This is a genomic window from Methylobacterium dankookense, from assembly GCF_902141855.1.
GTDB lineage: Bacteria > Pseudomonadota > Alphaproteobacteria > Rhizobiales > Beijerinckiaceae > Methylobacterium > Methylobacterium dankookense.
Genome location: NZ_CABFVH010000002.1, coordinates 55,758 through 111,694, shown reverse-complemented (window position 1 = coordinate 111,694; position 55,937 = coordinate 55,758). Strand labels below are relative to the sequence as shown.

The window sequence follows — 55,937 nt, the reverse complement described above, 5'->3', positions numbered from 1 at the left end:
GGGCCGTCCGCTTCGGGCGGCCTTTGTCGTTGGCCCAGGCCATCATCACACACAGGATCACGCCATGAGCGCAGTCAAGACGCTTGAGGCCGTGGCACGCGACCGGGTCGGCAAGGGGGCCGCCCGGGCCGTTCGTCGCCAGGGCAAGATTCCCGCCGTCGTCTACGGTGCCGGCCAGCCGCCGGCCTCCATCGCGATCGACCTCATCCGCGCCCGCACCCTGATCTATGCCGGCGGCTTCAAGACCACGGTGTTCGAGATCACCACCGACGGCAAGAAGGTCCGCGCGATCCCGCGCGACTTCCAGCTCGATCCGGTCACCGGCGTGCCGCTGCACGTCGACTTCCTGCGCGTCGTCTCCGGGCAGACCGTCGTGGTCGACGTGCCGGTGCACTTCGTGAACGAGGACAAGGCCCCCGGCATCAAGCAGAAGGGCGGCACCCTCAACATCGCGCTGCACACGCTGCCGATCGACGTGGCCCCCGACCAGATCCCCGACGCGATCGAGATCGACCTCACCGGCCGCCAGATCGGCGACGTGATCCACGCCTCCGACCTGAAGCTGCCCGCCGGCACCTACACGGGCGAGGGCACGGACCCGGTCGCCAACATCGTGCCGCCGACGGTGCTCGGCGCCGAGGTCGAGGCCGAAGAGGCCGCGATCGCCGAGGCGCAGGCCGCCGAGTCCGCCGAGGAGAAGGCCGAGGCCGACGCCGAGACCGCCTCCGAGGAGAAGACCGAGGAGTAATCCGGAGCGGGACCGCCGCGTCCCCTCCGCCCTCGCGATGCCCCGGCCCAAAGCCGGGGCATTTTCACGTGCGTCGAGGCAGGCCAAAGGAGCACGGCATGCGGCTCATCGTCGGCCTGGGGAATCCGGGCCAGCGCTACGCGCGCAACCGGCACAATATCGGCTTCATGGGCGTCGACGAGATCGCCCGCGTGCACCGGGCGAGCCCGTTCCGCCGCCGCTTCCAGGGCGAGGCCGCCGAGGTGGTCCTCGGCTCCGAGCGCGCCATCCTCCTGAAGCCGCAGACCTTCATGAACGAATCCGGCCGCGCGGTGGCCGAGGCGCAGCGCTTCTACAAGATCGCGCTCGCCGACGTGATCGTGCTGCACGACGAGCTCGACCTGCCCCCCGCCAAGCTCCGGGTGAAGCTCGGCGGCGGCAATGCCGGGCATAACGGCCTGCGCTCCATCACCGCCCAATGCGGCAACGACTACCGCCGCGTGCGCCTCGGCATCGGTCATCCGGGCGACAAGGCCCTCGTCCATGCCTACGTGCTCAACGATTTCGCCAAGGCCGAGGAGCCCTGGGTCGAGGATCTCTGCCGGGCGGTCGCCGACCACGCCGCGCTGCTGGCGGCGGGCGACGATCCGGGCTTCCAGAACAAGGTCCATCTCGCCATGGCCGGCCGCGGCTGGGACGAGGTGAAGACGCCCTCCGAGGCCGGCAAGGCCAAAGGACGGGCCGCCCCCTGACCGGGCCTCCTGAATTGACACGAAAACACGAGGACACGATATCGACGGTGATCCGGAGGCGGCGATGAAGAACGTGACCGTGACCATGGACGAGGCGCTGCTGCAGCGCGCGCGCGTGGCGGCGGCGCGGGACGGCAAGAGCCTGTCGAAGTTCGTCGCCGAGGCCGTCGAGCAGCGGGTCGGCCGGCCGATGACGCAGCGCGAGGCGTTGGACCGATTCCTGGCAGGACCGCCGCTCCACGTTCTCGACGAGAACGGCAAGGCACCGACCCGCGACCAGCTCTACGATGACTGACCGGGTCTTCGTCGATACCAACGTCTTCCTCTACGCACGCGACGACCGGTATCCCGAGAAGCAGGCCGTCGCGCGACGCTGGCTCGCGGTTCTCGCCGCGCGGGAGGCCGCCGTCGTCAGCCCGCAGGTTCTCGGAGAGATCCACCATACGCTTCTGCGCGGGAAGGTCGCCGTCAGCCCGAACGAGGCGCGCCGCACCACACGTGCGATCGAGACATGGTCCCACGGCGCGACCGACCTTGAGCTGATCCACGCGGCGTGGTCACTGCGCGAGAAGACCGGCTTCCAGTGGTGGGACTGCGTCATGCTCGGCGCAGCGCTCCGCGCGGGCTGCCGCTACCTCCTCTCCGAGGATTATCAACACGGCCGCGAGGTCGAAGGCATCACGATCCTGGATCCGTTTCGGGTCACCCCCGAAACCATCCTGACGGACCATTAGGACGCATCATGGGCTTCAAATGCGGCATCGTCGGCCTGCCGAACGTCGGCAAGTCGACCCTCTTCAACGCGCTGACGCAGACCGCGGCGGCCCAGGCCGCCAACTACCCGTTCTGCACCATCGAGCCGAATGTCGGCGAGGTGGCGGTGCCGGACGCGCGGCTCGACGCGCTCGCGGGAATCGCGGCCTCGAAGGAGATCATCCCGACGCGGCTGACCTTCGTGGACATCGCCGGCCTCGTGCGCGGCGCCTCGAAGGGGGAGGGGCTCGGCAACCAGTTCCTCGCCAACATCCGTGAGGTCGACGCCATCGCCCACGTGGTGCGCTGCTTCGAGGACGGCGACGTCACCCATGTCGAGGGCAAGGTCGACCCGGCCGCCGACATCGAGACCATCGAGACCGAGCTGATGCTCGCCGATCTCGACAGCCTGGAGCGGCGCGCCCAGGCCCTGGAGAAGAAGGCCAAGGGCTCCGACAAGGAGGCCAAGGAGGCCCTCGACCTCGTCAACCGGGCGCTCCCGCTCCTGCGCGACGGCAAGCCGGCCCGCCTCGTCGAGCGTAAGCCCGAGGAGGAGCGCCTGTTCCAGCAGCTCGGCCTGATGACCGCCAAGCCCGTCCTCTACGTCTGCAACGTGGACGAGGGCGACGCCGACAAGGGCAACGCCCATTCCGACGCGGTGATGGCCCGCGCCAAGGCGGAGGGCGCCAAGGCCGTGGTGGTCTCGGCCAAGATCGAGAGCGAGATCGCGGTGATGGCGCCGGCCGACCAGGCCGAGTTCCTCGAGGCGGTGGGGCTGACCGAGCCCGGCCTCAACCGGGTGATCCGGGCGGGCTACGACCTGCTCGGCCTCATCACCTATTTCACGGTCGGCCCGAAGGAGGCCCGCGCCTGGACGATCACCGACGGCACCCGCGCCCCCGCGGCAGCCGGGGTGATCCATTCCGACTTCGAGAAGGGCTTCATCCGCGCCGAGACCATCGCCTATGCCGACTACGTCGCGCTGAAGGGCGAGACCGGCGCGCGCGACGCCGGCAAGCTGCGGCTGGAGGGCAAGGAGTACCGCGTGCAGGACGGCGACGTGCTGCACTTCCGCTTCGCCAACTGAGGCGCCGATGCCCGGCCCCTGCTTCGAGGACTTCAAGCCCGGCGACCGCTTCGTCAGCGACGCGATCACCGTGAGCCGGGACGAGATCGTCGCCTTCGCGCGGGCATTCGATCCGCAGCCCTTCCACCTCGACGAGGCGGCGGCGCGGGCGACCTTCGTCGGCCGGCTCATCGCCTCGGGCTGGCAGACGGCCGCGTTCGGCATGCGGCTGCTGCAGGCCGGCGTGTTCCGCGGGGGCTCGTCGCTCGGCTCGCCCGGCATCGAGGAGCTGCGCTGGATGCTCCCCGTCCTGCCGGGCGACAGCCTCGTCCTCACGACGACGGTGGAGGATTGCCGCGGCTCGGGCTCGAAGCCGGGCCTCGGCTTCGTGCGCTTCGCCGCGAAGATGGAGAACGGCGCCGGCCAGACCGTGATGACGCAGGGCTTCACGGTGATGTTCCCGCGGCGCGGCGTCGAGCCGCCGCCGCCCCGGCCGGTGGCGTTGGCGACGCCCGAGCCGCAGCCGGAACCGGATGATTTCGAGATCCTCCCCTTCCTCGGCGTGGCCGAGATCGGCCGCACCCGGGACCTCGGATCCTACACCTTCACCGCGGAGGAGATCATCGCCTTCGCGCGCCTCTACGACCCGCAAGCTTTCCACCTCGACCCGGAGGCCGCGGCGCGCTCGCATTTCGGCGGGCTCTGCGCCTCCGGCTGGCATACGGCCGCCGCCTACATGAAGCGGCTGATGGCGACCCGCGCCCGCGACCTCGCCTACACCGCCGCCCGCGGCCCGGTGCCGATGTTCGGCTCCTCGCCGGGCTTCCGGAAGATGCGCTGGCTCAAGCCCGTCTATGCGGGCGACACCATCGGCTACCGCACGGTGCTGACCGACCGCCGCGCCTCGTCCTCGCGTCCGGGCTGGGGCCTCGCCTTCGCCCGCAACACCGGCACGAACCAGCACGGCGAGGCGGTGTTCCGGTTCGATTCGACGGTGTTCTGCCAGTGGGAGCCCTGAGGGGCCCTGCGCCTGGGCCTCACGCCGCCCGGCGCCGCTCCGGGTAGAGGCCGAGCAGGCCCTCGGGCGAGGCCTCGCACACGCCGCGCTCGGTGATGATGCCGGTGACGAGGCGGGCCGGGGTCACGTCGAAGGCGGGGTTGGCCACGGGGCTTCCCGGCGAGACCACCTCGACGGTGGCGAAGCCGCCATCGGCCAGCCGCCCGGTGAGATGCGTGACCTCGCGCCCGTCGCGCTCCTCGATCGGGATCTCGGCGACGCCGTCCGACAGCGTCCAGTCGATCGTAGAGAAGGGGAGGGCGGCGTAGAACGGCACCCGGTTGTCCGAGGCCGCGAGCGCCTTCAGGTAGGTGCCGATCTTGTTGCAGACGTCGCCCGAGGCCGTGGTGCGGTCCGAGCCGACGATGCAGACGTCGATGCCGCCATGCTGCATCAGGTGGCCGCCGGCATTGTCGGCGATCACCGTGTGGGGCACGCCGTGCCCGTTCAGCTCGAAGGCGGTGAGCGCCGCGCCCTGGTTCCGCGGCCGGGTCTCGTCCACGTAGACGTGGAGATCGACGCCCATCTCGTGCGCCATGTAGATCGGCGCCAGGGCCGTGCCCCAGTCGACGGTGGCGAGCCAGCCGGCATTGCAATGGGTCAGCACGTTGATCCGGCGGCCCTTCGCCTGCGCGATCTCGGCGAGCAGCCGGCCGCCATGCTCGCCGATCGCCTTGCAGCTCGCCACATCCTCCTCGGCGATGCGGCCGGCCTCGGCGAAGGCGGCGTCGAATCGCTCCGGGGCGGGGAGGGGGCGCAGCTGCGCGGCGACATGGTCGAGCGCCCAACGCAGGTTGATCGCGGTGGGGCGCGTGGCCGCCAGCGTCTCGACGGCGCGGGCGAGCCCGGCATCGGAGGGGTCGGCGCGCAGGGCGAGCGCCAGGCCGTAGGCGGCGGTGACGCCGATCAGCGGCGCGCCGCGCACGATCATGGTGCGGATCGCCACCGCCGCGTCGTCGAGGCTCGCGAGGCGCCGCATCTCGAAGGCGAAGGGCAGGCGGGTCTGGTCGATCACCTGCACGGAGACGCCGTCGGCATCCGGCACGATGGTACGGTGGTGGCGGCCGTCGATCTTCATGCGCACCGCTCTGCCACAAGGGCTCCCGGATTGCACGCGCGCGGCGGATTCGAAGGTGCCGGTTGAGCCTTCCTCAACCTTAGCCCCCCGTTAACGGCTCGCCCGTAGCGTTTCCGGCAGAGTACCCCTCACGCGTCCGGTTCCGCATGCGCTCGCTCCGCCGCTCCGCGTCGCCCTTCGACACCGTCGTGGATACGGTGCGCCCGTTCCTGGCGCGCCGGCTGACGGAGTTCGGCGGCCTCCTTCTGTTCACGGGCGCCATCGCGCTCACCGTGGCTCTGGCGACGTGGTCGATCGACGATCCGAGCCTCAACCACGCCACCGACCATGGCGCCCACAACGTGCTCGGCCAGGCCGGCGCGGTGGTGGCGGATCTCGCCATGCAGATCCTCGGCCTCGGCTCGCTCGCCCTGGTGCTGCCGCCCGCCCTCTGGGGCGTGCGCCTGATGCGCGAGCGCGACCTGCCGCGCGGCGGCCTGCGCATCGCCCTCTGGATCATCGGATTCTGCGCCGCGAGCGCGGTGGCGAGCGCCCTGCCGCCGACCACGCGCTGGCCGCTGCCGACCGGCCTCGGCGGCGTCGCCGGCGACGCGCTGCTCTCGCTCGCCCGCACCATCGTCGGCGCCATCGCCGGGCCCGCCGCCGCGCTCGTCGGCTTCGTCTACGGGGCGGTGGCGATCCTCGCCATCACCGGGGCCTGCCGCGCCGGCCTCGGCCATGAGGAGGACGAGGAGGCGGAGGAGATCGATCACGCGCCCGCCGCACGGCGGCCCGCCTACCGCTCCGAGGAGCGCGACGCGGCCGGCGAGCCGGGCCTCGGCCTCGTCGGCCTCGGCGCCATCGCCCAGGCCGTCATGCGCGGTCGCGCGGCCCTGGGCGAGACCGTCGACAGCTGGAAGGCGCAACGCTCCGGGGGGCTCGCCTATGCCGGCGCCTCGCCGACGCTTGCCGCGCGCCGGGCCTTCTCGGACGACGACCTGCCCTGGGCCGAGCACCTGCCGGCGCAGGGGTCGAGGCCCCCGGCCCGCCGCGAGCCGGCCTTCGATGCGGAGGCGCCCCGTCCCGCCCCGCGGGCGAAGCCGGTCCCCGCCTATGCCGATGACGATCCGGACGAGGAGGGTGAGCCGGACGCCCCGCGCTCGCGCGTCGCGCCGCCTGCCGCCGCACCGATCCCCGCGCGCCGCGCGCCGGCCCCGCCGCCGCGGGATCCGGAGGATTACGAGCTGCCGCCGCTCGGCGTGCTCGCGGAGCCGCGCGGCCCCTCGGCCGCGAGCCTCGTCTCGGCGGATGCGCTGGAGCAGAACGCGACGCTGCTCGAAGCCACCCTCGGCGATTTCGGCGTGCGCGGCGACATCCTGGCGGTGCGCCCCGGCCCCGTCGTCACCCTCTACGAGCTGGAGCCGGCGCCCGGCACCAAGTCGAGCCGGGTGATCTCGCTCGCCGACGACATCGCGCGTTCGATGTCGGCCGTCTCCGCCCGCGTCGCGGTCGTGCCCGGCCGCAACGCCATCGGCATCGAATTGCCGAACGTGCGCCGCGAGACGGTCTATCTGCGCGAGCTGCTGGCCTCTGCCGATTTCGTCGAGACCAAGCACAAGCTGGCTTTGTGCCTCGGCAAGAACATCGGCGGCGAGCCGATCATCGCCGACCTCGCCCGCATGCCCCACCTGCTGGTGGCCGGCACCACCGGCTCGGGCAAGTCGGTCGCCATCAACACCATGATCCTCTCGCTCCTCTACCGGCTGAAGCCCGAGGAGTGCCGCCTGATCATGGTCGATCCCAAGATGCTGGAGCTGTCCGTCTATGACGGCATCCCGCACCTGCTCTCCCCCGTCGTCACCGACCCGAAGAAGGCGGTCATCGCCCTCAAATGGGCCGTGCGCGAGATGGAGGAGCGCTACAAGAAGATGTCCAAGATCGCCGTCAGAAACATCGACGGCTACAACGCCCGCGTGCAGGAGGCGCAGGATCGCGGCGAGGTGCTGACGCGGACCGTCCAGACCGGGTTCGACCGGCAGACCGGCGAGGCGATGTACGAGGACGAGGCGATGGACCTGTCGCCTCTGCCCTACATCGTGATCGTGGTCGATGAGATGGCCGACCTGATGATGGTGGCCGGCAAGGACATCGAGGGGGCGATCCAGCGGCTCGCCCAGATGGCGCGCGCGGCCGGCATCCACCTGATCATGGCGACGCAGCGTCCCTCGGTGGACGTCATCACCGGCACGATCAAGGCGAACTTCCCGACCCGGATCAGCTTCCAGGTGACGAGCAAGATCGACTCGCGCACCATCCTCGGCGAGATGGGCGCGGAGCAGCTGCTCGGCCAGGGCGACATGCTGTTCATGGCGGGCGGCGGGCGGACCACGCGCGTGCACGGCCCGTTCTGCTCGGATGCCGAGGTCGAGAGCGTCGTCGCTCACCTCAAGCGCCAGGGCCGGCCCGCCTATCTCGATGCCGTCACCGCCGACGAGGACGAGGCTCCGGCCAAGGGGGCTAAGGGCGGCGCGAACGATCTCGAGATCGACGGCGCGGTCTTCGACCAGGGCGCCTTCGGCGAGACGGGGGGCGACCTCTACGAGCAGGCGGTTCAGGTGGTGCTGCGCGACCAGAAGGCCTCGACCAGCTACATCCAGCGCCGCCTGCAGATCGGCTACAACCGCGCCGCCTCGCTGATGGAGCGCATGGAGGTCGAGGGCATCGTCGGCCCGGCCAACCATGCCGGCAAGCGCGAGATCCTGGTCGAGACCGAAGGGCAGGGGATGTGAGGGGCGGCTCGCGCCCGCCGATCACACCGTCGGCGCCGCCACCTTCTGCCGCAGCCCGGTGATCACGGCCTTGAGGATGTCGAGGCCGGTCTCGTCGCCGCCCTGGACCGGCACGTCGCTGCGCACGGCATAGATCAGCTCGTGCACGAAGGCGAGCTTGGCGATCACGGCCGGCGTCAGCGTGAAGGGATAGAGCGCGCTCTGGCCCATGCTGCGCGAGAGCGAGTTGATCGCGTAGGTGAGGGGAAGCCAGGCCTCGATCAGCCGGTCGAGGTCGGCCGTCTTGTAGGGGTCGAAGTCGATCACCACTGGCTCGGAGGAACCGCGGCGCAGGCGCGGGCGCAGGTGCAGCTCGAAGGTCGAGGCGGTCTCCACCGTGTCGACGATGTGCAGGTAGTGGGCGAAGGTCTCGGCGAAATCCTCCCAGGGATGGCTGGTGGCGTAGGTCGAGACGAAGGAGTCCTCCCAGTTCGCGGGCGCGCCGTTGGCGTAGTGGGCCTGGAGGGCGCTCGCGTAATCCGCGCTCTCGTCGCCGAACAGGGCGCGGAAGCGCTCCAGGTTCGGGCCGTTCAGCACGAGCAGGTACCAGAAGTAATGCCCGATCTCGTGCCGGAAGTGGCCGAGCAGCGTCCGGTAATGCTCGCCGAACAGCATCCGGCGCCGCTCGCGCTCCACGTCGTCGGCCTCGGCGATGTTCATGGTGATGAGGCCGTTGATGTGGCCCGTCATCACTGGCGGCCCGCCGATATAGGTCTCGGAGGGGTCGACCAGGAAGTCGAAGGCGAGCCCGTCCGTGTACTGCGCCCGGGTCGCGAGCGGCAGTTCGAGGCGCAGCAGCGAGTAGAACAGCCGGTGCTTGGCCGTCTCGATCTGGCGCCAGCGCGTGAGGTTCCAGGGGATGGTCAGGTCCGGCACCACCCGGTTGTGGCGGCAGGTGACGCAGAAGACCTCCGGCTGATCGTCCGGCACCAGCCAGTTGCAGGCCCCGTGCGCCGCGTTGGCGCAGAAGCGGTAGCGGCGGCCGGGATGAGCATAGGCGTGGAAGACCGGGCTCCCGGCGAGGTTCGGCTGGGCCGAGGTGCCGACCGGCTCCAGGGCCGAGACCTCGTGCCGGTCGCAGACATAGCCGAGGCGCCGCTCGCAGCTCTCGCAGGCGGTGGCCTCGAAGGTCACCGGCTGGTCGCAGGCCTGGCACTGGAAGATCTTCATGGCCGGTTCCGTCGGCGGTCCCGTCGCCGAACCCTTGATCGTGGGCCGCGCGGCCGCGATGGGCAAGCCGCCGCGCCGGTGCCCGTCCCCGCGTAATCCGGTCTTGACCGGCAAGGTTCCCTTCTTTCCTAACCGGCTAACAGGAACCCCGCCCGCCGCCCGCGCGGGCCGCATGGAAATTGCTTGGGACCGGCCCACTGCGCCATACCCTGTGTCGCAGACTCAGCCAGAGCCTGCCGCGGCGTCGGCGTCCGACCTTCAAGACGAGAGTGCCCGTGTCGATCAAAGCAGCCCTGCACCACGTCACCCACTACCGTTACGACAGGCCGATCAGCCTCGGGCCGCAGGTGATCCGCCTGCGCCCGGCGCCCCATGCGCGGGTGAAGATCCCGGCCTACGCCCTCAAGGTGACGCCGCAGAACCACTTCCTGAACTGGCAGCAGGATCCGAACGGCAACTGGCTCGCGCGGCTCGTCTTCCCGGAGAAGACGGACGAGCTGAAGATCGAGATCGATCTCACCGCCGACATGGCGGTGATCAACCCGTTCGACTTCTTCGTGGAGGACTACGCCCAGGAGCTGCCCTTCGCCTACGAGCCGGACCTCCAGGGCCAGCTCGCGCCCTACCTCGTCCTCGACGAGGCGCAGGGACCCGAGCTCGACGCCTTCCTGGCCGCCCTGCCGGGGAAGACGCAGGAGACGAACACCGTCCGCTTCCTCGTCGCGCTGAATCAGGTCGTCGCCAACGAGATCGCCTACGGCGTCCGCATGGAGCCGGGCGTGCAGACGGCGGCCGAGACCCTGACCCTCAAGGGCGGCTCCTGCCGCGACTCGGCCTGGCTGATGGTGCAGATCCTGCGCCGGCTCGGGCTCGCCGCCCGCTTCACCTCCGGCTACCTGATCCAGCTCGTGCCCGACACCACGGCGGTGGACGGGCCGGAGGGCACCAAGACCGACTTCACCGATCTCCATGCCTGGGCCGAGGTCTACCTGCCCGGCGCCGGCTGGGTCGGGCTCGACGCCACCTCGGGCCTGCTCTGCGGCGAGGGCCACATCCCGCTGGCCTCGACGCCCCATTACCGCTCCGCCGCCCCGATCTCGGGCCTCTCCGAGCCGGCCAAGACCGAGTTCGGCTTCGATATGGGGGTGACCCGCGTCGCCGAGACCGCGCGCATCACCAAGCCCTATTCCGACGCCGTCTGGTCCGAGATGGACGCGCTCGGGGACCGCATCGACGCGGACCTCGCCGCGCAGGACGTGCGCCTCACCATGGGCGGCGAGCCGACCTTCGTCTCGGTGGACGATTTCGAGCATCCCGAGTGGAACACCGCCGCGGTCGGCCCGACCAAGCGGGACCTCGCCGACCAGCTGATCCGCCGCCTGCGCGACCGCTTCGGGCCCGGCGGCTTCCTGCATTACGGCCAGGGCAAGTGGTATCCGGGCGAGAGCCTGCCGCGCTGGGCTTTCGGCCTGTACTGGCGCCGCGACGGCAAGCCGATCTGGAACGACGCCGCGCTGATCGCCCCCGAGGGCGGCACGGGCGCCACCATCACCCAGGCGCGCGCGCTGATCGAGACCCTGGCCGAGCGGCTGGGCTTGCGCCACTACGTCGTCCCGGCCTTCGAGGATTCCGAGTACTGGGAGAAGGAGCGCGAGCGGCTGCCGGTCAACGTCACGCCGATCCGGCCCGAGAGCGGCTCGGTGGAGTACGACGCCCGCATCGCCCGCGTGTTCAAGCGCGGCTTCGGCGAGCCCGCCGGCTACGTCCTGCCGCTGGCGAGCCTGCCCCGCGGCGGCGATGCCGACCGGGTCTGGATCTCCGAGAGCTGGCAGTTCCGCCGCGGCCACGCCTTCCTGGTGCCGGGCGACTCGCCGGTGGGCTTCCGCCTGCCGCTGGCGCAACTGCCCCACGTGCCGCCGGACAGCTACCCCTATTACCAGCCGCAGGACCCGCTGGAGGCGCGCGCCGACCTGCCCGAGGCCGCCGACCGGGCCCCGGTGCCGAACGGCGCCGGCATCGCGGGCGTCGCCGTGCGCACGGCGCTCGCCGTCGAGCCGCGCGACGGGGTGCTGCGGGTGTTCATGCCGCCGCTCCAGCGCGTGGACGAGTATCTCGAGCTCGTCGGCCATCTGGAGGCGGCTGCGGCGCAATGCGGCCAGCCGATCCATATCGAGGGTTACGAGCCGCCCTACGACCCGCGCGTCAGCGTCATCAAGGTCACCCCCGATCCCGGCGTGATCGAGGTGAACGTGCACCCGGCCGCCTCCTGGCGGGAGGCGGTGGACATCACCGCCGGCCTCTACACGGAGGCGCGCCAGACCCGGCTCGGCGCCGAGAAGTTCATGACCGACGGTCGCCATACCGGCACGGGCGGCGGCAACCACGTGGTGGTGGGCGGCGCCACCCCCGACGATTCGCCCTTCCTGCGGCGCCCCGACCTGCTCAAGAGCCTCGTGCTCTACTGGCAGCGCCACCCCTCGCTCTCGTACCTGTTCTCCGGCCTCTATATCGGCCCGACGAGCCAGGCCCCGCGCATGGACGAGGCCCGCCATGACGGGCTCTACGAGCTGGAGGTGGCGCTCAATCAGGTGCCCGCCCCCGACCAGCCCAACATCCCGCGCTGGCTCGTCGACCGGATCTTCCGCAACATCCTCGTGGACGTCACCGGCAACACCCACCGGGCCGAGATCTGCATCGACAAGCTCTACTCGCCGGACGGGCCGACCGGCCGCCTCGGCCTCGTGGAGTTCCGCGCCTTCGAGATGCCGCCGGACGCGCGGATGAGCCTCGCGCAGCAGCTCCTGCTGCGCGCGCTCATCGCCTGGTTCTGGCGCGAGCCGCAGGCGGGAACCTGTGTCCGCTGGGGCACGGGGCTGCACGATCGCTTCATGCTGCCGCATTTCCTCTGGGCCGACTTCGCCGGCGTGCTGGATGATCTCGCCCGGGCCGGCTACGCTTTCGACCCTCTCGCTTTCGAGGCGCAGAGCCAGTTCCGCTTCCCCGTCTTCGGGCGGGTGGAGCATGGCGGCGTGCATCTCGAGCTGCGGCAGGCGCTGGAGCCGTGGCACGTGCTCGGCGAGGAGGGATCGAGCGGAGGGACCGTGCGCTTCGTCGACAGCTCCGTCGAGCGCCTGCAGGTGAAGGTGAACGGCTTCGTGCCGGGTCGCCACGTCATCGCCTGCAACGGCCGCCGCCTGCCGATGACCGGCACCGGCACCGCGGGCGAGGCGGTCGCCGGCCTGCGCTTCAAGGCGTGGCAGCCGGCCTCGTCGCTGCACCCGACGATTCCCGCCCACTCGCCGCTCACCTTCGACATCCTCGATGCCTGGAGCGGGCGCTCGCTCGGCGGCTGCCGCTACCACGTCGCCCATCCGGGCGGGCGCAACTACGAGACCCATCCGGTCAACGCCTACGAGGCGGAGGGGCGCCGCCTCGCCCGGTTCCAGGCGCACGGCCACACGCCGGGCCGGGTCGCGATGCCGCGCGAGGAGGGGAATCCCGAATTCCCGCTCACCCTCGACCTGCGAACGCCCGGGCCGCAATGACGCCGTCCGGGGACCTTGGTGAGGCGGCGGGGAGCGCTGAGCGCCTCGCCCGCTGGACTGCCGGGTACAGCCCCCTGCCGGGGCGGCCCGACGCCTATCTCGCCCCCGACGGGTCCCCGAGCGGCGCCTGGCCGCGCCTGCTCGACCGGCTCGGCCGCCTGAGCGAGCCGGAGATGATGGCCCGCTTCGTCTCGGCGGAGCGGCACATCCGCGATGCGGGCATCTCCTTCCGCGTCTACGGCGACCAGCGCGAGCATGCCTGGCCGCTCGGCTCCCTGCCCCTCGTCATCGAGGCGGCGGAATGGCGCTCCCTCAGCGAGGGGCTGATCCAGCGCGCCGAGCTGATGGAGAGGATCCTCGCCGACGTCTACGGGCCGGGCGACCTCGTGACGGGCGGCTTCCTCCCCGCCGCCCTGGTGGCGGGCTCGCCCGAGTTCCTGCGCCCGCTCCATGGCCTCCAGCCGCCCGGCGGGCGCTTCCTCAAGCTCTACGCCGCCGACATCGCCCGCGGGCCCGACGGGCGCTGGCAGGTGCTGGCCGACCGCACCCAGGCGCCCTCCGGCATGGGCTGGGCGCTGGAGAACCGGATGGTGCTGGCCCGCACCTTCCCCGACTTCTTCGACGAGCTGCGCGTCGAGCGCTTCCCCGCCTTCTTCCAGGCCTTCCGCGAGGGGCTGGCGGCAGGCGCCGAGCGGGCGGATCCGCGCATCTGCCTGCTCACCTCGGGGCCCTATTCGAGCACCTATGTCGAGCAGGCCGCGCTCGCCCGCTATCTCGGCCTGCTCCTCGTCGAGGGCGACGACCTCGTCATGCAGGACGGGCGGCTGCACGTGCGCACCGTCTCCGGGCTCAAGCGCGCCGACGCCCTCTGGCGGCGGATCGACGCCGACTATCTCGACCCGCTGGAATTGAACCCGGCCTCCCGGCTCGGCGTGCCGGGCCTTCTGGAGGCCCTGCGCAACGGCAGCCTCGTGATGTGCAACATCCCGGGCTCGGGCCTGTGCGAATCGGGCGCGCTCGGCGCCTACCTGCCGGGCATCGCCCGGCGCCTGCTCGGGGAGGAGCTGACGCTCGCAGGCCCCCCGACCTGGTGGTGCGGCGACCCGGACGGGCTCGCCCATGTCCGCGACAACCTCGATGCGCTGACCCTGCGCCCGGCGGCGACGCCCCAGCGCGGCGCGGCGCGCGACGCCATCCTCGGGCCCCACGCCCTCGCAGCCGACCGCGAGCGCACGGTGGCGGCCCTGCGCGACCGGCCCTTCGACTATGTCGGCCAGGCGCTCGGGCCGCTCTCGACCATGCCGAGCTGGGAGCGCACCGGCTCCGGCCTGCGCCTCGTGCCGCGCCCCTTCGTGCTCCGGGTCTTCGCCGCGCGCACCCCCTCCGGCTGGCAGGTGATGCCGGGCGGCTTCTGCCGGGTCTCCGACCACGAGAATCTCGACCCGACCGAGCTGCGCCTCGGCATCCGTTCGGCCGACGTCTGGGTGCTGTCCGAGACCCCGGTCGACGGCGCGAACCTCGTGCAGAGCCGCGTGCCGCGGGTGCGCCGCATCCCCGGGCACCTGCCCTCGCGCGCCGCCGACGGCCTGTTCTGGTTCGGCCGCTACGCCGAGCGCGCGGAGGCCGTGATCCGCCTCGTGATCGCGCATCTGCGCAGCATCGGCGACGCGGTCGCCACCGACATCCGCGGCGGCCCGCATGGCCCGACCGCCGAGCGCATCCGCACGCTCCTCACCGAATGGGGGGCGGCGAGCGCGGTGGGCCTGCCGACCGCCGCCCTCGCCCAGGAGGCGCTGACCGGCCGCGAGGTCCGCGGCTCCGCCCGCGCCCATATCGAATCGGCCCGCCGCAACGCCGCGATGCTGCGCAACCGCCTCTCCGGCGAGGCCTGGCGCGTGCTCGCCGACCTCGTGGAGCTGCTCTCCCTCGATCCCGGCCGCGCCTTCACCGAATCGCAGCTCCTCGGTCGGGCCGAGCGGGCGCTGAGCCACCTCTCCGCCCTGTCCGGCCTCTCCCAGGAGAATCTCAACCGGGCGGCGGGCTGGCACTTCGTCGATCTCGGCCGGCGCATCGAGCGGGCGATCAACACCTGCGACTTCGCCCTCGCCTTGGCCCATGACGAGGCCGGCCCCGAGAGCCTCGGCGTGATGCTGGCTTTGTGCGATTCGCAGATCAGCTACGGCGCCCGCTACCTCGAGGGGGTCGCCCTCGACCCCGTGCGCGACCTCGTCCTGCTCGACCCCTACAACCCGCGCTCCATCGCCTTCCAGGCGGAGGCGATCGCGCGGCACCTGTCGGAACTGCCGGCGCTCTCGGCGGACGGGGTGCCCGAGCCGCAATGCCGCCTCGCCGCGCGCATCGTCGCGGAGTTCCGGGCGAGCGAGGCGGCCGATTTCGACGCGGTCGGCATGGTGCGGATGGAGGCGGAGCTGGAGCGGCTGGCCGATTCGATCGCTGCCCGCTACTTCGCGCGCGGACCCGAGGCCATGCGGCCCCAGAAGCTTGCGGGGCTCGGGTGATCTACACGCTGCGCCACCGCACCACCTACCGCTACGGCCGGCCCGTGCGCTTCGCGAGCTGCTCGCTGCGCCTGCGCCCGCGCGACGGCGACGGGCAGAGCGTTTTGTCGAGCGCGGTGACGATCACCCCGAGCCCGGCCTCGGCGGTGACCCGGCGCGACTTCTTCGGCATCGAGGCGGTGGGTATCACCGTGGACGTGCCCCATACCGAGTTCGGCGTCGAGGCGCTCTCCCGGGTCGAGGTCGCGCGGCCCGAGCCGCCCCACCCGGAATCAGGGCCCGCCTGGGACGAGGTCCGCGACGCGGTGGTGGCCTCCCGCGACCTCGGCGCCGACGCGCCGATCCACTTCCTGTTCCCGAGCGCCCGGGTGCCCCTGGTCCCCGAGGTGACGGATTATGCCCGCGCGAGCTTCGGCGCCGGCCGCAGCGCCTACGGGGCAGCCTTCGACCTGATGCGCCGCATCCGCGCCGATTTCCGCTTCGACGCGCGGGCGACGAACGTTCACACGCCGCTGGCGGAAGCCTTCGCCCTGAAGGCCGGCGTCTGCCAGGACTTCGCCCACGTGATGATCGCGGGCCTGCGCGGCATGGGCCTGCCGGCGGCCTATGTCAGCGGATATCTGCGCACCACGCCGCCCCCCGGCCGGCCGCGCCTGCGCGGGGCCGATGCCAGCCACGCCTGGGTCGCGGTCTGGTGCGGGAATGCCTGGCTCGGACTCGATCCCACCAACGACGTGGCCGTGCGCGACGACCACATCGTCGTCGCCCGCGGCCGCGACTACGGCGACGTCGCCCCCATCGACGGCATCGTCGCCGGCTCGGGGCGGCAGAAGCTCAAGGTCGAGGTCGACGTGATCCCGGACGGCGAGGACGAGGGCGTCGAGCCCGAGGAGATGGCGCTGGCGCCCGCGGAGTGAGGCCGCTCATGCCCGGTTGCCCCCGCGCAGTCGCGCGGGCGGACGGCCGTGAATCGGCGTCATCGCCGCCTGGTTTCAGGCCCCCGCGCGCCCCTCGGCGAATTGCCGGAACGCCTCCAGCGTCTCGCCGCTCACGTGGTGCTCGATGCCTTCCGCATCGCGGCGCGCGATCTCCGGGCTGACGCCCAGCGCGCAGAGGAAGCGCTCCACGATGCGGTGGCGCTCGCGCGCCTGCGCCGCCAGGATCTGCCCGGCCTCGGTGAGGAAGACGCCGCGATAGGGCCGCTGCTGCACCAGCCCGTCCTCGGACAGCCGCTTCAGCATCTTGGCCACCGTCGGCTGCGCCACCCCGAGGCGGGCCGCGATGTCCACCTGGCGCGCCTCGCCGCCATCGCCGATCAGGTCGGCGATCAGCTCGACGTAGTCCTCCGCGAGTTCCGAGCGCCGGGCCTCACGGGCCTGCCGGAAGCTCTCGACGTGGACCTCCGGGTCGACGAGGTGGTCTTCCGCGGCTGCGGTCGGTCGGCGAGCCTGCATCGGTCGGGGCACCTCGGATGGGCGTGCGGGGGCGTTTTGCCGACCTTCTACCCCAGGTGCGCGCCACTCGGGAGCCCCCGCGGCCGCGGACCGCGCCGCGGCGGGGGATTTCGCAGCGCGGTATTTAGCTGTTCACAAGCGTTATAGCATAAGCTATATTTCTGGGACCCACCCTCCAGAGCCGAACGAGCGCCGTGAACGTCATCCCTCGCGACACCGCCTGGCGCCTCGGCCGGATGCAGGACGAGCCGAGCCTCGGCGCGCTGAACGGCAGCGTGGCGGTGCAGGCCAGCGGCTCCTGGCTGCGCCGGCTGATGGGCTTCGTCGGTCCCGGCTACATGGTGGCCGTCGGCTACATGGACCCCGGCAACTGGGCGACCGACATCGCGGGCGGGGCGCAGTTCGGCTACACGCTGCTCGCCGTCATCCTGATCTCGAACCTGATGGCGATCGTGCTGCAGGCGCTGAGCGCCCGGCTCGGCATCGCCACCGGCCGCGACCTCGCCCAGGCCTGCCGCGACGCCTATTCCCGGCCGGTCGGCCTCGCACTCTGGCTCGCCTGCGAGGCGGCGATCATCGCCTGCGACCTTGCCGAGGTGATCGGGACGGCGATCGCCCTGAAGCTGCTGTTCGGCATCCCCCTGACGCTCGGCGCGGTGATCACCGCCCTCGACGTGCTGGTCGTGCTGCTGCTGCTGCGCCGCGGCTTCCGCGCGCTGGAGGCCTTCGTGATCGGCCTGCTCACCGTGATCTTCGTCTGCTTCGCGGCGCAGATCGCGCTGGCCGCGCCCCCGGTCCAGGCGGTGCTCGGCGGCTTCATCCCCTCGCGCGAGATCGTGACGAACCCGGCCGCCCTCTACATCGCCATCGGCATCATCGGGGCCACCGTGATGCCGCACAACCTCTACCTGCACTCGGCCATCGTGCAGACCCGGGCCTATCCGCGCGACCTCGAAGGGCGGCGGGCGGCGCTCCGCTTCGCCGTCACCGATTCCACGGTGGCGCTGATGCTGGCGCTCTTCGTCAACGCCGCGATCCTGATCCTGGCGGCCTCGGTGTTCCACGCGGGCGGGCGCACCGACGTGGAGGAGATCGAGCAGGCCTACGAGCTGCTCTCGCCGCTGCTCGGCGCAGGCATCGCCTCGACGCTGTTCGCGGTGGCGCTGCTCGCCTCCGGCCTCAACTCGACGGTGACGGCGACGCTCGCCGGCCAGATCGTGATGGAAGGCTTCCTGCGCCTGCGCCTGCCGAACTGGGCGCGCCGCCTCGTCACCCGCGGCATCGCCATCGTGCCCGTGGTCGTCGTCACCGCCCTCTACGGCGATGCCGGCACGGCGAGGCTCCTCGTGCTGAGCCAGGTGGTGCTGTCGATGCAGCTGCCCTTCGCGGTGATCCCGCTGGTGCGCTTCGTCTCCGACCCGGCCAAGATGGGCGCCCTGGTGGTGCCCGGCTGGCTCAAATGGCTGTCCTGGGCCATCGCCGGGCTGATCGTGGCGCTGAACGTGAAGCTGCTCGCCGACACGGTGATGGGCGCATAGGCGCCCCACTGGAGATCCCCCCTCACGTCGCCTGGACCACCACCTCCACGAGATTCGGCTTGGCCGACCGGATGCCCGCCTCGATCGCCGGGGCGATGTCGCCAGCCGCGGTGACGCGGCGGGCCGGGACGCCCATCGAGGCGGCGAGCGCCGGGAAGTCGATGCGCGGGTCGACGAGGTCCATGGCGATGAAGCGGTTGGCCCGCACCGAGGCGTAGTGGGTCTGCGATTTCATGAAGCGCTTGAGGATGTTGTACTCGGCGTTGTTGATCACCACGAAGGTGATCGGCAAATCCTCGTGCGCCGCGGTCCAGAGCGCCTGCGGCGAGTAGAGCGCCGCGCCGTCGCCGACGACGCAGACCACCGGCGAGCGGTCGAGCCCCAGCGAGTAGCCGACCGAGGCCGGCATGCCCCAGCCGAGCACGCCGCCGCGCATCGCCGCGTATTGGTGGGTGTTCGGGCTGTCGAGGAAGGTGCGCAGATGGACGAGGGTGGCGGGCGCCTCGTCCACGATCGCCGTGTCGTGCCCCACCGCGCGGGCGACCTCGCGGGCCGCCACAAGGGGTGCGATCACCGGGTCCGCGAAGGCCGCATCCGCCGCCGCGGCGAGCCGGGCCCGGCGCTCCGTTCGCGCCTCGGAGGCCTGCGCCCGCAGCGCCGCGTAGGCATCGGCGCGCGGGCGCAGGCGCTCGGCGAGCAGCGGCAGCAGCACGTCGAGGGAGGCGCGGATGTCGCCGACCATCGACAATTCGGTGGTGTAGGTGCGCCCGAGGTCGCGCACGTCGGCCGAGAGCTGGAACACCCGGGTGCCGGGCGGCACCGCCGAGCCCTCCGTGTAGAGCACGGTGATCAGCGACTTGCCGCCGAGCGCGAAGACCGCGTCGTAGGAGCCCAGGATCCCGGCGATCTCGTTGGCCTTGGTCGGCAGGTTCCCGGCCCAGAGCGGATGCGCGGTGGGGAAGGGGATGTGCGCCGGCCAGGACGATCCGTAGACGGGGGCGCCGAGCGCGTCGGCGAGCGCCACCGCCTGCGCCGAGGCGTCGCTCGATTCGATCTCGTCGCCCGCGATCAGGGCGAGGCGCCCGGGCGCGATCCCGGCGAGCCGGTCGGCGAGGCTCGTGAGCGAGCCAGCCACCGCGCGGTGGTCGATGGTCGAGACCTCGCCCGCGGGCACCGCGGTCATCGCTTCCATCACATCCATGGGCAGGGACAGGAAGACGGGACCGGAGGGCGCCGCGCTGCAATCGTGGAAGGCGCGCCGCAGCAGGATCGCGAGCTGGTCCGCGTTCGTGACCTCGCGGGCCCATTTCACCGCCGGGTCGGCGATGGCGACGAGGTCGCCGAACAGGAGCGGGTCGGTGATGGCGTGCCGCGAATCCTGCTGGCCGGCCGTGACCACGAGCGGCGTACCGGAGACGTAGCTGTTGATCAGGTTGCCGAAGCCGTGCCCGAGCCCGCCCGCCGTGTGCAGGTTGACGAAGGCGGGGCGCCGCGCTGCCTGCGCGTAGCCGTCGGCCATGGCTACCGCGCTCGCCTCCTGCAGGGCGAGCACGTAGGCGATGTCCGGCGTCTCGGTGAGGGCGTCGATCAGCGGCAGCTCGGTGGTGCCCGGATTGCCGAAGATGTGGCGCACCCCCTCCGAGCGCAGCACCTCCAGGAGCAGGGCCGCCCCCCGCCGCGGGGCCACCGCATCCACCGTCGCGATCATGGGCTCTCCTCGACCTCTCGTGCCGTCCGGACGCGGAGGCTACGCGATTCCGCGGCCTCAGGCTCCGCTCACCGGATAGGTGCGGCCCTTCCAGCTCGCCGCGCCCGCCCGCTCCCGGCGGAGCAGCACGTTCCACTGGATGGCGAGCGCCACAAGCACCGTGGCGGGGTGGAGCGGAATCGACGGCCAGGGCTCACGGACGGCCAGGGTGATGGCGGTCCGCGTCGCGAGCGAGAGCGCGAGGGCGGCCGCGGCGAGGGCGAAGGCGGCCGGCCCGAGGCCGCCGAGAAGCCCCGCCGCCACGAGGAGCCAGGGCACGACCTGACCGAGCAGCAACAGCAGGGTCCAGACGGGCAGGGCGCGGGGCGTCGCCATGCCCTCGTGGGCGTTCTTCGAGAAGCCGGCCCAGGCTTCACGGAAGCCCGCATACATGTGGCAGAGGGCGAGGTCTCGGCCCGCCACGAGGTCGGTGCGGCGGCCCTGGGCCCGGAACAGGCGCGGCAGGCGCACGCCATCGTGGAGCGAGGTGCGGATGCCGCCATGCCCGCCGGTCGCGACATAGGCCGTGCGGGAGGCGAGGATGAGCTGGCCGCAGGCCGCGCCGAGGCTCGGCCGGAGCGAGGCGCGCATCGCCGCCACCGGCAGGTAGCCGACGAGGAGGAAGTCGATCATCGGCACGGTAAGGCGCTCGCCGAGACTGTCCATGCGCTGGCGCGGCACCGCGCTGACGAGGTCGCAAGCCGTGCGCGCCGCATGGGCCGCGAGCCGGGCCGCCGCCTCCGGGGCCAGGGTCACGTCGGCGTCGATGAAGAGCAGATATCCGCCCCGCGCCTGGCCCGCGAGATGGGCGCAGGCCGCGTTCTTGCCCGTCCAGCCCTCGGGCAGGCTCGGCACGGGGACGAGGCGCAGGCGCGGCTCCTCGGCGGCGAGGCCGGAAACGATCTCCGCGGTGCCGTCGGTCGAGTGGTCGTCGCCGACCAGCACCTCGACGGGGGTGCCGGTCGAGGCGAGCGCCGCGCGCACGGTGCCGGCGATGTTGCCGGCCTCGTTGCGGGCCGGGATCAGGATCGAGACGAGGCCCGAGCCGCCGAGCTCCGGCTCCGGCGTCCGGAGCAGGGCGAGGTTCATGGCGGCGAACAGGGCCGGCTGCAGCGCCACCGCGAAGCAGAGCGCCGCGAGGGCGAGGAGGGCCGCATCGAGGCTCACGGCAGGCGCTCCCCGGTCGGCCGCTCGGCCCTGTGGGCTGGATCGAAGCGGCGGCCCGCGACCAGGGCGGCGAGCCGCCGCCACAGATCGTAGATTCCGCCGATCCCCTTGCGGCCGGAGAGCAGCGGCCGGAACCGTCCGGGCTCGCGGCTGACGATGTCGGCGCCGAGCCGATCGAGCACCGCCTCGAGGTCGCGCTCCAGGCGGGCGAGGCGCGCGGCCCGGGGCAGGGCCAGCAACTCGGCCGCGGTCACGGGCGGCCCGAAGGCGGCAAAGGCCTCCCCGCCGCGCTCCTCCCAGAAGGCGTAGTCGAGGGCGAGCGGCACGACGAGGGCGTCCGGCGCGAGCTCGGCGAGGCGGGCGACGCCGGGCCTCAGGCCCAGCGGCCGGGCGCGGGCATCGGCGAAGCGCCCCTGCGCGGTGATCCAGAGCATGCGGCGCGGATCGGCCAGGATGGTGCGGGCGTTCCGCAGGAACTGCGCCGCCCCGCGCGGGCTGTCGAGGTCGACGCCGAAGGCGCCCATGCGCTGGAAGATCCGGTAGCGGGCGAGCATCTTCGCGTCGAAGGGCGCCCGGCCCTCGCGCGCGGGGAAAAGCCTGGCCGCGAGCAGGATCACCACGGCCGCATCCCACCAGGCCGGGTGGTTGCAATAGACCACGATCGGCCCGGGATGGCCGGCGCAGTCCGGCCAGCCCCAGCGCGGCAGGTGCACGGCGTTGAGGTGGCGCCGGGTGAAGCGCTCGAAATAGGCCGCCATGAAGCGCCAGAGCGCGGGCGAGACGGGCGGGAGGTCGGAGCGCGTCATCTCGGTCTTCCGCCAGTGCGGGGGAGAGAGACGAGAACCGTCCGAAAAGGGCGCAACGATGCGCGATGGGCCTCTCCTCCCCCTTGCGGGGAGGAGCCGGAGGTGCGGGTGGCGCAAGAGGCACCGCCACGCCTCATCCTGAACCACCCCTGTCCCCTCCCCGCAAGGGGAAAGGGACCCGCGCTTCTTCTGTCGAGGGGAGAGGGAACGGGGTGCGACATGGTCACGCCGATTTGCGCAGGCCGCCGCGGGCGTCCTGGTCGTGCGCGTCGGCGGCGATCCAGCCGGACATCATGACCATCGGCATGCCGGGGCCGGGATGGGCCGCGCCGCCGGCGAGATAGAGGCCGCGCACCTGCCGCGAGCGGTTGCCGGGCTTGAAGGCGCCCATCACCCGCCCGTGCGAGGCGAGGCCGTAGATCGCCCCGTTCAGCACCTTGTAGCGGTCGTGGATGTCCTGCGGCGTGAGGTGGCGCTCGACCACGATGCGGTCCTCGAGATCGGGCATCCCGGCGGTGCGCTTGAGCTTGTCGAGGATCACCCGGCGATAGGCCGGGAACATCTTCGACCAGTCGTGGTGGGGCCGCAGATAGGGGGTGTGCACGAGGACGTAGAGCGCCTCGCCGCCGTCCGGCGCCACGGACGGATCGGTGGAGGAGGGGGCGGCGAGATAGGCGGTCGGGTCCGGCGCCGGCTCGCCCCTCCGGTAGATCCAGTCGAACTCCTCCTCGGGATCGCGCGAGAAGACGAAATCGTGGTGGTTCAGGTGCTCGTAGCGCCGGTTCAGGCCGAGATAGAGCACCACGCCCGAGCAGGCGGGCTCGGGGTTCTTCCGCTCGTAGGCCTTGCCCGCCTCGCCGCCGACGAGCTCGCGATAGGTCCGCACCGAATCCATGTTGGAGATCACGGCGTCGTAGGGCGCCGTGCCCTCGCGCGTGCGCAGGCCGCGCACCGCGCCGTCGACGATGTCGAGGCCGGTGACCTCGGTGTTGGGCTTCAGGGTCGCGCCGAGCTCCTCGGCGAGCTTCATCAGCCCCTCGGCCACGGCCCGGGTGCCGCCCATCGGGTACCAGACCCCGTCCGCCGTCTGCATGTGGGCGATGGCGCAGAGCACCGCGGGGGCGCCGTAGGGCGACGAGCCGACATATTGCACGAAATGGTCGAGCATCTGCGCAAGGCGGGCATCCTTCACCTTGCCGCGGATGGTGCTCGCCACCGAGGCGTGCATGCGCAGGGAGAGCACGTCGCGCAGGGTGCCCGGATTCATGTTGGCGCGGATGTTGATCGTGTCGAACAGGTCCTCGACCGGCTTCCAGAAGAAGAATTTTTCCGAGACGCCGTGCAGATGCTCGGAGATCGCGAGGAATTTCTTGTAGCCCTCGCCGGCCCCGGCGCCCGGCACGAAGCGGTCCATCTCGGCCGCCATGGTGGCGACGTCCTGCATCAGGTCGATGCGGGTGCCGTCGTCGAAGAAGCAGCGCCATTGCGGGTCGAGGCGGCGCAGGTCCATGTAGTCGTGGACGCTGCGTCCCGCCTCTGAGAAGATCCGCTCCAGCACGCGGGGCACCGTGAGGATGGTCGGCCCCATGTCGAAGCGGAAGCCGCCCTCGTGCAGCACCGCCGCCTTGCCGCCGAGCCAGTCGTTCTTGTCGTAGAGGGTGACCCTGTGCCCCCGCGCGGCCGAGACGCAGGCGGCGGCGAGCCCGCCCAAACCGCTGCCGATGACGGCGACCGACGAACCGGACTGCATCGCGTTACGCTCCTACGGAACGCCCGGGCGGGAGGCCGCCGGGGCTGATGGTCGTGCGCGCCGGGACCGGGGTCAACGCGCTCCCGCGTCGCGCGGCAGGGTGATGTGCGGCGCTCATGCCGGCCGCCGGGCCGCGAGGCCGAGCGCGACGCCGAGCCCGGCGAGCGCCAAGGCCGCCAGCACGGCCCAGGCGGTCAGCGCCACGCCCTCGCCGAGCGCCCCCTGATAGGCCTCAATCGCCCAGGCGTTGGGGGTCAGCCAGCCGGCCTGCTGCAGCCAGGGCGGCATCAGGAAGCGGGGCACCATGCTGCCGCCGACCGCCGAGAGCAGCAGCACGCCGAAGGTCGCGCAGAGATGCGCCTGCTGGCGCGTCGCCGCCGCCGCGCAGGCCGCGAGCGCCAGCCCCGCCGCCATGGCGGAGACGAGGAGGCAGGTGGCGAGGAAGGGAAGCCAGTGCGGGCCGATGGCGACGCCGTAGAGCAGGCCTGCGGCGGTGAAGATCAGCCCGGCCTGGACGACGCCCTGCAGCGTGAGGAAGGCGAACTTGCCGAGGACGATCACGGCGAGGCCGCCGGGGCCCGCGCTCAACCGGTCGGCGAGACCGGATTCGCGCTCGTCCACCAGCGAGAGGGCGCCCTGCATCGCGGCGAAGAGCAGGAACACCGCGGCGATGGCGCCGGCATAGTAGCTGACCCGCGCATTGCCCGCGGCCGCCGCCGTGCCCTGCCGCTCCACCAGGGCCGAGAAGCTGAAGGGCTCGCGCTTCGCCCGCTGCTCGGCGAAGGCCGCGTCGAGGAAGGCGCGCTCGTCCGGACCGATCTTGCCGGTGCGCTCCACGTCGGCGACGACGCGGGAGAGCACCACGTCGGGCAGGGCCTCGTTCAGCACCCGCTGGAGCTGGCCCAGCGCGATCGGGGTGGCGAGCGCCTTGGCCGGATCCTCGACGAGCACCACCGGCCGGTCGGCCTCCGGCGCGGTGCCGGCGGGCGCGGCCGCGAGGTCGCCGCGCAGCACCAGGGCCACGTCGACCGCGCCCGCGCGCACCGCCGCCGTCACCGCCGCGAGATCGCCGGACAGGCGCGTGACGCGCAGCGACGGGTCGGCTTCGAGAGCCGCCGCGAGGCGGCCGGTGGTCTGGGTGTGGGCGAGATCGGCAAGGCCGAGATGGATGCGGATGCGGTCGCCCACCGCGCCGGAGAAGATCGCCGCGAAGATCGAGAAGATCACGGTCGGCAGCACGAAGGCCATGACCAGGGCGGCCCGGTCGCGCACGAGGCTGAGCAGCATCACCCGGAATGCGGCGCCGATCATCGCGCGCCTCCCATGGCCAAGCTCGGCGGCGGCTCGGGCACGGCGCGGGGCTTGAGCGCGTCGAGATAGAGCGCCTCGAGGCCCGGCGCGCGCACGCGCAGCTCCGAGGCCGGCACGCCCTGCGCCCGCAATTGCCCGAGGAGGGCCGCACCGTCGAGGCCGGTCCCGCGCTCGGCCGCGCGCCAGGCGAGGCCGCCCTCGTGCGGCAGGAAGCCAGCCCGGCGCAGCACGGCCTCCGCCGCCGGGGCGGGGGCGGTCGCCAGCACCAGTTCGCGCTCCGGCGGCCCGGCGCGCAGGCCGGCCAGCAGGTCCGCCAGGGCGCCCTCGCGCAGGATCCGGCCGCGGGCCATGAAGGCGACGCGGTCGGCGAGGCGCTCGGCCTCGGCGAAATCGTGGGTGGCGATCAGGATCGCGGTGCCCTCGGCGCTGAGGCGCTGCAGCACCGCGTGGATCGCGGCGCGGGCGGCGAGGTCGACCCCTTGCGTCGGCTCGTCGAGGAGGACGAGGCGGGGCCGGTTCATCAGGCTCGCGGCGATGTTGACCCGGCGCCGGTAGCCGCCCGAGAGCTGGCCGACGAGGCTGCCGGCCACGGCCTCGATCTCGGCCAGCGCGAGGGCCGCCGCGACGGCCTGGGGCCGCCCGCGCCGCGGTACGCCGGCGAGGCTCGCGAAGACGCCGAGATTCTCCGCCACGGTGAGGCGGGGGTAGAGAGCGATCTCCTGCGGCACCCAGCCGATGGCGGCGCGCGCCGCCCGGTCGGCATGGGGGTCGCGGCCCTCGACGCGGACCCGGCCCGCATCCGGGCGCAGGCGGCCGGCGGCGAGGCGCATCAGGGTGGTCTTGCCGGCCCCGTTGGGCCCGAGCAGCGCCAGGGTCTCGGCGGGCGCGAGCGCGAGATCGACCCCGTCGAGGACGCGGGCGCCGCGATAGGCCAGCGCGACCCCCTCGGCCGTCAGGAGCGGGGCCACGGCGTCAGCGCCGGGGCAGGGCGCGGGCGAGCCGCACCCGGATGGCGGCCCCCGGCTCGCGCAAGGAGAAGGCGGCCTCGGCGAAGCTCGGCCGGGCATGCCGCCCGGCGCCGCCCGACAGGCCGTAGGGCTCCTGCGGCAAGCCGAGCCCGGTCCGGTCGAGCCGGCCATTCCCGTTCTGGTCCTGGAAGGCGGCGACCGCGTAGGTGCCGGGCGCCACGTCGTCGAAGACGAAGGTGCGCGCGGGCGCGGTGCCCGGCGCGTTCTGCCCCTCGACGCAGGCCGCTTCGGAGAGGCCGCCCTGGCAGAGGGTGACGTAGACCGTCCCGCCGCCGGGCTCGATGCCGTCCACCTCCACCTGAAGGCCGGCGGCCCGGGCAGGGAGGGGGAGGGCGAGGAGGAAGGCGAGGACGGCGCGCCTGCTCACGTTGCCTCCCCGCCGGTGGCAAGCGGCGCGGTGTCGGGGATGCCAGCGCCGGCCGGCACGCGGGCGCCGAGCAGTTCCTCGATGAGCAGGCGGGCCGAGATGCGGGCGCCCTCGTAGATCACCGGCAGGCCGGAGCCCGGATGGGTGCCGCCGCCGACGAGGTAGAGCCCCGGCCCGAAGCGGTTGTGCGGCCGGAACCACAGCATCTGCATCAAGTCGTGGGCGAGGTTGAAGGTCGCCCCCTCGTGGACAGAGAAGTCGTCGCGCCACTGGGTCGGATCGACGATGCGCTCGTAGCGGATTCGGTCCTCCAGATCGCCGAGGCCCAGAAGCTTCAGCCGCTCCAAGACGAGGGTGCGGTACGAGTCGCGGATCGCCGCCCAGTCGATCCCGGCCCGCAGGTTCGGCACTGGCACCAGCACGTAGAGGGCGGTGTGACCGGGCGGCGCCATGCCACCGTCGGTGAAGCCCGCATGCTGCACGTAGACGGAGGGCGCCATCGGCAGCGTGCCCTCCGTGATCTCGCGGATGTTCCGCGCGTAATCCTCGGCGAGCAGGATGGTATGATGGCCGAGGCTCGCGGGCATGGCGCCCTCGATCCCGAGATACATCATGAAGGTCGAGCAGGAGAGGCGGGCCTTGGCGACCTTGGCGTCGCGCCAGCGCGGGCGGCGCGTCTCCGGCACCAGCTCCGGCACCGCCTTGGCGAAGTCGCCGTTGATCATCACCGCGTCGGCCCGCAGCGTCTCGCCGCCAGCCACCACGCCCGCGGCGCGCTTGCCCTCGAACAGCACCCGCTCGACGCGCGTGCCCAGCCGGATGTCGACGCCCATGCGGCGGGCGAGCCCCGCCATCGCCTCCGAGACCGCGCCGCAGCCGCCGACCGGATGATAGACCCCGTGCTCGTATTCGAGGAACGAGAGGATCGTGAACAGGCTCGGGCAGCGGAAGGGCGACATCCCGAGATATTTGGTCTGGAACGAGAAGGCGAGGCGCACGCGCGGGTCGGCGAAGTGGCGCTTCAGGTCGCGGTCGACGCTGCGGCCGGGATGGAGATAAGGCAGGGCGGCGAGCATGGCCGGGCTCGCCATGCTGCGGAACCGGTGGAAGGCCTGTTCCAGCACCGGCTTGAAGTGGCGAAGCTTGGTCCGGTTCTCCGCGAAGAAAGCCTCGACGTTCTCGGCGTCGGCGGGAGCGATCCGCGCGATCTCGGCCTTGAGGCGGGCTACGTCCCCCGTGGCGCGGATCTCGCCCGCGATGCCGCCGCCGCCTTCGAAGGCGAGGTGGTATTGCGGATCGAGCCGCTCCAGTTTGACATGGTCTTCCAAGCGCTCGCCGCAGCTCTCGAAGATGTCGGCGAGGATCTGGGGGTAGAGAAAGAAGGTCGGGCCGATGTCGAAGCGGTAGCCGCCGGGCGCCTCGACCGTTTTGGTCCGGCCGCCGACCTGATCGTCCTTCTCCACCAGCGTGACATGGATTCCGGCTCGCGCGAGCAGGAGCGCCGCCGCGAGGCCGCCTGGGCCCGCTCCGACGACGACGACCCTGCGACCGGAGAGCCTGCGCAGCCCGTCTCCCGCATGCAGCAACGCCACCGTCTCCTCTCGAACGCGGGGCCGGAAATCTCGGCCAGGACTTCACCGCGGCCGACCAGCCCGCTCACGAAAAGCCAAGCTAGAACCGCGCCGGCATTCGGCAATTGCATCCCTTTGTCGCGCAACCGCCGTCGGATGAGAAGGATCTGTCCGGTCGCGCGCGGAAGGAGTGGACGGGATCAGGACCCTGATCCGGATGCGGAAGTGGCATGCCGCGGCGGTCCGCTCAGCACGCTTCGGCGTGGACAGGTCCCGCGCGGCGCGCGAGCCGGTGCAGGGCGATCGCTCCGGCGGTGGCGACGTTGAGCGAATCGAAGCCCGGCGCCATCGGGATGCGCAGGGTCCGCACCCGCGCCATCAGACCCGGCGCGAGGCCCGGCCCCTCGGTGCCGAGGAGCAGGAGCGCGCGGCGCGGCGGATCGAGCGCGTCCAGGGTCTCGGCGCCCGCAGGACTGAGCGCCAGCAGCTCCAGGCCGAGGCGCGCGGCGAGCGCCGGCCAGTCGGTATCGGGGGCGAGCCGCGCGAAGGGCGTGATCAGGGCCGCTCCCGCCGAGACGCGGATCGCCTTGCGGTAGAGCGGGTCGCAGGTCGCGGCGTCGAGGAGCACCGCGTCGGCGCCGAAGGCGGCGGCGTTGCGCAGGCAGCCGCCCACATTGTCGTGGTTCGTCAGCCCGGCGAGGCCGAGCACCAGGGCCGGGGCGGGCGGGGGCGGCACGAGCGCCTCCGCGCCGGGCTCCGGGCCGCGGAGGCCGACGGCGAGCACGCCGCGATGGATCGGGAAGCCCGTCACCGCGCTCATCGCCGCCTTGCCGGCGAGGTAGACCGGCGCGTCGATCCCTGCGAGGTCCGCAGCGAGGCCCGGCCAGCGCTCGGGGGCGAGCAGCACCGATTCCGCCCGGAAGCGGCTGCGCGCCGAGGCGAGGAGGCGGAGCGTCACCTCGCCCTCGACGATGAAGCGGCCCGCGCGCCCGACGAGGTCGCGCTCGCGCATGGCGGCGTAGGGCGCGAGCCGGGGATCGGCCGGATCCTCGACCGCGACCGGGATCATCGCCTTTTCGCGTCAGGCCTTGCCCGTGCGGGCGGCGAGCGGGTCGGCCTCGGCCTTGGTCGGCACCTTCACCAGCGCCTCGCCGTCGAGCACGATCTCGCCGGCCACCGCGCAGGTGCATTTCAGGCGGGCGCGGCGGCGCTCCGGCACGAGCTCGGCCACCTCCACCGTCACGTCGACGGTGTCGCCGATGCGCACGGGCGCGCGGAAGTTGAGAGTCTGGCTGATGTAGACGGCGCCCGGGCCGGGCAGGCGCGTGCCGAGCACCGCCGAGATCAGGCCCGCCGTGTAGAGGCCGTGGGCGATGCGCGTGCCGAAGGGCGTGCGCGCCGCGAAGTGCTCGGAGAGGTGGATCGGGTTGCGGTCGCCGGTGATCTCGGCGAAGCCGACCACGTCGGAGGAGGCGATCACCTTCGACAAGGTCTCGGAGAGCCCGACCTCCAGATCCTCGAAGTACAGAACGCGCAGTTCGGGCAACATCTCTCGGGCTCCCTCGTCGTTCGCGCCCTTGTCCGCGGCGCGTGTCCTCTCGCCTCGCACAGGCGGGGCGCCGAATCCAGCCCGGGGCCCGCCATCCTCGACTTATGGCGGACATGACGGCGAGCCTGCCGGAATCCGGACAATCCGAGCAATCGCCTTCACCTGCGGCCAAGGGGTGCAGCGCACAATCGGGCCATGCCGTCTTCCGATCCGATCTCCCTCGGCGCCCTCGGGGCGGTCCTGGCGCTCGGCGGGCTCGTCACCCTGATGCTGGGCGAGGGCCCGAACCCGAATGGGCTGGCCGCCGCCACGGCCTGCCTCGTCGGCGCGGTCCTCGCCTTCGCGGTCGAGGCGCTGCTGCGCCGGCGGCTGCGCTGGCTGTGCGAGGCCGAGGCGGCCAAGGCCGCGCGCGAGGCCGGCCGGGCCCCGTCGCAGCCGGCGCCGGCCGCAGGCGCGGAGGCCCTTCCGGTCGCGGCCCGGGGGCAGCCCCACCGCGCCGTGCTCGCCTCGGTGCGGGTGCGGCGCGACGGACGGGGCGGGTAGGGCGCGCTCCGCCCTCGACAGCGCGGCCGCCCTGGGCGAAGAGGCGGACAGACCAGGGAACAGCCTCCGATGAAGGCCGCCGCCTCGCCCGCGCTCCGCTCCGTCGTCGCCCGCGTCGCGGCGCTGAACCTCGGCTATTTCGGCATCGAGATCGTGGTGGCGCTCGCCATCGGCTCGGTGGCGCTGATCGCCGACAGCCTGGACTTCCTGGAGGACGCGGCGATCAACCTGCTGATCTTCGCCGGCATCGGCTGGTCGGCGGAGAACCGCGCCCGCCTCGGCACCCTGATGGCCGGCATCCTGCTCGTTCCCGCGCTCGCCACCGCCTACGCCGTCTGGGAGAAGGTCTCGGATTTCTCCGCGCCGGCCCCCGTGCCGCTGACCCTGACCGGCCTCGGGGCGCTCGCCGTCAACGTCACCTGCGCGCTGATGCTCGGCAAGCACCGGCACGGCTCGGGCAGCCTGACCCGGGCCGCCTACCTCTCGGCCCGCAACGACGCGGTCGCCAACGTCGCGATCATCATCGCCGGGATCGTGACCGCGCTGCACCCCTCGCCCTGGCCGGACATCGTCGCCGCCGTCGGCGTCGCGGCGATCAACGCCGATTCGGCCGGCGACGTGTTCCGCGCTGCGCGGGCCGAGCGCCGGGCGGCGCGGGCCGCGCAGGAACCTTGAACCGACGCGGATCCTTCCGCAGGACCGGCGGCCCGTCTTCGCGAACCCCCTGACCGATGCGCCTCTTCCCGATCTCAGACCTGCACCTGGAGCGCCGCCGGCTCGACCTGATCCCGGTCCCGCGCGTGGATTTCGACGTGCTCGTCTGCGCGGGCGACCTCTACGAGGGCCATCCCGAGCGCGGGCTCGCCGCGCTCCTGCACCTCGCGGGGGGCCGGCCGATCGTCTTGGTGCCGGGCAACCACGAGCATTACGCGCCGACCGGCGATCCGCGCACCGCGCCCCAGCTCCTCGCCGCGCTGGAGGCGGAAGTGGCGCGCCTGAACGAGGCGGGCGCGCGCATCCACCTGCTGCAGCGGAGCGCCGCGGTGGTGCTCGACGGCGTGCGCTTCGTCGGCACCACGCTGTGGAGCGACTGGTCGCTCGCCGGGCTCTGGCTCGATGCAGACGCGCCGGGCCGCCCGGAGGATCCCGTCGCCTACGCCGCCGCCCGGATGACCGACCCGGTCACCGGCTCGCGCGAGTATCGCGGCTCGATCCGCAAGGCGGACGGCACGCCCTGGCAGCCGGCCGACGCGGTGGCGGCGCATGTCGCCGAGCGGGCGCTGTTCCTCGATGCCCTCGGGAAACCCCATGCAGGGCCGACCGTGGCGCTGACCCATCACCCGGCGAGCCCCCGCGCGGCGGATGCCTTCCGCACCGCGCCGGGCGTGCCCTGGTGGGTGCCGGCCTTCTACGCGACGACGCTCCTCGACGACCTGCCCGATGCCGGCCGCCCCGACCTCTGGATCTCCGGCCATTTCCACGCGGGCCACGACATGGCAATCGGCCGCTGCCGCTGGCTGGCGAACCCGGTGGAGGGCACGACCTTCCGGCCGGACCTCGTGGTGGAAGTGGGGTGAGGATGGGTGCCGCCACCGGACGGAATCGATTGGCCCGGTCCGTCTCCCGACGCATAATGGCGTGGTGACGGATCAGGCGCCGATGACGGATCTGCTCGAGAAGGCCGTGGCGGCCGCGCGGGAATTGCCGGCGGACCTGCAGGATGACATCGCACGCATGGTCCTCGCCCTGGCCGGAGAGGACCAAGAGCCCTATCGCTTCAGCCCTGCCGAGGAGGCCGAAGAGGACGCGGCCGACGCCGCGGAAGCGCGGGGCGACTATGCCTCCGACGACGAGATCAGGGCCGTTTGGGCGAAATACGGCCTGTGAAGCTCAGGTTCACGCGGCAGGCCCTCCGCCAGCTCGATGCGGTGCTCGCCTATATCGCCGAGCGAAATCCTCAGGGCGCTCCTCAGGTGCAGGCGCAGATCCAGACCGTGACGGATCTCCTGCGCCGGTATCCCCAGGCGGGACAAGTCACCACACGGCCGGGCATCCGCCGTGTCGTGGTCGTACCTGACCCATATGCCGTCACCTATCGCATCGGCCCTGGGGAGATCGTGATCCGAAGCGTGCGCCACACGGCACGCCGGCCGCTCGCCTGAGCAGCGGCACGAGCGCCGCCATGGCCGGGCGCCGTCGCCGGCCTATCTCGGCCGGACAGAAGACGCGCCTGGGAGGAGCGCCCCCATGAACAGCTTCATCGCCGTCGTCCTCGTCTGCGCCAACGCCCTCGCGCAGGAGGCCTGCACCGACGACCAGGCCATCGAGGTGCGCAAGGTCCGGGTGGCGAACGAGCTCGGGTGCACCAATGGCTGGCAGGAGATCATCGCCCGCACCGACCTGCGCGAGGAGGTCGGCAAGACCGCCTATCTGAAGACCGAGTGCCGCCGGGTGAAGACGGGCGGCTGAGGCTGGAGGTCCGTCAGGCCCGCCCGCCGAGATGGACGAGGAGGTGGCCGCGCCGCACCGGGGCGGTGTCGTTGGCCGGTGCCGGCAGCGCATTGAGGCCGGGGGTGGCCTCGACCTCCAGCGCGGCGCCCGCGAGGACGCGCAGCGACGTGGTCTCAAGCCGGACGAGCGGGCGCAGCCCGATCCACGAGGGCAGGTGGTGGGCGCTGAGCGTGCCCAGCATGCGCGCATGGGTCCGGCCGCGATGGCGCAGCGGCAGGAGCAGGAGTTCGAGATCGACGCTCTCGCCGAGGGCAGTGAGGCCGCGCAGGCCCATCACCACGCCGACCATGTCGTTGGCGACGATCTCGACCACCCGCCATGATTCGGCGTGCGGCGAACCGGTCCAGGCCGGCGGCTCCCCGGGCTCCCACAGGCTGCCCAGCGGCAGGCCGCGCAGCTCGCGGCCGTAGAGGGCGCAGACCCGGGTGCCGGCGAGGCGGAGCTGGGCGGTGCGCCGGCTCATGTCGATCTCGAGGATCAAGCTGTCGGCGAGGATATGGCGGATCTCGCCCGGCTCGATCTCGGCCCGCTCGGGCGCGGAGCGCTCGCCGCGCAGGCGGTCCCAGTAGGCGTGCAGGGAGCGGCTCGTCTGGTGCTTCATGGTGTCCCGGATCCGTCACCTGTTCCAGCGTGGCCGTCCCATTCCGGCACGGCCGCGGACGGCACCGGGATCATGGTCGAGCCTTCGCCGTCGATTCCGCACACCCTATGCCCACCACGACGCCACCGCGCGTGCAACGCTTCATTAGGGTTAATCCCCCGTCCGCGTTGCGCCCGAACGCGGATTAAGGAAGGATTACCAGGTCAGCGGGAGGGGCCCGGCGGCCCCGATGCCCGCCTTCGATCACTTGCGAGGTGCAAGGAGACGTCGGGTCATCGGACCCGCGCAGCCTCTTGGTCCAGGCGGCGTCCCCGGCGGTCGGGGAGCGGTTCCATTCTGGGGGAGGGGGCCCGACCGGGGCGGCCCTCCCCTCTTTTTTGGCGCGGCCCGCCATGGGCGATCACGCCGCAGCGATCGGCCCCGGTCCGAGCCCCGAGGGGCTTGCCCTTCCGGGACGCACCCCGACATGGTGCCGCGATGGATGCCTCGCCCGACTTCCCGCGCCAGAGCCGCGTGCCCGTGTTCAACCTGCCGGGCGTGGTCACCGCGTCGATCGCCGTGCTGATGGCGATCCAGGCGTTGCGCGAGTTCGTCCTCTCGGACGGCGCGGACATCTGGGTCGTGCTGAACCTCGCTCTGGTCCCGGCCCGCTGGACGGTCTGGCTCGATCCGGCCCAGGCCGATGCGGTGATCGCAGCAGCGGCGGCGGCGGGGGCCGAGCCGGCGATTGCCGCCGCGCGGGAGAGCTTCGCGCGCTACATCGTCACGGAGCACGCCGCCGACCTCTGGACCTTCGCCACCTACGCGCTGCTGCATGGCTCCTGGCTGCACGTGATCTTCAACAGCGTGTGGCTCGCCGCCTTCGGCTCGCCGGTGGCGCGGCGCTGCGGGGCCTGGCGCTTCGGCCTGCTCGCGCTCGCCGGCATCGTGGCGGGTGGCGGGCTGCACGTCATGCTCGTGCCTCTCAGCACGGCGCCCCTGGTCGGCGCCTCGGCGGGCGTCTCGGCGCTGATGGCGGCCGCCGCCCGCTTCGTGTTCCAGCCGCCGGCCTCGGCCTATGGCAGCCAGCCCTGGCACCTGCCGCCGCCGCGCCCGCCCGAGACCCTGCGGGAATTGCTGCGCAACCGCACCGCCGTCCCCTTCCTGGCGATCTGGCTCGTCACCAACATCGTGTTCGGGCTGATCACCCTGCCGCTCGGCGCCGAGAGCGCCGCGGTCGCCTGGGATGCCCATCTCGGCGGCTTCGTCGTGGGCTTCTTCCTGTTCCCGTTCCTCGATCCCCTGAGCCGCCGGGCAGGCTGACCGATCCGGCGGCAAGGTTCGGCCCAGACGCATGAAAATGGTGCATGGGACAGGCGCGGCCCGCGCTTGCCATCGGGAAACATTGGCCACACACTTGCCTTGATCCAGCGAAGGAGCCGGGAGCAACCCGGCCGGGCCACGCCAACCGCGCGCCCAAGGGCTGCTGGCGCGCCCTACGTCCAGTCAGGGAGGACATATGACCGTCGCACGTATCCTCGCCGAGAAGGGTAACGCCGTCGTCACGGTGACCCCAGAGCGCACGCTCGACGAGGCGATTCATCTGCTTGCCGAGAAGAGCATCGGCGCCGTCGTGGTGACCGGCCCGGACGGCTCCGTCGCAGGCATCATCTCGGAACGCGACATCATGCGCGTGCTCGCCAGCCACGGCGGCGCCTCCTTCGATGAACCCATCGCCGCGCACATGACGAAGAAGGTCGTGACCTGCACCCGGACGGCGACCATCGAGGACGTGATGGAGACGATGACCAACGGGCGCTTCCGCCACGTCCCCGTCTGCGAGGAGGGCAAGCTCGTCGGCATGATCTCGATCGGTGACGTGGTGAAGCGGCGCATCGCCACCGTCGAGGCCGAGCACCAGGCCATGCGCGACTACATCACCATGGCCTGAAGCCAGGTGTCGAGAGGGCTCAGCCCTCTCGCGGGTCCAGGGCAGAGCCCTGGAGTAGACGCCGGAGCTAGATCCGGGCGCTCGCACCCTCAAGCGCCGCCCGGATGCGGGGGAGCGCCGCGCGGGCCGCCGCGCGGCCGAGCGCGATGCCCTCCGCCGCCCTGTGGAACTCGAACAGGCCCATTCCCGCGAGGTCAGGCCCGACGCTGACGTCGGGCGGGTCGCGCTCCAGGCGCGCCCGCGAGATCCGGTCCTGCGTGATGTTGAAGGCGTCGAACATCACACGGGCGATGCCGGGTGCCGAGGGCGCGGGCTCGCGCGCCCGGTGGCGGCGCCCGCGCACGGCGCCGAGCAGGCTCCAGCGGCGGCGCACCTCGACGGCACCGGCCACCGCGCGCTCCACCGGATCGGACGGGCCCGGCTGGATCAGGCCGCCGCGCACGCTCGGATCGCAGTTGAGGTTCACGCAGACCACGAGGTCGGCGCCCATCGCCCGGGCCAGCGCCACCGGCACCGGGTTCACGAGGGTGCCGTCCATCAGCAGGCGCCCGTCGAGGGCGACCGGCGGGAAGATGCCGGGCAGGGCATAGGAAGCCCGTACCGCCTCGACGAGGGGGCCGCGCCGCAGCCAGACCTCGTGGCCGGTGCCGAGCTCGGTCGCCACCGCCGCGAAGCGGACCGGCAGGTCCTCGATCCGGCGGCCTGCGAGATCCTGCACGAGGCGGCGGCGCAGGCGGTCGCCGCCGATCAGGCCGGACCCGGTCAGGCGCAGGTCGAGCAGCCCCATCACCCGGCGCTTGGTCAGGCCGAGCGCGAAGCTTTCGAGCACGTCGAGCTTGTCCGCGGCATAGCAGCCGCCGACCACCGCGCCGATGGAGCAGCCCGCCACCACGGCGGGGGCGAGTCCCGCCTCCTCCAGCGCCCGGATCACTCCGATATGCGCCCAGCCCCGTGCCGAGCCGCCGCCGAGGGCGAGACCGAGGCGCGGGCCGGCGCCTGCCGGCCGGCGCGGCTCCACCGCGCCGGGGCCGAAATCCTCGGGTTCGCGCAGGGCGGAGAGGCGGCTCACGGGTCCGCCGGCTGCAGGGTGGCGCGCCCGCTGGCGGGATCGAACGAGACCGCGCGGTAGAAGCAGGCACGCCGGCCCGTATGGCAGCAGCCGCCGTCGCCGCCGACCTCGACGCGGATCAGCACCGCGTCCTGATCGCAATCGGTGCGCATCTCGACGACGCGCTGGATCTGCCCCGAGGTCGCGCCCTTGTGCCAGAGTTCGCCGCGCGAGCGCGACCAGTACCAGGCCTCACCCGTCTCCAGGGTGCGGGCGAGCGATTCGGCATTCATGTGGGCGAGCATCAGGACGCGCCCGTCATGGGCGTCCACCGCGATGCAGGCGACGAGGCCGTTCGCGTCGAAACGGGGCGTGAAGGCGCTGCCTTCCTCGACCTCGATGCGGGAGCCGGGCGGATCGAAGGGGAGGGGTGCGGTCATCGGATCCAGTCGCGACGGGTACGCCCTCCCCCCTCTGCGGGGGAGGGGAACAAGCCGGCGCCGTCAGCCCTTGCCGCCGCGCACGAGCGTGAGGAAGCGGACCTGCTCGCTCGGATCGTCCTTGAACACGCCGCGGAACTGGCTGGTGATCGTGGAGACGCCGGCCTTCTGCACGCCGCGCATGGCCATGCAGAGATGCTCGGCCTCCACCAGCACGGCGACGCCGCGGGGCTTGAGGATGCTCTCGATCACGTCGGCGATCTGCGCCGTCATGGTCTCCTGCGTCTGCAGGCGGCGGGCGAAGGTATCGACCACGCGGGCGAGCTTCGAGAGCCCGACCACGCCGCGGGTGGGATAGTAGGCGATGTGGGCGAGCCCCATGAACGGCACCATGTGGTGCTCGCAATGGGAATAGAACGGGATGTCGCGCACCAGCACGATGTCCGAATAGCCCTCGACCTCCTCGAAGACCCGCTCCAGCAGGGCCTCGGCATCGACCTCGTAGCCGCCGAAGAGCTGGCCATAGGCCTTCACCACCCGGGCGGGCGTGTCGATCAGGCCCTCGCGGTTCGGGTCGTCGCCGGCCCAACGCAGCAGGGTGCGCACGGCGGCCTCGGCCTCCTCGCGGCTGGGGCGACCGAGCGCGATGCCCTCGGGCACGCGGGTGGCGGAGGCGGGCTCGGGCGCGACCTCGACCGGCTCGGGCCGGCGTGCATTGTCGTTGCGCATCAGGGTCAGGCCCTGCGCATCGTCGGCGGTCCGGTACGAGAGGGATTTGAGAGCGGCATCCATGGCATCTCCCGCCCGCGCCACACGGGACTTCATGGTCGTGCTGTCGGGCTTGGCGTACATTCGGGCTCGCGTATCCGGGCTCTCGACGGCTTGGCCTTGCGTTCAAGCCGCTGCCCGGTTCGATCGAGCGTCCCCGGCCGTGGGCGCGACCTTGGGCAATGACGGGCCGCCTCCTCGCGAAGCGGCGTTGTCGGGCCTATATCGTCGTTTCAAGGCCGTCGCGCAACGTGTCCCGCGTTGCACGGTGTGCGCGGCAGGTCTCCCGGCGAGGACGACCTGCCACGGACCTTCGAAATCCCTCGCCCGAAGTCCCTCGCGAAAAGCCCGATGCTGGACGACATCTACAACCGGCGCATCCTCGAACTCGCCGCCGACATCCCCCGTCTCGGGCGCCTGGAGGGTCCGGATGCCAGCGCCACGGCCCATTCGCGCCTGTGCGGATCGACGGTAACGGTGGACCTCGCCCTCGGCCCCGACGACACCGTGACCGACTTCGCCCACGAGGTGCGCGCCTGCGCGCTCGGCCAGGCCTCCTCCTCGCTGATGGCGCGCCACGTGGTCGGCACCTCGGCGGAGGACCTGCGGCGTCTGCGCGAGGCGGTGCGGTCGATGCTGAAGGAGGGCGCCGCCGCGCCGGACGGGCGCTGGGCGGATTTCGCCGTGCTGGAGCCAGTGCGCGACTTCCGGGCGCGCCATGCCTCGACGCTCCTCACCTTCGATGCCGTGGTCGACGCCCTCGACCAGATCGCGGCCAAGCGGCAAGCCGCCTGAGGCCCGCGGCGTGACCCTTCCGCGGCAGGCGGCGCATTACGCCATCCGCTTCTACCAGCTCACCCTGTCGAGCCTCGTCGGCCGCCAGTGCCGGCACTGGCCGAGCTGCTCCGAGTACACGGACACGGCGATTACCCGGCACGGGCTCTGGCCGGGCGGCTGGATGGGCCTCGCCCGGATCTGCCGCTGCGGCCCCTTCGGCACCCACGGCATCGACCTCGTGCCCGACGCCGTGCCCCCGCGCGCGTCCTGGTATCGCCCCTGGGCCTACGGCCGCTGGCGCGGCACGCTCGCCCCGCCTTCGCCCTTCGCCTGCGAGACGGTGGAGGAGGGGTGACGCCTGTTCCCCTGCGAAAGGGGGAGGAGGTCCGGCGGTCCGTGCGGCGATGCCGACCTTGCCAGCCTGCCGAAAAGCGCGCCACACTCGGGGATCAGGCAGGACTTCGCTTCGGACGCCCGCATCCGGAGAAGGGAACACCCGACCGCATGACGCAAGGCCAAGCCGGCTTCCAAGCCGCCACCACCCTGGACGAGGGCATCGTCGCCACCGCCGAGAGCTGCCTCGCCGCCGTCGGCGAGGCCCGCGAGGCGATCCACGGGGTGATCTTCGGTCAGGAACAGGTGGTCGACCTCGCCCTGGTGACGATCCTGGCGGGTGGCCACGGCCTGCTCGTCGGCCTGCCGGGGCTGGCCAAGACCAAGCTCGTCGAGACGCTCGGCACGGTGCTCGGGCTCGATGCGCGGCGCGTCCAGTTCACCCCCGACCTGATGCCCTCCGACATCCTCGGCACCGAGATCCTCGACGAGGATGCCGAGCGCCGCCGCTCCTTCCGCTTCGTGAAGGGGCCGGTCTTCACGCAGCTCCTGATGGCCGACGAGATCAACCGGGCGAGCCCGCGCACCCAGTCGGCGCTGCTCCAGGCGATGCAGGAGCATTTCGTCTCGGTGGCGGGCGAGCGCCACGACCTCCCGCGCCCCTTCCACGTGCTCGCCACGCAGAACCCGATCGAGCAGGAGGGCACCTACCCGCTGCCCGAGGCGCAGCTCGACCGCTTCCTCCTGGAGATCGATGTCGGCTATCCCGACCGGGCGGCCGAGCGGCGCATCCTCATCGAGACCACCGGCGTCGAGGAGACGAAGGCCAAGGCGGTGATGACCACCGAGCAGCTCCTCACCGCCCAGCGCCTCGTGCGGCGCCTGCCGGTGGGCGAGGCGGTGGTCGAGGCGATCCTCGACATCGTGCGCGCGGCCCGGCCCGACAGCGGTGACGCGATCGTGAAGGGAAAGCTGATGTGGGGCCCCGGCCCGCGCGCCAGCCAGGCCCTGACGCTGGCGGTGCGCGCCCGCGCCCTGATCGAGGGCCGCGTCGCCCCCTCCATCGCCGACGTGAAGGCGCTGGCCGAGCCGGTGCTGAAGCACCGCATGGCGCTCGGCTACAGCGCCCGGGCGGACGGCGACACCGTCGAGGGCCTGATCGCCAGGCTCGCGGAAAGACTCTGACGCGTTGGTCGCGACGCGCATCCTCAGCGCCCACGAGCGCAATCCCGGCCGGCGCGAGAGCGAGAGCGCCGTCGCCCTGGCCGCCCGCATGCCGCACCTCATCCTGGAGGCGCGGCGGGTATCGAGCCTGCTCGCCCACGGCCTGCACGGGCGCCGCCGCGCCGGGCCCGGCGAGAGCTTCTGGCAGTTCCGCCCCTTCGTGACCGGGGAGGCCGCCGCCCGCATCGACTGGCGCCGCTCGGCCCGCGACGACCGGCTCTACGTGCGCGAGCGCGAGTGGGAGGCCGCCCACAACATCTGGCTCTGGATCGACCGCTCCGCCTCGATGGGCTTCGCCTCGGAGCTCGCCGCCGCGCCGAAGGTCGAGCGGGCCCTGGTGCTCGGGCTCGCGCTGGCCGACGCCTTCGTGGAGGGCGGCGAGCGCGTCGGGCTCCTCGGCCTCACGCGCCCGACCGCCTCACGCAAGATCGTCGAGCGGATGGCGCAGGCCCTCGTCGGCGACGAAGCCGGCCTGAGCCAGGACCTGCCGCCGCGGGCCGAGCCTGGCCGCTTCGACGAGGTGATCCTGCTCAGCGACTTCCTGACCCCGCCCGAGCGGGTCGCCGCCTCGGTCCGCGAGATCGCGGGACGGGGCAGCCGCGGCCATCTCGTGCTGGTGGCCGACCCGATCGAGGAGACCTTCCCCTTCGCCGGACAGGCGGTGCTGCACGATCTCGAATCAGGCTTCTCCCTCGATATCGGCGATGCGGGGGCCTGGGGCACGGCCTATCGCGAGCGGATCGCCGCCCACCGCGACGCGCTCGGTGGCATCGTCCGCGACGCGGGCTGGACGCTGACCCTGCACCGCACCGACCGGCCGGCGAGCGAGGCGGCTCTGCGCCTCATGACCCTGGTCGCCGCCGCCCGCGGCCCGGTCTGAGGAGGCCGGCATGTTCGGACTGACCTTCGCCGCGCCCCTCGCCCTCGCCGCCCTGATCGGCCTGCCGGCCCTGTGGCTGCTGCTCCGGGTAACCCCGCCGCGGGCGCGCCGCATCGACTTCCCGCCGCTGAAGCTCGTGGCCGACCTCCTGCCGCAGAGGCAGACGCCCGCGCGCACCCCGCTCTGGCTGCTGGTCCTGCGGCTCCTCGCGGCCGCCGCCCTCATCCTCGCGGTGTCCGGCCCGGTCTGGAACCCGCAGGGGGTCGGTGCCGGGGGCGGGCGCAGCGCGCTGCTCGTCCTTCTCGACAACGGCACCAGCGCCGCCCACGACTGGCGCGCCCGCACCCGCGTCGCCGCCGATACGGTCGAGGGTGCCGCCCGCGACGGCCGCCCGGTCGCCGTGCTCGGTCTCGGCGAACCGGCCACGGCCATCGAAGCGCGCACGCCGGCCGCTTCCCTGGAGCGCCTGCGCGCCCTCGGCGTGCGCCCGCACCTCGCCCGGCGCGAGGCGCACCTGCCGACGATCGGCGCCTTCCTGGAGAAGAACCCGGGCGCGGGCCTCGTCTGGATCAGCGACGGGGTCGCCGGCGTCGAGGCCGATTCCTTCACGGGGCCCCTGGCGGAGCTGGTCGCCCGGCATGGCGCCGCCCTCACCCTGCTGCGGGCGGACGCACCGCCCGCGCTGGCGCTGACCGCCACCGAGAGCGCGGGCAAGCTCGGCGCCAAGGTCCTGCGCGCCGCCCCGAACGGGCGCGAGACCGGCACCGTACGCGCCCTCGACCAACGGGGCCTGCCGCTCGCCGAGCACGATTTCGCGTTCTCTGGCAACACCCTGGAAGCGGATGTTCCCGTCGAGATGCCGCTGGAGCTGCGCAACGGCATCAGCCGCCTGGAGGTGGCGGGCGAGCGCTCGGCCGGCGCCGTGGTGCTGATGGACGAGCGCGGCAAGCGGCGCCGGGTCGGCCTCGTCTTCGGCGGCACCAGCGACCAGGCCCAGCCGCTTCTGGCCCCGACCTACTACCTCGCCAAGGCGCTCACCCCCTTCGCCGACGTGCAGGAGCCGCGCGGCGCCAAGGGCACGGCGGATTCGATCGCGCAGCTCCTCGATTCGCAGGTCTCGGTGCTGGTGCTCGCCGATGTCGGCGCCATGGACGAGCGCATCACCGCGCGGGTGGAAAAGTTCGTCGCCGAGGGCGGCCTGCTTCTGCGCTTCGCCGGCCCGCGGCTCGCCGCCGGCAACGACCCGCTGGTGCCGGTGCGCCTGCGCAGGGGCGGCCGCAGCCTCGGGGGCACCCTGTCCTGGGACAACCCGAAGACGCTCGCGCCCTTCGCTCCCGAAAGCCCCTTCGCCGGCCTCGCGCCCCCCACCGATATCGGCGTGCGCCGGCAGATCCTGGCCGAGCCCGACGGCGACCTGCCGAGCCGGACCTGGGCCTCCCTCCAGGACGGCACGCCGATCGTCACCGCCGAGACGCGGGGGCAGGGGCGGGTGGTGCTGTTCCACGTCACCGCCGACACCACGTGGTCGAACCTGCCGCTCTCGGGCCTCTTCATCGACATGCTGCGCCGCGTGGTGGCGCTCGCCGGCTCCACCGCCCCGCCCGCGGACGGGGGGCCGCGCCCACCCGCCGCGATCCTGGCGCCGCGGTTGGCGCTCGACGGGTTCGGCGCGCTCGGCTCGCCCCCGGCCTCGGCCAAGGCGGTCTCGGCCGATTACGGCGACCGCGCCACCGAGGAGCACCCGCCGGGCTTCTACGGGCCGGTGGATGGCGGCATCGCCGTGAACGCGCTGCGCGCGGGCGACGCCCTCAAGCCCCTCGACCTCGCCAAGCTCGGCGCCGCCCGCATCGGGACGCTGGCGGGGGCCGAGACCCTTGACCTGCGGCCGGCCCTCTTCACCTTCGCCCTGATGCTGCTCGCGCTCGACACGCTGGCCGGCCTCTGGCTCGGCGGCTTCCTCACCCGCCTCGGCGGGCTCGGGCGCCTGCGCGGGCGCGCGGCCTCCCTCATCCTCGCCCTGGCTCTCGCCGCCGCCGCGCTCGCGCCGCCGCCGGCCCGCGCCGAGGAGCCCGCGGCCAACCGGCCGAACGGCATCGAATCGGCCCTCGTCACCCGGCTCGCCTACGTGATCACCGGGGACGCCGCCGTGGACGAGGCGAGCCGCGCCGGCCTCACCGGCCTGACCCAGATGCTCGCCGCCCGCACGGCGCTCGAGCCGGGCGAGCCCGCGGGCATCGATCCCACCAAGGACGAGCTCGCCTTCTACCCCCTGATCTACTGGCCGATCGCGCCGAGCCGGCCGCAGCCGGCCGAGGCCGCCATCCGCCGCATCGACGCCTTCATGCGCAACGGCGGCACCGTGCTGTTCGACACCCGCGACGGGCTCGTGGCCCGCCCCGGCGCCGCGCCGACGCCGGAGGCGCTCTATCTCCGCAAGATGCTCGCGACCCTCGAAGTGCCGGAGCTGGAGCCGGTGCCGCAGGACCACGTCCTGACCAAGGCCTTCTACCTCGTGGACAGCTTCCCCGGTCGCTTCAGCGGCGGCCAGACCTGGGTCGAGGCGCTGCCGCCCGCGGGCGAGGGGGCCGAGCGCCGTCCGGCCCGGGCCGGCGACGGGGTGAGCCCGATCATCATCACCGGCAACGACCTCGCCTCCGCCTGGGCGATCGGCCGCCGCGGCGAGCCGCTCTACCCCGTGGTCGGCGGCGACCAGCGCCAGCGCGAGATGGCCTTCCGCGGCGGCGTGAACATCGTGATGTACACGCTCACCGGCAACTACAAGGCGGACCAGGTCCACGTGCCGGCGCTCCTCGAACGGCTGGGGCAGTGAGCCGATGCTGAGCCTCAGCTTCACGCCCCTCCTGCCCTGGCCGGTTCTCGCCGGTTTCGGGATCGTGGTGGCGCTGCTCGGCGTGATGGCCGTGCTGGCGCGGGGCCGCGTCGGGTTGCTGCGCGTCGCCGTGCTCGCCCTGGTGCTCGCGGCGCTCGCCAACCCCGCCCTGGTGCGCGAGGACCGCGAGCCGGTGAAGGACGTGGCCGCGGTCATCGTCGACCGGTCCGGCTCGCAGGCCCTGGGCGACCGGCCGCAGATGACCGATCAGGTCCGGGCCGAGCTTCAGCGCCGCTTCGGCGCGCTCACCACGATCGAGCCCCGCTTCATCGACGTGCCCGACGCGCCGGACGGCGACGACGGCACCAAGCTGTTCGCGGCGCTGGGCCAGGCGCTCGCCGACGTGCCGCCGGAGCGGCTCGCGGGCGTCGTGATGCTCACCGACGGCGTGGTGCACGACATCCCGGCCTCGATGGCGGCGCTCGGGCTCAAGGCGCCGCTCCACGTCCTCGTCACCGGCCATGCCGACGAACGCGACCGGCAGATCAAGCTCTTGGAGGCGCCGCGCTTCGGCATCGTCGGCCGCGAGCTGACCATCCGCGCCGAGGTGATGGAGCGCGGCGGCACCGGCTCGGCGGTGGTCACTGTCCGCCGCGACGGCGAGGAGATCGACCGCCGCACCGTGCCCACCGGCCGGCCCTTCCCGCTGACCACGCGGATCGAGCATGGCGGCCCCAACGTGGTCGAGATCGAGGTCGAGCCGCTGCCGGGCGAGCTCACCACCGTCAACAACCGCGCGATCCTGCCCATCGAGGGCATCCGCGAGAAGCTCCGGGTGCTCCTCGTCTCCGGCGAGCCGCACCAGGGCGAGCGCACCTGGCGCAACCTCCTGAAGTCGGACGCCAATGTCGACCTCGTCCACTTCACCATCCTGCGCCCGCCGGAGAAGCAGGACGGCACGCCGATCTCGGAACTGTCGCTCATCGCCTTCCCGACGCGCGAGCTGTTCGTCCAGAAGATCAAGGACTTCGACCTGATCATCTTCGACCGGTACGCCAACCAGAGCGTGCTGCCGCAGGCCTATTTCGACAACATCGTCCGCTACGTGCGCGAGGGCGGGGCGCTGCTCATCGCGGCCGGCCCCGAATTCGCCGGCCCGGCCAGCCTCGCCCGCACCCGCCTCGCAGGGATCCTGCCGGGCGACCCAAATGGTGGCGTGGTCGAGCGCGCCTACAAGGCGACCCCGACCGCGACCGGCCAGCGCCACCCGGTGACGCGGGCGCTGCCCGGCTGGCAGGCCGACAAGCCGCCGGCCTGGGGCGACTGGCTGCGCATCGTCTCGGCGCAGACGCGGGCCGGCATCCAGCCGATCCTGTCGGGGGCCGACAACCTGCCGCTCCTGGCGCTCACCCGCGAGGACAAGGGCCGCGTCGCGCTGCTCCTCTCCGACCATGCCTGGCTCTGGGCGCGCGGCTACCAGGAGGGCGGCCCCTATCTCGACCTGCTCCGGCGTCTCGCCCACTGGCTGATGAAGGAGCCGGCGCTGGAGGAGGAGGCGCTGCGCGCGCAGATGACCGGCCACGGCCGCGAAGTTCGCGTCGAGCGCCAGACCATGGGCGATACGGCCGAGCCGGTCACCGTCACCGGCCCGACCGGGCGCGAGCGCACGCTGACGCTCGCGCAATCCGAGCCCGGCCTGTTCAGCGCCACCTTCGAGGCTTCGGAACTGGGGCTCCACACCCTGCGGGCCGGCAGCCTCGTCGCCTTCGTCAGCGTCGGCCCGACCAATCCGCGCGAGCTCGCCGACGTGTTCAGCGATCCCGAGCGCCTGCGGCCGGTGGCCGAGGGCTCGGGCGGCTCGGTGCGGCGGGTCGCCGATTCCGGCGGCCTGCAGGTGCCGCGGCTCCAGAGCGTGCGCAGCGGCCGGCTGGCCGGCGCCGACTGGATCGGCTTCCGGCCCTCGGACAGCGCCAACATCCTGGGCGTCGAGGTCTATCCGCTGGCGCTCGGCCTGTGGGCGCTCGCCGCCCTCGCCGCTGCCGTGCTGGCGATGTGGCTGGTCGAAGGACGGCGGGGCCGCGCCGCCTAGGGCCGTCAAAACGGGGGAGGAATCGATGCTCGTTCGCGCATTGACGGCGCTGTGCCTGTCCATGCCCTGCGCCGCGCTCGCCGCCGAACACGGCGATGCCGGGATGATCGTTCTGCCCGATGCGGCGGCGGCCACCTATCAGCCGGGACCGCCCGACCTGCCGAAGGGCACGCAGGTGAGCGCGGTCTCGGGCGATCCGGCCAAGCCCGGCGCCTTCGTGCTGCGCGTCAAGTTCCCGGCCAACACCGTGATCGCGCCCCACACCCATTCGAAGCCCGAGACGCTCACCATCCTGTCCGGTTCGATCTACCACGCGCACGGGAAGACCCTCGACAAGAGCGCGGGCAAGATCCTGAAGACCGGCGGCTTCGTCTACCTGCCGGAGGCGATGCCGCACTCTCTCTGGACCACGGACGAGCCGGTGGAATTGCAGGTGAACGGGACGGGGCCGTTCGGCCTCCAATACGTGAACCCGGCAGACGATCCGAGCCGGGCGGCGCGCTGAGGCAGGGCAGAGGGGGAGGCCGCGCCACCCGCGCCCCCGCTCTCGACGTCCAGATGCGGTCGAGGCTCTGATAGGCGCGCACAAACTTTTGAATACAATTTTAACGCGAAGACTCGCTTTCCGATGGCGGCGATCAACCGACAGGCGAATACTGACATCGCCGCAGAGATTCGGTCACATGCCAAGGCACCTTCGTGAAACGAGCCTTCTTAAACTGATATACATCAAGACTCGCCGCATTCTGACCGCACCTCCGGCCGAACGATCAACGGAACAGCCCGGGAGGTTGGGATGACATTGTCGAGAACCGATATCGGACGCCCCTCGATCTTCATCGTTGTCGCCACAGGACTGCTGATCGGCCTGCCGGCCACGGGTCTCGCCGCGGAACTTCCGCTCCAGGGCGAGTATCGCATCACCTATACGGGCGTGAATCCGGCGCCGATGAAGCCGGTGATGATCGGGCCGCAGCGCACCGTCGCGACATCCCTCAGCATCATGACCGCGGTGAATGCCGGCGGCAGCGGCCTCCTGCACAACATGACCGGCCGCTGCAACGGCATGGCGACCATCGACAATCAAGCCAAGACGCTGGAGAACCACGGCTTCTGCGACTACGTCGATGCCGACGGCGACCACGTCTTCGAGAAGTGGGACTATCCCGTCCAGCCCCTCGCCGCGACCGGCCAGGGCACCGGCGAGTGGATCGGCGGGACGGGCAAGTTCACCGGCATCTCCGGGCAGCTCACCATCAAGAGCCAGCGCGTGAACGCGCTCACCGAAGGCATCGTGCAGTTCGTCGGCGAGAAGACCGGCAGCTACACGATTTCCCGCAAGACCGCCGGCGGCGACTGAGCGGGGCGGCTCCCGCGCGGGGAGGCCTCGGCCGCCCCGCATCCCGGTCAGGCCGCGAGGTCGAGATCCGAACGGCGCGGCGTTCCTCAGGTCGCCCGGGCCGAGAAGTCGATGCGCGGGTCGATCCAGACGTAGATCAGGTCCGAGAGCAGGTTCACGGCGAGGCCGAGCAGCGAGAAGATGTACAGGGTCGCGAACACGACCGGGTAGTCGCGGCCCGTGATCGAGCGGAAGGAGAGCTCGCCGAGGCCGTCAAGGCTGAAGATCGTCTCGATGAGGAGCGAGCCGGTGAAGAAGGCCGAGATGAAGGCGCCCGGAAAGCCCGCGATCACGATCAGCATCGCGTTGCGGAAGACGTGGCCGTAGAGCACGCGGCTCTCGGAGAGGCCCTTCATCCGCGCGGTGAGCACATATTGCTTGCGGATCTCGTCGAGGAACGAGTTCTTGGTCAGCAGCGTCGAGGTGGCGAAGGCGCCGATCACCAGGGCGGTGAGCGGCAGCACCATGTGCCACGCATAGTCGGTGACCTTGCGCCAGGTGGAGAAGGTCTCCCAGCCCTCGCTGGTCAGCCCCCGCAGCGGGAACCACTGGAAGAACGAGCCGCCCGCGAAGAGGATAATCAGCATCAGCCCGAACATGAAGCCCGGCACCGAGTAGCCGATGATGACCACGAACGAGGTCCAGCGGTCGAAGCGGGTCCCGTCGCGCACCGCCTTGCGGATGCCGAGCGGGATCGAGATCGCGTAGGACAGGAGCGTCATCCAGAGGCCCAGCGAGATCGATACGGGCAGCCGCTCGCGGATCAGCTCGATCACGGTCACGTCGCGGAAGTAGCTGCGCCCGAAATCGAACCGGGCATAGTCCCAGATCATCTTCAGGAAGCGCTCGTAAGCCGGCTTGTCGAAGCCGTACTGCTTCTCGAGCTTGGCGATGAAATCCGGACTCAGCCCTTGCGCGCCGCGATACTTCGAGTTCGTCTCGGCGTTCATCGGGCGGGCCCCGCCGAGATCGCCGGCGCCGCCGGTGACGCGCCCCATCGCCGCGTCGCCCTGGCCCTGGAGCTGCGAGATCACCCGCTCGACGGGGCCGCCGGGGGCGAACTGCACGATCACGAAGGTGATGAGCAGGATGCCGAGCACGGTCGGCACCATCAGGGCGATGCGGCGCAGGATGTAGGCGAGCATGAGCTGTCTCCTACCCGCCGCTGCGCCGGGCGCGCTCGGCGTCGAACCACCAGATCTCGGGTGCGCCGAGATCGTAGGTCGGCCCCTTGGCCGGGCGGCCGAACATGTCCCAGACCGCGAGGCGGTGGCTGCCCGAATACCACATCGGCACCCAGTAGCGGCCGGCACGCAGCACGCGGTCGAGGGCCTTGCAGGCGGCGCGCAGGTCTTCTCGGGAGGTGGCGTCGGCCACCTTGTCGAGGAGGGCGTCCGCCGCCGGGTCGCTGATGCCGGAGAGGTTGGCCGAGCCCTTCACCGCGGCGGCGGCCGATCCGTAGGATTGGCGCAGCTCCGCCCCCGGCGTCGGCCCGAAGGCGAAGCGGCGGGAGATCACGTCGTAGTCGAAGTCGTTGACGCGCGCTTGGTACTGCGACGCGTCCACGTTGCGGATCGACGCGCGGATGCCGACCAGCCCGAGATTGCGGATGAAGGCCTGGATGTGCGGCTCAAGGGTCGGGTCGAAATCGAGGAACTCGATCTCTAAGGGCCTGCCGTCCGGCAGCCGCAGGCCGCCCCCGGCACGAGTACAGCCGGCCTCGCGGAGCAGCGCGTCGGCTCGGCGCAGCAGCACCCGGTCCTGGCCGGAGCCGTCCGAGACCGGCGGGCTCCAGGGCTCGCCGAACACCTCGGCGGGCAGCTTTTCGCGCAAAGGCTCGAGGAGCGCCATCTCGGCCGGGCTCGGCGCCCCCTCGGCCTTAAGGTCCGAGTTCTCGAAGAACGAGGCCGTGCGCGTATAGGCGCCGAACATCAGGTTCTTGTTGGTCCAAGCGAAATCGAAGCAGAGGTTCACCGCCTCGCGGACCTTCGGGTCGCGGAATTGCGGGCGGCGGGTGTTGAGCCACCAGCCTTGCGTGCCCGACGGCCTCGCATCCGGCACCGTGAAGCGCTGGACGCGCCCCTCCGCCACCGCGGGGAAATCGTAGCCGTTGGCCCAGACCCGGGCGGTGAACTCCTCGCGGAAGGTGTAGGCGCGGCCCTTGAACGCCTCCATCGCGACGTTGCGGTCGCGGAAATACTCGACGCGGACCTCGTCGAAATTGTTGTGCCCCACCGTCACGGGCAGGTCGGCGGCCCAGTAATCGGACACCCGCTCGAAGCTGATCGAGCGGCCGGTATCGACGCGGGCGACGCGGTAGGGGCCTGAGCCGAGGGGCGGCTCCAAGGTCGAGGCCTCGAAGTCGCGCGTCTTCCAGTAGGCGGCGGAGAAGACCGGTAGCTGGGCCACGATGAGCGGCAGGTCGCGGGCGCGGCCTTCGCGGAAGCGCACGACCAGGGTGTCGTCGCCTTCCGCCATCGCATCGACCATGTCGCGGATCACCTGCGAGATCTCGGGATGTCCCTTGTCGCGCAAGGTGATCAGCGAGAAGGCGGCGTCGCGCGCCGTCAGCCGGGTGCCGTCGTGGAAGCGGGCCTGCGGCCGCAGCCGGAAGGTATAGGTCAGCCCGTCCCCACTCACCGCCACCGAGCGGGCGAGGAGGCCGTAGAGCGCGTCCGGCTCGTCGTAGGCCCGCACCATCAGGCTGTCGAAGGTCAGATTCATGCCGCCCGCCCCGTCGCCGCGCAGGACGTAGGGGTTGAGCGTGTTGAAGGTGTTGCCCGCCTGGTTGCCGAAGGTCTGGCTGATCTGGGACGAGAAGCGCCCGCCCTTCGGCGCCTCCGGATTCACGTAGTCGAAGAAGCGGAAATCCGCCGGGTATTTCAGCTCGCCGAAGCTCGACAGGCCGTGGCTCTCGCGCAGGGCGTCCTCGGCGCGGAGCGGCCGGGGCAGCAGCGCCAGCGCGCCGGCGCCGAGGACGAGGCGGCGGCTCGGGCCCCTCAACGCGGGGCCCCGGTCTTGGCGGCGGCGGCCTCGTCGTACCACCAGGTGGTGGGGAAGCCGGGCCCGCCGTAGCGCGGCAGCACGGCGGGATGGGCGAAGCGGTTCCAGCGCAGGGTCCGCGTGACGTTCGAGGCCCATTGCGGCACCACGTAGTTGTGGGCGAGCAGCACCCGGTCGAGCGCCCGCGTCGCCGAGACGAGGCCGGGCCGGTCACGCGCGAAGACGACGCGCTCGATCAGCGCGTCGATGCCCGGATCCTGGATGCCGGCGACGTTGCCCGAGCCCTGGCGACCGGCCGCGGCCGAGCCCCAGTAATCGCGCTGCTCGTTGCCGGGCGAGAGCGATTCCGGCCAGGAATTGATGACGATGTCGAAGTCGAAGGCGCGCTTGCGGTTCTGGTACTGCGCCTGATCGATGATCCGGGGCGTCGCCGTGATGCCGATGAGCTTCAGCGAGGCGACGTAAGGTAGGATCACGCGCTCGAAGACGGGCTGCGATTCGAGGATCTCGACGGCGAGCGGCTGGCCGGTGGCCTTGTTGACCATGCGCCCGTCGCGCAGCTCGTAGCCCGCCTCGCGCAGGAGCCGCACCGCCTCGCGCAGGTTGGCGCGCACCGCCTCGGTGCTGTCGTTGACCGGGTTCCTGTAGGGCTCGGTGAAGACGGAGGCCGGGATCTTGTCCTTCACGCCCTCGAGGATCATGCGCTCCTCGCCCTCGGGCAGGCCGGAGGCGGCGAGCTCGGAGCCGAAGAAGTACGAATCGATGCGCTTGTAGAGCCCGTAGAACAGCGCCCGGTTCATCTCCTCGAAGTTCATCGCGAGGTTGAAGGCCCGGCGCACGCGCTCGTCCTGGAACATCGGCTTGCGCAGGTTGAACACGAAGGCCTGCATGATGCCGTTGCCGCGGTCGGGGAACTCCTCCTTGATCAGGCGGCCGTCCTTCACGGCGGGGAAGTCGTCGTAGGCGGTCGCCCAGTTGCGGGCGACGTTCTCGGCGCGGAAATCGTAGAGGTCGCCCTTCAGCGCCTCGACCAGCACGGAGGAATCGCGGAAATACTCGAAGCGCACGGTGCCGAAGTTGAAGCGGCCGGCATTCACTGCGATGTCCTTGCCCCAGTAATCGGCCACCCGCTCGTAGGTGGCGGTGCGCCCCGCCTCGAAGCGGGCGAGCCGGTAGGGGCCGGAGCCGAGCGGCGGCTCCAGCGACGTCTCGGTGACGGAGCGGGGCTTTCCGCTCGCATCCTTGCCCGTCCACCAGTGCTTGGGCAGCACGCGAAGCTGGCCGACGATCTGCGGCAATTCGCGGTTGCCGGTCTCGGAGAAGGTGAAGGTCACCTCGCGCGGCCCCGTGGCCTCGGCCTTGGCGACGTTCTGGTAGTAGGCGGCGTAGAGCGGGCTGTTCGCCTTGAACGCCTCGAAGGACCAGACCACGTCCTCGGGGGTGACCGGCCGGCCGTCGTGCCAGCGGGCGCCCTCGCGCAGGCGGTAGGAGACCGAGCCGAGATCGGGCGCGACGCGGATCGCCTCCGCGAGCAGGCCGTAGGAGGTGAAGGGCTCGTCCTGCGATTCGACGGTGAGCGTGTCGTAGATCTGCGCGATGCCGCCCTCGACATCGCCCTTCAGGCCCGCGACGACGATGTTGAAGTTGTCGAAGCCTCCCTGCGTCCCGAGGCGGACGAGGCCGCCCTTGGGCGCGTCGGGGTTGGCGTACTCGAAATGCTTGAAGTCGGCCCCGTATTTCGGCGCGCCCATCAGGGTGACGGCGTGGGCCCATTGGCCGGTCCCGGCCCCCGTGGCGATGGCTACCGAGGCGGCGGGCTCCTGGGCTGTCGCCGTGGCGCTGAGGCCGCCGAGGAGGAGCGCGGCGGCGAGGAGGCGTCCGATCACGTCTGAGCAATCTCCGGTTCGTGCGCGGCAGCCTTCCGGCGACCGTCCGAGGGGAGGGGGCCGGGGGCGACCCGTGACCGGGGTACTTAGGACGCCGCGCCCCCCCGCGCCAAGGTGCAGGGCGTCGCGCCGGGCGGCGCGCAGGCTCAGTTCTGCGAGCGGCGGGCGATCTGCTGCCCGACCTCGAGGAGGAGCATGTCCACCAGAAGGCGCAGCTTCGAGGAGCCGATCTGGTCGGCCTCGGCGCGCAGGCCGGCGCAATAGCCCACCATCCGCTCCAGCGCCCCCTCCTCGGGAAGCGGCGCCTGGGCGCAGTAGCGCTGGCCGTCCTCGCGGTGCTCGGTGATGTCGAGGAGGATGCCGTGGGCCCGCAGGGGCTGGCCGGACTCGCCGCGATGCACGCGCCCCCGGCTCAGGATCCAGCGGATGCCGCGCACCGGATGCACGACGCGGTACTCGGCCAGCAGCAGGCCGCCCGACGCCACCGAGCGCTGCATCTCGCCGATCACCCACTCGACGTCGTCGGGATGGATGGCGGCGACCGCCTGCGGGCGGCGCAGCTCGCGCCCGGCGAGCTCGGCATCGCCCGCCAGGAATTCCGCGCCCCCGGCATCGTAGATCACCGTGCCGCTGGTGAGCCACCAATCCCAGGTTCCGACTACGCCCGACGCATCGAGCACGGCCCGCAGGCCCTCGAAACGGCCTGCGCCCCCCTTGGTCGTCCGCGCCCGCACCGGCGGCCCTCCGACTTTTCCACCCATCCGATGCGTATCGCATCGCAGCGGAAGATGCACGAGCGGAGCAGGTATTCCATCAGCCTTTATGATGAGTTCATCCCGGCCTTCCCCACCGTGATAGCCTCGCGCCCGCCGCAGCACCGGTCCCGGACTTGAAAGCCACGGGGCCTAGACTGTCGCGGAGTCTCGGCCGCCCGGTGCGTGATTGCGGCAGGGCGCAACCGCTGCTAGAGCCCCGGCCGATCGCGTCGCAGCAGGTTGCGCTCCGGGCCTCCTGCGCGGCGCGCTCCCCGCGAACCGGCCCCCACTCCGGCGGAGGGCTTCGCGAGCGGCCTTCCGCCCCGGGATCTCCCGCCCCGTGCCCGCCCTCTCCCTCGTCATCCGCCCCGAACTCCCCGATGACGGTCCCGCCGTGGCGCGGCTCCACGCCCGCGCCTTCGGGCCGGGGCGCTACGCCCGCACCGCCTACCGCCTGCGCGAGGGCGGCCCGCACCGGCCCGATCTCAGCGTCACCGCCTCGGTCGGCAGCTTCCTGGCCGGATCGGTGCGGATGAACGCGGTGCGCGCGGAGGGTCCCGCCTTCCTCGCGCTTGGCCCGCTCGCGGTCGATCCGAGCTTCGAGGGCCGCGGCATCGGCTCCGCGCTGATGCAGGCCGCCCTCGACGCGGCCCGCACGGCGGGGGAGGGGCTGGTGATCCTCGTCGGCGACCTGCCCTTCTACGCCCGGTTCGGCTTCGCGCCGGTGCCGCCCGGGCGGCTCGGCCTGCCCGGCCCCGTCGATCCGTCCCGCTTCCTCTGGCTCGAACTCGCCGAGGGCTTTTCCGCGCGCGTCTCGGGGATCGTCGGCGGCGCCGCTGACTGAGCATCGGGGCCGGACGGGATGGGGCGGGCTCCCCCTCTCCCCGCACGCGGGGAGAGGGGCCCGTCGCGGTTCGTTCGGCAGCCTACCCGGCGCCGACCCGCCCCAAACGGAAACGGCCCCGATCCATCCGGACCGGGGCCGTCTCGCAGATCCGCCCGTGGGCGACGTTACTTGGCGGGCTCCTTGGCGGGCTCGCCGCCGACCGAGCCCTGGTTCTCCAGGGTCTTGGCCTTCTCCTCGGCGGCCGGGTCGGCCTTGGCCGGAGCCTCCTTGGCGGGGGCGGCCGGCGGCGCGGCGGGATCGGCCTGGACCGGGGTGCTCGGGGACGGGCCGCCGCTCTCGGGGGCGGGCTTCGGCGCGGTCTCGTTGCGGTTCTCGGTCGCCGTGTTCGGCTTCGGGCTGCCGGGCGCCTTCTCCGTCACGGGCTGGTCGGTCTTGGTGTCGGCGGGCTTGGCCGGGCTGTCCTTGCCCTCGGACGCCTTGCCTGCGGCGGGCTTGTCCGCGCTCGGCTTGTCGGCGGGCTTCGTCTCCGCGGGCTTCGTCTCCGCGGGCTTGGCTTCCGCAGGCTTGGCCTCGCCCGCCTTCGCCTCACCAGCCTTTGTCTCACCAGCCTTTGTCTCACCAGCCTTGGCCTCGGCGGCCGGGAGCGGCTTCGGGCTGTCGGAGAGGGTGCGGAGGTAGGCGATGACGTTGGCGCGGTCCTGCGGCGCGGCGATGCCGGCGAAGGCCATCTTGGTGCCCTTGATGAAGCCCTTCGGGCTCTCGAGGAAGTGGTCGAGATCCTCGTAGGTCCAGGTGCCGCCCTTCTCCTTGATGCCGGCCGAGTAGTCGAAGCCGCCATGGCCGCCCTTCGCCCGCTCGACCACGTCCCACAGGTCGGGGCCGACCTTGTTCGGGCCGCCCTTCTCGAAGCTGTGGCAGGCCTGGCAGGCCTTGGTGCCGCCCTGGCCCTTCTCGACATTGGCGCTGGCGAGCCGCACCGCGATCGGCTCGGCCTTGGCCGCCGGGGCGGCGCCGGCGCTCTCGGCCGCCGGCTCGGGCAGCTCGTAGCCGGCCTTGCCCGCCGGCTTGGGATGGTAGATCAGCTCGGCGACGAAGCCGGATCCGGCCGTGAACAGCAGGGCGCCGAGAACCGCGCCGGCCACCTTGTTCAGCTCGAACAAATCCATGCTCTCTCAACTCCACGGGCGCCGCGGGCAGGGCACCGGACATTGGAAGATTTCGAGGGTGCCTTAGCCGCTCCGGGGCGATCTTGACAATGCCGGATCGCCCCGTCCCTTGGTTGCAGGGCACAACTGTCGCATCCGCGTATCGGATCCCTCCACAGTTCGGCGCCGCCCGCGCGCCTTCCCCTGTGCAGAACCCCGCGCCAAGACCTGCGCCGAGCCCCCGCCATGACAAGGCCGGGAGGGCCTGTTAAGGCACGCGGCCGTCGCAAAGCCGGTGTCCGCCCCGTGTCCGATCCCCTCGTCCTCATCCCCGCGCGCCTCGCCGCGACGCGCCTGCCGAACAAGCCGCTCGCCGACATCGCGGGCGAGCCGATGATCGTGCATGTCTGGCGCCGGGCCGTGGAGGCGGGCATCGGCCCGGTCGTGGTCGCCACCGACACCGACGCCATCGCGCAGGCCGTGGTGGCGGCGGGCGGCCTCGCGGTGATGACCCGGGCCGACCACCCCTCCGGCTCCGACCGCCTCGCCGAGGCGCTGGAGCGCCTCGATCCGGACGGGCGCCACGACGTGGTGGTCAACGTGCAGGGCGACCTGCCGACGATCGACCCGGCCGCGATCGGCGCGGCGGTGGCCCCGCTCGCCGACCGGACGGTCGACATCGCCACCCTCTGCGCCGAGATCACGCGGGCCGAGGAGGCGGACGACCCGAACGTGGTCAAGCTCGTCGGCCACCCGGTCGGTCCGCGGCGCCTGCGCGCCCTCTACTTCACCCGGGCCCGCGCGCCCTGGGGCGAGGGCCCGCTCTTCCACCATATCGGCCTCTACGCCTATCGCCGGACCGCGCTCGCCCGCTTCATGGCGCTGCCGCCGGGCACGCTGGAGACCCGCGAGAAGCTGGAGCAGCTGCGCGCGCTGGAGGCCGGCATGCGCATCGACGCCGTGGTCGTCGACGACCTGCCGCTCGGCGTCGACACCCCCGCCGATCTCGAACGCGCCCGCGCCGTCATGGCCGGCCGCTCCCTCACCTGACATCGCCGTGCAGGCGCACGGAGCACGCGCGACCGCGCCGGCCCCATGGGCCGGAATGCGGACGGGCCGGACGGACCAAAGAAGACCATGAACACCACGATCTCCTACCAGGGCGA

52 protein-coding genes (1 of these 52 only partly in view) are annotated in these 55,937 nt (G+C 72.2%); 30 read left to right on the top strand and 22 right to left on the bottom strand.

All coding sequences use genetic code 11. The annotated features are described in order from the left end of the window. The first annotated feature begins 64 nt into the window (after positions 1-64). The 6 genes from MTDSW087_RS02650 to MTDSW087_RS02625 all read left to right on the top strand — a co-directional run bounded on the left by MTDSW087_RS02650 (position 65) and on the right by MTDSW087_RS02625 (position 4,316). Positions 65-748, top strand: coding sequence for a 50S ribosomal protein L25/general stress protein Ctc (locus MTDSW087_RS02650; RefSeq protein ID WP_144759811.1), 684 nt, complete (start codon positions 65-67; stop codon positions 746-748). A gap of 98 nt (positions 749-846) precedes the next feature. Further along, on the top strand, positions 847-1,479 hold the full coding sequence (gene pth / locus MTDSW087_RS02645) for an aminoacyl-tRNA hydrolase (RefSeq protein WP_144759808.1): 633 nt from the start codon (positions 847-849) through the stop codon (positions 1,477-1,479). A gap of 64 nt (positions 1,480-1,543) precedes the next feature. Continuing rightward, on the top strand, positions 1,544-1,774 hold the full coding sequence (locus tag MTDSW087_RS02640) for a hypothetical protein (protein WP_144759805.1): 231 nt from the start codon (positions 1,544-1,546) through the stop codon (positions 1,772-1,774). Beyond that, positions 1,767-2,213, top strand: a complete 447-nt coding sequence (locus tag MTDSW087_RS02635; protein ID WP_144759802.1) for a PIN domain-containing protein — start codon at positions 1,767-1,769, stop codon at positions 2,211-2,213. Before MTDSW087_RS02640 ends, MTDSW087_RS02635 begins: the two co-directional genes overlap by 8 nt. An 8-nt stretch (positions 2,214-2,221) precedes the next feature. Beyond that, positions 2,222-3,319, top strand: coding sequence for a redox-regulated ATPase YchF (ychF, locus tag MTDSW087_RS02630; protein ID WP_144759799.1), 1,098 nt, complete (start codon positions 2,222-2,224; stop codon positions 3,317-3,319). A gap of 7 nt (positions 3,320-3,326) precedes the next feature. Further along, positions 3,327-4,316 carry a MaoC family dehydratase gene (locus MTDSW087_RS02625; RefSeq protein WP_144759796.1) on the top strand — a complete coding sequence of 330 codons (990 nt, stop codon included), beginning with the start codon at positions 3,327-3,329 and terminating at the stop codon, positions 4,314-4,316. 19 nt (positions 4,317-4,335) lie between these two features. Here MTDSW087_RS02625 and mtnA read toward each other — a convergent pair whose 3' ends face one another. Beyond that, positions 4,336-5,433, bottom strand: a complete 1,098-nt coding sequence (gene mtnA, locus MTDSW087_RS02620; protein ID WP_144759793.1) for an S-methyl-5-thioribose-1-phosphate isomerase — start codon at positions 5,431-5,433, stop codon at positions 4,336-4,338. Positions 5,434-5,579: 146 nt separating this feature from the next. On the opposite strand from mtnA, the gene MTDSW087_RS02615 reads away from it, so the two are divergent. After that, a complete protein-coding gene (locus tag MTDSW087_RS02615; RefSeq protein WP_144759790.1) occupies positions 5,580-8,201 on the top strand; it encodes a DNA translocase FtsK in 2,622 nt (873 codons plus the stop codon). Between the two features lie 21 nt (positions 8,202-8,222). On the opposite strand, the gene MTDSW087_RS02610 is transcribed toward MTDSW087_RS02615, so the two are convergent. After that, on the bottom strand, positions 8,223-9,410 hold the full coding sequence (locus MTDSW087_RS02610) for a zinc-binding metallopeptidase family protein (protein ID WP_144759787.1): 1,188 nt from the start codon (positions 9,408-9,410) through the stop codon (positions 8,223-8,225). A gap of 275 nt (positions 9,411-9,685) precedes the next feature. On the opposite strand from MTDSW087_RS02610, the gene MTDSW087_RS02605 reads away from it, so the two are divergent. Genes MTDSW087_RS02605 through MTDSW087_RS02595 form a run of 3 tightly spaced genes read left to right on the top strand, consistent with a single transcriptional unit; the run spans position 9,686 to position 16,391 of the window. Then, positions 9,686-12,955 carry a transglutaminase family protein gene (locus MTDSW087_RS02605; protein ID WP_144759784.1) on the top strand — a complete coding sequence of 1,090 codons (3,270 nt, stop codon included), beginning with the start codon at positions 9,686-9,688 and terminating at the stop codon, positions 12,953-12,955. Then, positions 12,952-15,474 (top strand): circularly permuted type 2 ATP-grasp protein, encoded by a 2,523-nt coding sequence (locus MTDSW087_RS02600; protein WP_144759781.1) that lies wholly within the window; start codon positions 12,952-12,954, stop codon positions 15,472-15,474. Before MTDSW087_RS02605 ends, MTDSW087_RS02600 begins: the two co-directional genes overlap by 4 nt. Further along, on the top strand, positions 15,471-16,391 hold the full coding sequence (locus tag MTDSW087_RS02595) for a transglutaminase family protein (RefSeq protein ID WP_144759778.1): 921 nt from the start codon (positions 15,471-15,473) through the stop codon (positions 16,389-16,391). Before MTDSW087_RS02600 ends, MTDSW087_RS02595 begins: the two co-directional genes overlap by 4 nt. A gap of 75 nt (positions 16,392-16,466) precedes the next feature. On the opposite strand, the gene mntR is transcribed toward MTDSW087_RS02595, so the two are convergent. Next, positions 16,467-16,928 carry a manganese-binding transcriptional regulator MntR gene (gene mntR, locus MTDSW087_RS02590; protein ID WP_144759775.1) on the bottom strand — a complete coding sequence of 154 codons (462 nt, stop codon included), beginning with the start codon at positions 16,926-16,928 and terminating at the stop codon, positions 16,467-16,469. 236 nt (positions 16,929-17,164) lie between these two features. On the opposite strand from mntR, the gene MTDSW087_RS02585 reads away from it, so the two are divergent. Beyond that, positions 17,165-18,466: an Nramp family divalent metal transporter gene (locus tag MTDSW087_RS02585; protein ID WP_144760220.1), complete on the top strand. Its 1,302-nt coding sequence runs from the start codon at positions 17,165-17,167 to the stop codon at positions 18,464-18,466. 22 nt (positions 18,467-18,488) lie between these two features. On the opposite strand, the gene MTDSW087_RS02580 is transcribed toward MTDSW087_RS02585, so the two are convergent. From MTDSW087_RS02580 to croR, 10 genes are all read right to left on the bottom strand, one after another. Further along, a complete protein-coding gene (locus MTDSW087_RS02580) occupies positions 18,489-20,174 on the bottom strand; it encodes a thiamine pyrophosphate-binding protein (RefSeq protein WP_144759772.1) in 1,686 nt (561 codons plus the stop codon). A gap of 57 nt (positions 20,175-20,231) precedes the next feature. Further along, positions 20,232-21,302: a glycosyltransferase family A protein gene (locus MTDSW087_RS02575; RefSeq protein ID WP_144760217.1), complete on the bottom strand. Its 1,071-nt coding sequence runs from the start codon at positions 21,300-21,302 to the stop codon at positions 20,232-20,234. 74 nt (positions 21,303-21,376) lie between these two features. Further along, positions 21,377-22,186 carry a lysophospholipid acyltransferase family protein gene (locus tag MTDSW087_RS02570; RefSeq protein WP_144759769.1) on the bottom strand — a complete coding sequence of 270 codons (810 nt, stop codon included), beginning with the start codon at positions 22,184-22,186 and terminating at the stop codon, positions 21,377-21,379. Positions 22,187-22,409: 223 nt separating this feature from the next. Beyond that, a complete protein-coding gene (locus MTDSW087_RS02565) occupies positions 22,410-23,936 on the bottom strand; it encodes a phytoene desaturase family protein (RefSeq protein WP_144759766.1) in 1,527 nt (508 codons plus the stop codon). Positions 23,937-24,050: 114 nt separating this feature from the next. Then, complete coding sequence (locus MTDSW087_RS02560) at positions 24,051-25,247, bottom strand: ABC transporter permease (RefSeq protein WP_144759763.1); 1,197 nt, start codon at positions 25,245-25,247, stop codon at positions 24,051-24,053. After that, complete coding sequence (locus MTDSW087_RS02555) at positions 25,244-26,215, bottom strand: ABC transporter ATP-binding protein (protein ID WP_238179150.1); 972 nt, start codon at positions 26,213-26,215, stop codon at positions 25,244-25,246. Before MTDSW087_RS02555 ends, MTDSW087_RS02560 begins: the two co-directional genes overlap by 4 nt. 4 nt (positions 26,216-26,219) lie before the next feature. Further along, positions 26,220-26,642, bottom strand: a complete 423-nt coding sequence (locus MTDSW087_RS02550; RefSeq protein WP_144759757.1) for a DUF2141 domain-containing protein — start codon at positions 26,640-26,642, stop codon at positions 26,220-26,222. Beyond that, positions 26,639-28,228 (bottom strand): phytoene desaturase family protein, encoded by a 1,590-nt coding sequence (gene crtI / locus MTDSW087_RS02545; protein ID WP_144759754.1) that lies wholly within the window; start codon positions 28,226-28,228, stop codon positions 26,639-26,641. The genes MTDSW087_RS02550 and crtI overlap by 4 nt, the downstream gene beginning before the upstream one ends. Positions 28,229-28,460: 232 nt before the next feature. After that, the gene (locus MTDSW087_RS02540; RefSeq protein ID WP_144759751.1) at positions 28,461-29,282 is read right to left on the bottom strand and encodes a TrmH family RNA methyltransferase; all 822 of its coding nucleotides are present in this window, start codon (positions 29,280-29,282) and stop codon (positions 28,461-28,463) included. 12 nt (positions 29,283-29,294) lie between these two features. Continuing rightward, complete coding sequence (croR, locus tag MTDSW087_RS02535; RefSeq protein ID WP_144759748.1) at positions 29,295-29,762, bottom strand: 3-hydroxybutyryl-CoA dehydratase; 468 nt, start codon at positions 29,760-29,762, stop codon at positions 29,295-29,297. Positions 29,763-29,957: 195 nt separating this feature from the next. Between croR and MTDSW087_RS29915 the strand changes: the two genes are divergently transcribed. From MTDSW087_RS29915 to MTDSW087_RS02505, 6 genes are all read left to right on the top strand, one after another. Then, entirely contained in the window at positions 29,958-30,305 is a 348-nt protein-coding gene (locus tag MTDSW087_RS29915; protein WP_186383712.1) for a hypothetical protein, read from the top strand. A gap of 69 nt (positions 30,306-30,374) precedes the next feature. Beyond that, entirely contained in the window at positions 30,375-30,980 is a 606-nt protein-coding gene (locus MTDSW087_RS02525) for a cation efflux transmembrane domain-containing protein (protein ID WP_144759745.1), read from the top strand. A 56-nt stretch (positions 30,981-31,036) separates the two neighbouring features. After that, positions 31,037-31,882, top strand: coding sequence for a metallophosphoesterase (locus MTDSW087_RS02520; RefSeq protein WP_144759742.1), 846 nt, complete (start codon positions 31,037-31,039; stop codon positions 31,880-31,882). A gap of 82 nt (positions 31,883-31,964) precedes the next feature. After that, positions 31,965-32,192 carry a hypothetical protein gene (locus MTDSW087_RS02515; RefSeq protein WP_144759739.1) on the top strand — a complete coding sequence of 76 codons (228 nt, stop codon included), beginning with the start codon at positions 31,965-31,967 and terminating at the stop codon, positions 32,190-32,192. After that, on the top strand, positions 32,189-32,467 hold the full coding sequence (locus tag MTDSW087_RS02510; protein ID WP_144759736.1) for a type II toxin-antitoxin system RelE/ParE family toxin: 279 nt from the start codon (positions 32,189-32,191) through the stop codon (positions 32,465-32,467). The genes MTDSW087_RS02515 and MTDSW087_RS02510 overlap by 4 nt, the downstream gene beginning before the upstream one ends. 85 nt (positions 32,468-32,552) lie before the next feature. After that, a complete protein-coding gene (locus MTDSW087_RS02505) occupies positions 32,553-32,774 on the top strand; it encodes a hypothetical protein (protein ID WP_144759733.1) in 222 nt (73 codons plus the stop codon). A 13-nt stretch (positions 32,775-32,787) separates the two neighbouring features. On the opposite strand, the gene MTDSW087_RS02500 is transcribed toward MTDSW087_RS02505, so the two are convergent. Then, on the bottom strand, positions 32,788-33,417 hold the full coding sequence (locus tag MTDSW087_RS02500) for a PAS domain-containing protein (RefSeq protein ID WP_144759729.1): 630 nt from the start codon (positions 33,415-33,417) through the stop codon (positions 32,788-32,790). 477 nt (positions 33,418-33,894) lie between these two features. On the opposite strand from MTDSW087_RS02500, the gene MTDSW087_RS02490 reads away from it, so the two are divergent. Beyond that, positions 33,895-34,719: a rhomboid family intramembrane serine protease gene (locus tag MTDSW087_RS02490; RefSeq protein ID WP_144759723.1), complete on the top strand. Its 825-nt coding sequence runs from the start codon at positions 33,895-33,897 to the stop codon at positions 34,717-34,719. Between the two features lie 196 nt (positions 34,720-34,915). Beyond that, positions 34,916-35,347, top strand: coding sequence for a CBS domain-containing protein (locus MTDSW087_RS02485; RefSeq protein WP_144759720.1), 432 nt, complete (start codon positions 34,916-34,918; stop codon positions 35,345-35,347). 67 nt (positions 35,348-35,414) lie between these two features. Here the strand turns inward: MTDSW087_RS02485 and MTDSW087_RS02480 are convergent, their stop codons facing one another. The 3 genes from MTDSW087_RS02480 to folE form a co-directional block, all read right to left on the bottom strand. Continuing rightward, positions 35,415-36,416 carry a patatin-like phospholipase family protein gene (locus MTDSW087_RS02480; protein ID WP_144759717.1) on the bottom strand — a complete coding sequence of 334 codons (1,002 nt, stop codon included), beginning with the start codon at positions 36,414-36,416 and terminating at the stop codon, positions 35,415-35,417. Beyond that, positions 36,413-36,835 carry a phosphoribosyl-AMP cyclohydrolase gene (gene hisI, locus MTDSW087_RS02475; RefSeq protein ID WP_144759714.1) on the bottom strand — a complete coding sequence of 141 codons (423 nt, stop codon included), beginning with the start codon at positions 36,833-36,835 and terminating at the stop codon, positions 36,413-36,415. The genes MTDSW087_RS02480 and hisI overlap by 4 nt, the downstream gene beginning before the upstream one ends. Before the next feature lie 63 nt (positions 36,836-36,898). Then, on the bottom strand, positions 36,899-37,627 hold the full coding sequence (gene folE, locus MTDSW087_RS02470; protein WP_483403635.1) for a GTP cyclohydrolase I FolE: 729 nt from the start codon (positions 37,625-37,627) through the stop codon (positions 36,899-36,901). Between the two features lie 327 nt (positions 37,628-37,954). Between folE and MTDSW087_RS02465 the strand changes: the two genes are divergently transcribed. The 8 genes from MTDSW087_RS02465 to MTDSW087_RS02430 all read left to right on the top strand — a co-directional run bounded on the left by MTDSW087_RS02465 (position 37,955) and on the right by MTDSW087_RS02430 (position 47,096). Then, complete coding sequence (locus tag MTDSW087_RS02465) at positions 37,955-38,398, top strand: iron-sulfur cluster assembly scaffold protein (RefSeq protein ID WP_144759709.1); 444 nt, start codon at positions 37,955-37,957, stop codon at positions 38,396-38,398. A 10-nt stretch (positions 38,399-38,408) separates the two neighbouring features. Then, complete coding sequence (gene yidD / locus MTDSW087_RS02460) at positions 38,409-38,735, top strand: membrane protein insertion efficiency factor YidD (RefSeq protein ID WP_238179149.1); 327 nt, start codon at positions 38,409-38,411, stop codon at positions 38,733-38,735. A 149-nt stretch (positions 38,736-38,884) separates the two neighbouring features. After that, positions 38,885-39,898: an AAA family ATPase gene (locus tag MTDSW087_RS02455; protein ID WP_144759703.1), complete on the top strand. Its 1,014-nt coding sequence runs from the start codon at positions 38,885-38,887 to the stop codon at positions 39,896-39,898. A 4-nt stretch (positions 39,899-39,902) separates the two neighbouring features. Further along, positions 39,903-40,817, top strand: a complete 915-nt coding sequence (locus MTDSW087_RS02450) for a DUF58 domain-containing protein (protein WP_144759700.1) — start codon at positions 39,903-39,905, stop codon at positions 40,815-40,817. A gap of 10 nt (positions 40,818-40,827) precedes the next feature. Continuing rightward, complete coding sequence (locus tag MTDSW087_RS02445) at positions 40,828-43,647, top strand: DUF4159 domain-containing protein (protein WP_144759697.1); 2,820 nt, start codon at positions 40,828-40,830, stop codon at positions 43,645-43,647. A gap of 4 nt (positions 43,648-43,651) precedes the next feature. Continuing rightward, positions 43,652-45,736, top strand: a complete 2,085-nt coding sequence (locus MTDSW087_RS02440) for a hypothetical protein (RefSeq protein ID WP_144759695.1) — start codon at positions 43,652-43,654, stop codon at positions 45,734-45,736. 25 nt (positions 45,737-45,761) lie between these two features. Continuing rightward, a complete protein-coding gene (locus MTDSW087_RS02435) occupies positions 45,762-46,241 on the top strand; it encodes a cupin domain-containing protein (RefSeq protein WP_144759692.1) in 480 nt (159 codons plus the stop codon). A gap of 291 nt (positions 46,242-46,532) precedes the next feature. Then, on the top strand, positions 46,533-47,096 hold the full coding sequence (locus MTDSW087_RS02430) for a hypothetical protein (protein ID WP_238179148.1): 564 nt from the start codon (positions 46,533-46,535) through the stop codon (positions 47,094-47,096). Positions 47,097-47,182: 86 nt separating this feature from the next. Here MTDSW087_RS02430 and MTDSW087_RS02425 read toward each other — a convergent pair whose 3' ends face one another. The 4 genes from MTDSW087_RS02425 to MTDSW087_RS02410 all read right to left on the bottom strand — a co-directional run bounded on the left by MTDSW087_RS02425 (position 47,183) and on the right by MTDSW087_RS02410 (position 52,758). After that, a complete protein-coding gene (locus tag MTDSW087_RS02425) occupies positions 47,183-48,280 on the bottom strand; it encodes a microcin C ABC transporter permease YejB (protein ID WP_144759689.1) in 1,098 nt (365 codons plus the stop codon). Positions 48,281-48,290: 10 nt separating this feature from the next. Continuing rightward, a complete protein-coding gene (locus MTDSW087_RS02420) occupies positions 48,291-50,138 on the bottom strand; it encodes an extracellular solute-binding protein (RefSeq protein WP_144759686.1) in 1,848 nt (615 codons plus the stop codon). Then, a complete protein-coding gene (locus MTDSW087_RS02415; protein WP_186383711.1) occupies positions 50,135-52,024 on the bottom strand; it encodes an extracellular solute-binding protein in 1,890 nt (629 codons plus the stop codon). Before MTDSW087_RS02415 ends, MTDSW087_RS02420 begins: the two co-directional genes overlap by 4 nt. Before the next feature lie 146 nt (positions 52,025-52,170). Further along, complete coding sequence (locus MTDSW087_RS02410) at positions 52,171-52,758, bottom strand: PAS domain-containing protein (protein ID WP_186383710.1); 588 nt, start codon at positions 52,756-52,758, stop codon at positions 52,171-52,173. A gap of 361 nt (positions 52,759-53,119) precedes the next feature. Here MTDSW087_RS02410 and MTDSW087_RS02405 point away from each other — a divergent pair, with 361 nt between their 5' ends. Next, positions 53,120-53,623, top strand: a complete 504-nt coding sequence (locus MTDSW087_RS02405) for a GNAT family N-acetyltransferase (RefSeq protein ID WP_144759680.1) — start codon at positions 53,120-53,122, stop codon at positions 53,621-53,623. A gap of 167 nt (positions 53,624-53,790) precedes the next feature. On the opposite strand, the gene MTDSW087_RS02400 is transcribed toward MTDSW087_RS02405, so the two are convergent. Then, complete coding sequence (locus MTDSW087_RS02400; protein WP_144759677.1) at positions 53,791-54,792, bottom strand: c-type cytochrome; 1,002 nt, start codon at positions 54,790-54,792, stop codon at positions 53,791-53,793. Positions 54,793-55,077: 285 nt separating this feature from the next. Here MTDSW087_RS02400 and MTDSW087_RS02395 point away from each other — a divergent pair, with 285 nt between their 5' ends. Further along, entirely contained in the window at positions 55,078-55,821 is a 744-nt protein-coding gene (locus tag MTDSW087_RS02395; RefSeq protein WP_144759674.1) for a 3-deoxy-manno-octulosonate cytidylyltransferase, read from the top strand. An 87-nt stretch (positions 55,822-55,908) separates the two neighbouring features. Further along, a protein-coding gene (locus tag MTDSW087_RS02390; RefSeq protein ID WP_144759671.1) for a prephenate dehydratase crosses the window boundary here: on the top strand, positions 55,909-55,937 show its beginning. Its footprint extends 826 nt past the window's final position; 29 of the gene's 855 nt are visible here — the first part of the coding sequence; the start codon lies at positions 55,909-55,911; its stop codon lies beyond the right edge, outside the window.

Coding starts and splice junctions, on each gene's coding strand:
- MTDSW087_RS29915 (WP_186383712.1), top strand. CDS start 29,958: ATGCCGTCTTCCGATCCGATCTCCCTCGGCGCCCTCGGGGCGGTCCTG.
- MTDSW087_RS02520 (WP_144759742.1), top strand. CDS start 31,037: ATGCGCCTCTTCCCGATCTCAGACCTGCACCTGGAGCGCCGCCGGCTC.
- croR (WP_144759748.1), bottom strand. CDS start 29,762: ATGTTGCCCGAACTGCGCGTTCTGTACTTCGAGGATCTGGAGGTCGGG.
- MTDSW087_RS02490 (WP_144759723.1), top strand. CDS start 33,895: ATGGATGCCTCGCCCGACTTCCCGCGCCAGAGCCGCGTGCCCGTGTTC.
- hisI (WP_144759714.1), bottom strand. CDS start 36,835: ATGACCGCACCCCTCCCCTTCGATCCGCCCGGCTCCCGCATCGAGGTC.
- MTDSW087_RS02615 (WP_144759790.1), top strand. CDS start 5,580: ATGCGCTCGCTCCGCCGCTCCGCGTCGCCCTTCGACACCGTCGTGGAT.
- MTDSW087_RS02625 (WP_144759796.1), top strand. CDS start 3,327: ATGCCCGGCCCCTGCTTCGAGGACTTCAAGCCCGGCGACCGCTTCGTC.
- MTDSW087_RS02485 (WP_144759720.1), top strand. CDS start 34,916: ATGACCGTCGCACGTATCCTCGCCGAGAAGGGTAACGCCGTCGTCACG.
- pth (WP_144759808.1), top strand. CDS start 847: ATGCGGCTCATCGTCGGCCTGGGGAATCCGGGCCAGCGCTACGCGCGC.
- MTDSW087_RS02435 (WP_144759692.1), top strand. CDS start 45,762: ATGCTCGTTCGCGCATTGACGGCGCTGTGCCTGTCCATGCCCTGCGCC.
- MTDSW087_RS02565 (WP_144759766.1), bottom strand. CDS start 23,936: ATGCAGTCCGGTTCGTCGGTCGCCGTCATCGGCAGCGGTTTGGGCGGG.
- MTDSW087_RS02440 (WP_144759695.1), top strand. CDS start 43,652: ATGCTGAGCCTCAGCTTCACGCCCCTCCTGCCCTGGCCGGTTCTCGCC.
- MTDSW087_RS02610 (WP_144759787.1), bottom strand. CDS start 9,410: ATGAAGATCTTCCAGTGCCAGGCCTGCGACCAGCCGGTGACCTTCGAG.
- mntR (WP_144759775.1), bottom strand. CDS start 16,928: ATGCAGGCTCGCCGACCGACCGCAGCCGCGGAAGACCACCTCGTCGAC.
- MTDSW087_RS02525 (WP_144759745.1), top strand. CDS start 30,375: ATGAAGGCCGCCGCCTCGCCCGCGCTCCGCTCCGTCGTCGCCCGCGTC.
- MTDSW087_RS02515 (WP_144759739.1), top strand. CDS start 31,965: ATGACGGATCTGCTCGAGAAGGCCGTGGCGGCCGCGCGGGAATTGCCG.
- MTDSW087_RS02640 (WP_144759805.1), top strand. CDS start 1,544: ATGAAGAACGTGACCGTGACCATGGACGAGGCGCTGCTGCAGCGCGCG.
- MTDSW087_RS02430 (WP_238179148.1), top strand. CDS start 46,533: ATGACATTGTCGAGAACCGATATCGGACGCCCCTCGATCTTCATCGTT.
- MTDSW087_RS02425 (WP_144759689.1), bottom strand. CDS start 48,280: ATGCTCGCCTACATCCTGCGCCGCATCGCCCTGATGGTGCCGACCGTG.
- MTDSW087_RS02575 (WP_144760217.1), bottom strand. CDS start 21,302: ATGAACCTCGCCCTGCTCCGGACGCCGGAGCCGGAGCTCGGCGGCTCG.
- MTDSW087_RS02505 (WP_144759733.1), top strand. CDS start 32,553: ATGAACAGCTTCATCGCCGTCGTCCTCGTCTGCGCCAACGCCCTCGCG.
- MTDSW087_RS02465 (WP_144759709.1), top strand. CDS start 37,955: ATGCTGGACGACATCTACAACCGGCGCATCCTCGAACTCGCCGCCGAC.
- MTDSW087_RS02560 (WP_144759763.1), bottom strand. CDS start 25,247: ATGATCGGCGCCGCATTCCGGGTGATGCTGCTCAGCCTCGTGCGCGAC.
- MTDSW087_RS02580 (WP_144759772.1), bottom strand. CDS start 20,174: ATGATCGCGACGGTGGATGCGGTGGCCCCGCGGCGGGGGGCGGCCCTG.
- folE (WP_483403635.1), bottom strand. CDS start 37,627: ATGGATGCCGCTCTCAAATCCCTCTCGTACCGGACCGCCGACGATGCG.
- mtnA (WP_144759793.1), bottom strand. CDS start 5,433: ATGAAGATCGACGGCCGCCACCACCGTACCATCGTGCCGGATGCCGAC.
- MTDSW087_RS02445 (WP_144759697.1), top strand. CDS start 40,828: ATGTTCGGACTGACCTTCGCCGCGCCCCTCGCCCTCGCCGCCCTGATC.
- MTDSW087_RS02600 (WP_144759781.1), top strand. CDS start 12,952: ATGACGCCGTCCGGGGACCTTGGTGAGGCGGCGGGGAGCGCTGAGCGC.
- MTDSW087_RS02400 (WP_144759677.1), bottom strand. CDS start 54,792: ATGGATTTGTTCGAGCTGAACAAGGTGGCCGGCGCGGTTCTCGGCGCC.
- MTDSW087_RS02500 (WP_144759729.1), bottom strand. CDS start 33,417: ATGAAGCACCAGACGAGCCGCTCCCTGCACGCCTACTGGGACCGCCTG.
- MTDSW087_RS02635 (WP_144759802.1), top strand. CDS start 1,767: ATGACTGACCGGGTCTTCGTCGATACCAACGTCTTCCTCTACGCACGC.
- MTDSW087_RS02455 (WP_144759703.1), top strand. CDS start 38,885: ATGACGCAAGGCCAAGCCGGCTTCCAAGCCGCCACCACCCTGGACGAG.
- MTDSW087_RS02650 (WP_144759811.1), top strand. CDS start 65: ATGAGCGCAGTCAAGACGCTTGAGGCCGTGGCACGCGACCGGGTCGGC.
- MTDSW087_RS02570 (WP_144759769.1), bottom strand. CDS start 22,186: ATGACGCGCTCCGACCTCCCGCCCGTCTCGCCCGCGCTCTGGCGCTTC.
- MTDSW087_RS02540 (WP_144759751.1), bottom strand. CDS start 29,282: ATGATCCCGGTCGCGGTCGAGGATCCGGCCGATCCCCGGCTCGCGCCC.
- MTDSW087_RS02585 (WP_144760220.1), top strand. CDS start 17,165: ATGCAGGACGAGCCGAGCCTCGGCGCGCTGAACGGCAGCGTGGCGGTG.
- ychF (WP_144759799.1), top strand. CDS start 2,222: ATGGGCTTCAAATGCGGCATCGTCGGCCTGCCGAACGTCGGCAAGTCG.